The sequence below is a fragment of the Variovorax boronicumulans genome (assembly GCF_029892485.1).
In the GTDB taxonomy this organism is placed as follows: Bacteria; Pseudomonadota; Gammaproteobacteria; order Burkholderiales; family Burkholderiaceae_C; genus Variovorax; species Variovorax boronicumulans_B.
The window spans coordinates 1-55433 of record NZ_JARXVG010000016.1 but is presented as its reverse complement, the minus strand read 5'-3'; the positions used below and the strand labels follow the sequence as shown (position 1 = coordinate 55433).

The following is a 55433-nucleotide window of genomic DNA, read 5'->3' as shown; positions in this document are numbered from 1 at the left end:
CTGCAGGTACTCGTGCACGCGCTGGCGGCGCTTGATGTTGGCATGCAGCTTCTCGACGGCCGGCGTGCGGGCCAGCGCCCGGGCGGTGGCTTTCGGGAATGCGTAGTACAGGCCGTCCACCAGCTGGAATAGCGAGAGATCGGCATAGGTCAGCACATCGCCGACCAGATGCAGGTCGCCTGCGGGGTTGCGCTGCAGCACCTGCTCGAACCAGTTCAGAAACTTGGGGATGCGCTCTTCGCGGAAGGCGCGCGCACGCTGCACGGCGGCATCGCGCTGGTCTTCGTAGTAGGCGCCGGTCGAGATCGGATGGTGCGTGTCGTGCGCCTCGGCCACCGCGTCGGCGATGGTGAGCTGCAACTGGTGTGTCCACAGTCCGTCGGATTCACCCACACCCGAAAGCCCGAGCCGCGGGCCGAGGTACAGCAGGATCGCGGCGGTCTGGCCGACCACCACATCGCCGTCGACGAGGAAGGGCGGTGCAAAGGCGGCACGCGGATTGTCGGGATCGCCGAGCCGCTGGCCCAGCGCGGATCCGCCGCCGCCCTCCGACTCGGGCAACCGCGCCACGTCGACATAGTCGGCGCCGGCCGCCTCGAGCGCGAGGCGCACGAATTCACCGCGGCCCTGGATCGTGGGCCAGTAATGGAGTTGGTAAGGCATGCGGCCATGGTGTCAGGGTCTGTGGAACCCTGCAACCTAACCGGCCATCGGCTCGCCTATGCGCGATGTTGCGGAACGCTCACCAGAATTTCCACCATGGCCGCGGCGCGAGGCGCAGCGCCTGCGGACGGGTGTCGAGGTCGACGTTCTGGGTGACCGTGTCGCCGGAGCGGCGGCGCATCTCGGTTTCAAGGGCGTGCGCGATGCCGCGTGCCTGCTTTTCGCCGCGCAAGGCGCGCCTGCGCCACTCCGCGGCATGTTCTGCCAGGCTGGCCTCGTCCAGATCAGTCAACTCCGTCATGGGTGGAAATCTTGCATGTGCACGGTGGCAACGCCAGCGCGCGGTGAATGGTCACGGGGAGAAAGTCGGAGGAGAAAGAAAAAAACCGGAAGCCCTTGGGAGGCTTCCGGTCTTGTATTTGGTCCCGCCGCCAGGAATCGAACCTGGATCTCAGCCTTCGGAGGGCCGAATTCTATCCGTTGAAATACAGCGAGAGGACAGGCTCCGGAATTGACCGGAGCCGCAGATTATCGCCTATCAGGCAACGGCCGTTTCGGCTTCGTTCACGGCCGTCGCTCCGGCCGCCGGCCGCTCGAAACCGAGCCCCGCCAGATAGACGCGAAAGGTGCGCCGGCCGGTCAGCACCAGGTCGAAGGCCTCGGGGTCGAGCAGCCAGTTCTGGATGAGGCCGCTGATCAGCGCATGCATGCCCTGCGCCGCGACATGGCCAGGCACCGGCAGCTTGATGCCCGCGCGGCGAGCGCCCAGGCGCAGGGCTTTTTCGAAATCGACCACACAGGCGTTGCGCGCATCGAGGTGGCGCTGCTGCACCGAGGCCATGTCGTGCGTGTATTCGACCTTGTGGGTGGCCACGTCGAACACGCGGCGCACTTGGGGGTCGGTGGTCATGAGGGTGAGCGCGTGGACCATGCCCTCTTCGATCTCGACCAGGGGATCGTCGCCGGCAGCGGCAGCCTGGCGGTTGGGCCCGGCCTCCAGCGGCAGGATGACGCGCTCCATCATTGCGTTGAAGAGGTCGGCCTTGTCCTTGAAGTGCCAGTAGATCGCGCCGCGCGTCGCGCCGGCCTGCTGCGCGATCTGCTGCAGCGAAGTCTGCGAAACGCCTTGCGCCTGAAACAGCAGCTCCGCGGCGTCGAGCAACCGATTCCGCGTGGCCAATGCCTCTTCCTTCGTACGACGTGCCACCAAGTCTCCTGATTTGTAAAGTGAACGCCCCTTGTGCATCGTGGGGCCATTGAATGTGGCCAATATACATCCATGAATGTATGTAAACTACCGGGCTTCCCCGATGGCCCGACTGTTTATGCTGTCTTGCTGTTCGCACCGCGAACACGCCATCTCCCGTCTTCGCTTCAAAGGAATCGCATGCCTCTCCTGCATGTCTCGCGCCCATCGTCCTTTTCGCCGCGTCTCGCGACCGTGGCCGCCGTTGTCCTGTTGGTCCTCGCGGGCTGCGGCAAGGGCGATGCACCCGCCGGTCCAGGCGGCGCGGGCGGCGGCGGCCATCCGCCCGCCCCCGAAGTGGGCGTCGTCGTCGCCACGCCGACCGACGTCGGCCTCGTGACCGAACTGCCGGGGCGCCTGGAGGCCTCGCGCATCGCACAGGTCCGCGCCCGCGCCTCGGGCATCCTGCTCAAGCGCGAGTTCCGCGAAGGCAGCGACGTGAAGGCCGGACAGTTGCTGTTCCGCATCGACCCGGCACCGCTGGTGGCCGCTTCGCAGAATGCACAGGCCACGCTGGCCCGCGCCGAAGCCAATGCCGTGCAGGCCAAGGCGCTGGCCGACCGCTACAAGCCGCTGGTCGAAGCCAATGCGGTGAGCAAACAGGAATACGCGAACGCCGTCGCCTCGCAGAAGACGGCCGAAGCCGACGTGGCCTCGGGCCGCGCCGCAGTGACGACCGCCAAGATCAACCTCGGCTATGCCGACGTGACCTCGCCCATCGCAGGCCGCATCGGCCGCGCCCTCGTGACCGAAGGCGCACTGGTGGGCCAGGGCGACGCCACCGAGCTGGCCGTGGTGCAACAGATCAACCCGGTGTACGTGAACTTCACGCAGTCGGCCTCCGATGTGCTGAAGCTGCGCCGCGCGCTGGCCGCCGGCCAGTACAAGCGCGCCAACGGCGAAGAGGCCGCCAGCGTGAACGTCGTGCTCGAAGACGGCAGCGACTATCCCCTGCCCGGCAAGCTGCTGTTCTCCGACCTCACGGTCGATTCGACCACCGGCCAGGTCACGCTTCGCGCCGAAGTGCCCAACCCCAAGGGCGAGCTGCTTCCAGGTCTCTATGTGCGCGTGAAGCTCGAGCAGGCCCAGGCCACCAACGCGATCACGCTGCCGCAGCAGGCGGTCACCCGCACCCAGCAGGGCGACACCGTCTCGGTGGTGAGCGCCGACGACAAGATCAGCAAGCGCACCGTGAAGATCAGCGCCGCCAAGGACAACCAGTGGGTGGTGCTCGACGGCCTGAAGGCCGGCGAACAGGTGATGGTCGACGGCTTCCAGAAGCTGCAGATGATGCCGCCCGGAACGCCCGTGAAGGCCGTGCCCTGGAAGAAGCCGGACCCGAACGCAGCACCCGCGCCCGCGGCTGTCGCTCCTGGCGCCGCCCCCGCAGCCGCGCCGGCTGCTGCTGCATCGGCCGCCGCGCCCGCAGCGGCCCCGGCCGAAAAGAAGTAATCAGGAGCGCGCCCGCATGGCCAAATTCTTTATCGACCGCCCGATCTTTGCCTGGGTGATCGCGCTGTTCGTCCTCGTGATGGGCGGCGTGGCAATCACCCAGCTGCCGATCTCGCAATACCCGCCGGTGGCCCCTCCGGCCATCGTGATCAACGTCGCCTATCCGGGCGCCTCGGCCCAGACGCTCGAGGACAGCGTGCTGTCCGTCATCGAGCGCGAGATGAACGGCTCGCCGGGCCTGATCTACATGGAATCGGTGGCCCAGGCCGACGGCACCGGCTCCATCACGATCAGCTTCGAGGCCGGCACCAACGACGACCTCGCGCAAGTGGACGTGCAGAACCGCCTCTCCCGCGCCACGCCCCGCCTGCCGGCGGCCGTGACGCAGCAGGGCGTGCGCGTGGACAAGTCGCGCAACAACTTCCTGCTGTTCGCGATGCTGTCCTCGGACAACCCGGCCTTCGACCCGGTGGCGCTCGGCGACTACGCCTCGCGCAACATCGTGCCCGAGCTGCAGCGTGTCGTCGGCGTGGGCCAGGCCCAGCTGTTCGGCACCGAAAACGCGATGCGCGTGTGGGTCGATCCGGCCAAGCTGCAGGGCTTCAACCTGTCGGCCACCGACGTGAACAACGCGATCCGCGCGCAGAACGCCCAGGTGTCCTCCGGCTCCATCGGCGACCTGCCCAACATCCCCGGCCAGGCCATCGCGGCCACCGTGGTGGTGAACGGGCAGCTCGCCAACGTGGAGCAGTTCAAGAACATCGTGCTGCGCGCCAACACCGACGGCTCGACCGTGCGGCTGAAGGACGTCGCGCGCGTCGAGCTCGGCGGCCAGTCGTACGCCACCTCGGCACGCCTGAACGGCGTGCCCGCTGTCGGTATCGGCGTCCAGCCGACGCCCAACGGCAACGCGCTGCAATCGGCCAAGGCGATCCGCGCCAAGATGACCGAGCTCGAACGCTTCTTCCCGCCCGGCGTGAAGTGGAACATTCCGTACGACAGCTCGCGATTCGTGCAGATCTCGATCACCGAAGTGGTCAAGACGCTGCTGGAAGCCGTGGCGCTGGTGTTCGTGGTGATGTTCCTGTTCCTGCAGAACTGGCGCTACACGATCATCCCGACCATCGTGGTGCCGATCGCGCTGCTGGGCACCTTCGCGTCCCTGCTCGCGCTGGGCTTCTCGATCAACGTGCTGACGATGTTCGGCATGGTGCTGGTGATCGGCATCGTGGTGGACGATGCCATCGTGGTGGTCGAGAACGTCGAGCGCATCATGAGCGAGGAGGGGCTCTCGCCGCTCGAAGCCACGCGCAAGGCCATGAAGCAGATCTCCGGCGCCATCATCGGCGTGACGGTGGTGCTGATCTCGGTGTTCGTGCCGCTCGCGTTCTTCGCGGGCTCGACCGGCAACATCTACCGCCAGTTCTCGGCGGTGATGGTGACCTCGATCGCCTTCTCGGCCTTCATGGCGCTGTCGCTCACGCCGGCGCTGTGCGCCACGTTGCTCAAGCCCGTGGAAGCCGGCCACCACCACGAGAAGCGCGGCTTCTTCGGCTGGTTCAACCGCGGTTTCTCGCGCACGGCCAAGGGCTATGAAAGCATCGTCGCGCGCATCCTGCGCCGCGCCGCGCGCTACCTGATCATCTACGTGGCGATCGTCGCCGCGGTGGCCTACACCTACACGCACCTGCCCAGTTCGTTCCTGCCGGAAGAAGACCAGGGCAACATCATCGTGAACGTGCAACTGCCCCCGGGTGCGACGCAGGAGCGTGCGCTGGCGGTCATGCAGCAGGTCGAAGGCTTCATCCTGAAGCAGCCCGAAGTGCAGAGCATGGTGGGCGTGATGGGCTTCAGCTTCTCGGGCCAGGGCCAGAACGCGGGCCTCGCCTTCGTGACGCTGAAGGACTGGGAAGAGCGCAAGGACCCGGCCCACTCGGCCAGCGCACTGGCCGGCCGTGCCTTCGGGGCGCTGTCGGGCATCCGCGATGCCTTCATCTATCCGCTGAGCCCGCCGCCCATTCCCGAACTGGGCAATGCCAGCGGCTTCAGCTTCCGCCTGCAGGACCGCTCGGGCGCAGGCCACGAGGCGCTGATCAACGCGCGCAACCAGCTGCTGGGCATGGCCGGGCAGAGCAAGATCCTGTCGCAGGTCCGCCCCGACGGCCTGGAAGACGCGCCGCAGTTGCAGATCGACATCGACCGCGACAAGGCCAGCGCCCTGGGCGTGACCTTCGACGCGATCAATGCCACGCTGTCGACGGGGCTGGGTTCGAGCTACATCAACGACTTCCCGAACCGCGGCCGCCTCCAGCGCGTGGTGGTGCAGGCCGATGCGCCGGCCCGCATGCAACCGGACGACCTGCTGCGGCTGAACGCCAGCAACACGCAGGGCCAGCCGGTGCCGCTGTCGGCCTTCGCGACCACCAAGTGGGTCACCGGCGCCACGCAGACGGTGCGCTACAACGGCTACCCCGCGATCCGCATCAGCGGCTCCGCCGCGACGGGCTTCAGCACGGGCGCAGCGATGGCCGAGATGGAAAAGCTCGCAGCCCAGCTGCCGCAGGGCTTCGGCTTCGAATGGACCGGCCAGTCGCGTGAAGAAAAGCTCGCGGGTTCGCAGGCCATCATCCTGTACGGCTTCGCGATCCTGGCGGTGTTCCTGTGCCTGGCCGCGCTCTACGAGAGCTGGTCGATCCCGCTGGCGGTGATCCTGGTGGTGCCGCTCGGTGTGCTGGGCGTGCTGCTGGCAACCATGCTGCGTGCCTATTCGAACGACGTGTACTTCCAGGTGGGGCTGATCACGATCATCGGCCTCTCGGCGAAGAACGCGATTCTGATCATCGAGTTCGCCAAGGACCTGCAGGCGCAGGGCAAGGGCATCGTCGAGTCGGCGCTGGCCGCGGCCCATCTGCGGTTCCGCCCGATCGTGATGACCTCGCTGGCCTTCGGCCTGGGCGTGGTGCCGCTGGTGATCGCCTCGGGCGCCGGTTCGGCCAGCCAGCGCGCCATCGGCACCGGCGTGCTCGGCGGCATGGTGACCGGTACGGCTCTCGCCGTGATTTTCGTGCCGGTGTTCTTCGTCGTCGTGCGCGGCCTGTTCAAGGGCAGCGCGCGCCAGCGGGAAGCCGACAAGCGGCATGCGGAAGCCGCCGGCATCGTGGAGGAACCCAAGCATGACTAAGAAACTGATTCCGACGGCCCTGGCGGCAGCGATGCTGCTGGCCGGCTGCTCGCTGATCCCGACCTACGAACGCCCCGCCGCGCCGGTGCCGACCACCTTCCCGGGCGACCCGTCGCAACCGGCAGGCCCGGCGGCGGCAGCCCTGCCGTGGCAGGACTTCTTCACCGACCCGCGCCTGGCGGGCCTGATCCAGACCGCGATCGCCAACAACCGCGACCTGCGTGTGTCGGTGCTCAACATCGAACAGGCGCGCGCGCAGTTCCAGATCGAGCGCTCGGCGCTGTTCCCGGCGCTCGGCCTCACGGGTTCGGGCTCGCGATCGAGCCCCAATTCGCTGCAGGCCTTCGACAGCAGTGCCGGCAGCGTGGCCTCGCAGTACAGCGTCAACTTCGGCTTCACGGCCTGGGAGCTCGACTTCTTCGGCCGCATCCGCGCGCTGAAGGACCAGGCGCTCGCGCGGTACCTCGCCACCGAGGAATCGCGCAAGGCCGCGCAGATCAGCCTGATCGCCTCGGTCGCCACCGGCTGGCTCACGCTGATCGCCGACGACGAACTGCTCGAGATCACGCGCCAGACGATGGTCACGCGCGAAGAGTCGGTGCGCCTGGCCAAGCTGCGCTTCGACAACGGCGTGTCGTCCGAAATCGACTTCCAGGCTGCCAACACGGCCGCGGAAAGCGCCCGCGCCACCTACGCGCAGCAGCAGCGCGCACGCCTGCAGGACGAAAACGCCCTCGCCCTGCTGCTGGGCGCGCCGGTGCCGCCGAGCGCCCTGGCGGGCGGCACCAAGGGGCTGGACAGCATCCAGCCGATGCCCGACGTGCCCGCGGGCCTGCCCTCGGACATGCTGATCGAGCGGCCCGACATCCGCGCGGCCGAGCAGCAGTTGATCGCGGCCAACGCCAACATCGGCGCGGCGCGCGCGAACTTCTTCCCGCGCGTGTCGCTGACCAGCGGCATCGGCACCGCGAGCACCGAGTTCTCGGGCCTGTTCGACCGCGGCTCCAAGGCCTGGTCGTTCGCGCCCACGGTCACGCTGCCGATCTTCGATGCGGGCCGCAACTGGGCCACGCTGCAATCGTCGAAGGCCGGGCGCGAGATCGCGGTCGCGCAGTACGAGAAGTCGATCCAGACCGCATTCCGCGAAGTGGCGGACGCGCTGGCCGGACGTGCCACGCTGGGCGAAGAGGTGCGTGCGCAGCGCGCGCAGGCCACTGCGGAAGCGGTGCGCTTCAAGCTCTCCGACCTGCGCTACCGCAACGGCATCGCCAGCGCGCTCGACCTGCTCGATGCGCAGCGTTCGCTGTTCACGGCGCAGCAGCTGGCGGTCAATGCGAGGCTCCTGCAGCTGCAGAACCAGGTCACGCTGTACAGGACGCTGGGTGGCGGCTGGGCAACGCGCGACAAGGGTTGAGGCGCATCGGCGCCCGATATCGGGAGGCCAATCGCCCGCTGGGGCGAGGGGCCTCTCTATAATCGTCGGTTGAGCTAGAAAAGCCGCCCCCCGACGAGCCCCCGTTATTGAGGACGCCATGAGCGCAGACCCGCACTACCAGGCCACAGAAGAAGCCCATACAGGCCCGATCAAGAACCCGAAGCAACTGCTGCTCGCGGTATTTTTCTCCTTCATCGCACCCATCCTGATCATCGTGGGCCTTGTCGCCTATGTGGTCTCAGGCACCAAGCCGGCGGGCACCGCCGAAGGCGAGAACATGGCGCTCTACGGCGTGTCGAAGGAAGCGCGCGACCGGGAAGTGGCCGAACGCCTCAAGAAGGTCGGCGCCATCGAGATCCGCGACGCCAACCGCCCCCTTGCCGCTGGCGAGGCCGTGTTCAAGGCCCAGTGCGTGGCCTGCCACGGCGCACCGGGCATCCCGGGCGCCCCTCACCTGAACGACGCAGCAGCCTGGGGCCCCCGCATCGGCCAGGGCTACGCCACGCTGCTCGAGCACGCGCTCAAGGGCAAGGGCGCAATGCCTCCCCAGGGCGGCGGCGACTTCGAAGACCTCGAAATCGGCCGCGCGGTGGTCTACATGGCCAATGCCGGCGGCGCCAAGTTCCCGGTGCCCGAGCGCCCGGCAGCGGCAGCACCTGCAGAAGCTGCTTCGGGTGCGGCGCCTGCCGCGTTGGCACCTGCTGCCGCAGCCTCGACGGCTGCAGCACCGGCCAAGTAATCACCTTTGCCCCAAAAGACGAAGCCGGCCCAGCGCCGGCTTTTTTTGTGGGCGATCCACGCACCTTCGACTATTGTTTCGATAGCGCCGCAGCGCTGCCGGCGTGGCGTTCCGCCGGGCTCATGACATGGCCGAAGCGCTGCGGCAACTCGCTGGCCTGCACAGCCTCTGGCGTCCACAGCCCCTGTTCGATGGCTTCGGCCGCGATGCCCACGTCCTGTGTGTGCACCAGCCCCAGCCCGATCGGCGCGACCAGATAAAGCCGCCCGGCCTCGTCAAGCAGGCAGCCTGAGACATCGACCGCCTGGCCGGTATGGGCCGCCACACTGAATCTGCCGCTGCCCTCGTCGGCCACGCGCCAGACCAGCGGCGCAGCCTCCAGCTCGACGTACACACGCTGCGGCCCGTTCTGGAAGAACCACTGCCCTTCGTCGTCGTGCTCGTAGTTGCGATGGATGAAGTCGATCAGCTTGTCATGCCGCAGCATCGAGCCCTTGGCCTGCAGGAAAGGCCCCTCGGCCTGGGTGCGGTCGTCGCGCATGTACCAGTTGCCGCGCGCATCCAGGCCCAGCCAGCCATAGCAGTGCGGCACGTTGGGCCATTTGGCGAGCGCCTGTTTGACGATGTCGTCCATGGATTCATTCTCCTGCCGGTTGCGCCGCAGAGGCGTCAGCCAAAGCGCCGCCATGCACCTGTAGCCAGCTGCCGACGCGGTCCGGCATTCCCCGCACATGCCCCGGCGGCAGTCCCAGCGGAAAGCCGACGTGCCCGCCGTGCGCCGGCTGCCACAGCGTGACATGCCGCCCGACCTCGCCCGGCCCCGGGAGGCTGCGGGCCGGAATGAACGGGTCGTTGAGCGCGTTGACCACCAGCGTGGGCACGCGGATCTGGCTCAGGTGCGGTTTGGACGAGCCCCGCGCCCAGTAGTCGTCGGCATTGCGAAATCCGTGCAGCGGCGCGGTGAACACATCGTCGAAGGTGTAGAGGTCGCGCGCGGCCAGCAGCCGGTCGCGGTCGAACAGGCCCGGGAACTGCGCCAGCTTGGCCATCGCCTTGGGCTTCATGGTCGCGAGGAACATGCGCGTGTAGACCAGCCTGTTGAAGCCGCGGCCGATCGCCTCGCCGCCCGCGGCCAGGTCGAGCGGCGCGCAGACCGAGGCCACCGCGGCGACCGATTCGCGCGCCGTGTCGCCTGCCTCGCAGGCCCAGCGCAGCAGCGCATTGCCGCCGAGCGAGACGCCCGCGGCCAGCACCGGGCCGCCACCACGCAGCGTGTGCTGCTCGTGCATGCGCCGCAGGATCCAGCCGATCTCTTCGTAGTCACCCGAGTGGTAGGCACGCGGCGCCAGGTTCAACTCGCCACTGCAGCCGCGGAAATGCGGCACAGCAAAGGCCATTCCCTGCTCGGCCGCGAAGGCTGCGAAGGCCTCCGCATAGTGGCTGCGCGAGGAGCCCTCGAGCCCATGGAACAACACCAGCAGCGGCCGCGGACCCGGCAGTGGCGCATCGATGAAATCGACGTCGATGAAATCCCCGTCGGGCGCGTTCCAGCGCTCGCGGCGGTACGCGGGCGCGGTGCCGTCGAAGCGGCGCGCATAGAGCGCGGCCCAGATGGTCTGCAGGTTGCCGCCGGGCAGCCAGCGCGGCGCCATGTAGTCCATCGACGATCGAAGAGACGAAGAAGAATCGGCAGAAGACATCAATGCAGCGTCTGGGGCGGATCGTTCGCGTCGTCGGGCTCCCGCGCGCTGCCCGGGCTCGCATGGTGCGCCACCATGCGCCAGCCCTGCGCGGTCTTGTGATAGACGTTGGTGGCCAGCACGAAGGCATGGCGCGGGCCTTCGGCGGTGAGCACCTCGATGCGCTCGAGCACGTTGTGCACGGCGCTTGCGAGCGACTCGATCTTGCGCACCCGCGCCGGCATGGCGTGGATCGCGCCATTGGAGAACATCTGCTCGAAGGCGGCGCGGATCGCGATGCTGCCCACCAGCCGCGGGCCGCCGGGGTGCACGCAGAACACCTCGTCCTCGTCGGCCCAGCAGGCCATCAACGCTTCGATGTCGCCGCGCTGCAGCGCTTCGTAGAAGGCCGCCTCGACGTCGTCGGCAGTGCCGCCAATGGCCGCGGCGGTGCGGTGTGGGGTCTTGGGCATGGCGTGATTCTGCCGCGCCGTTCGTGACGCCGACGCTGCACCGGTTTGGCGAGGCTTGCACCGCGTTATCGCAATTCTTGCGGTTCGCCTGCTCCACTTTGGACCAAGTGGTCAAAACCAGAACATCAAAAAACCGTAACTCATTGATATAAAAGGATTTATTCGACTGGCACGCGCCATGCATAGGGCTCTGCAACACCGCAACAGGAGCCTCTGCATGAACGTCGGCATCTTCATTCCCATCGGCAACAACGGCTGGCTGCTTTCCGAGAACGCGCCGCAGTACAAGCCCAGTTTCGCGCTCAACAAGGAGATCACGCTGAAGGCCGAGCACTACGGTGTCGACTTCGCGCTGTCGATGATCAAGCTGCGCGGCTTCGGCGGCAAGACCGAGTTCTGGGACCACAACCTCGAGTCCTTCACGCTCATGGCCGGGCTCGCCGCAGTCACCACGAAGATCAAGCTCTTCGCCACCGCGGCCTCGCTGGTGATGCCGCCGGCCATCGTCGCGCGGATGGCCTCGACCATCGACTCCATTTCCGGTGGCCGCTTCGGCGTGAACCTGGTTACCGGCTGGCAGCGCCCCGAGTACTCGCAGATGGGCATGTGGCCCGGCGACCAGTTCTTCGGCTCGCGCTACGAATACCTCTCCGAATACATTCAGGTGTTGCGCGACCTCTGGGGCAAGGGCCAGTCCGACTTCAAGGGCGCGCATTTCCAGATGGACGACTGCCGCCTGAGCCCGCGGCCGCAGGCCGACATGAAGGTGATCTGCGCCGGCCAGAGCGATTCGGGCATGGACTTCTCCGCGAAGTACGCCGACTACAACTTCTGCTTCGGCAAGGGCGTGAACACACCCAAGGCCTTCGCGCCCGCGGCCCAGAAGCTGATCGAAGCCACCGCCAGGACCGGCCGCCACGTCACCACCTACGTGCTGATGATGGTGATCGCCGACGAGACCGACGAAGCCGCGCGCGCCAAGTGGGAGCACTACAAGGCCGGCGCCGACCACGAAGCCATCGCATGGCTCGGCCAGCAGGGCGCGGCCGACACCAAGTCCGGCGCCGACACCAACGTGCGCCAGATGGCCGACCCGACTTCGGCAGTGAACATCAACATGGGCACGCTGGTCGGCTCCTACGAAACCGTTGCGCGCCTGCTCGACGAAGTGGCCGAGGTGCCGGGCACCGAAGGCGTGCTGCTGACCTTCGACGATTTCGTGCAAGGCGTCGAAGCGTTCGGCGAGCGCATCCAGCCGCTGATGAAAAGCCGCGCGCACGTGCAGAGCCCCGTGCCTTCGCAGGTCGAACCCGAGCGCCTTGCGGCCTGAAGAGGAGACGCGCATGACCACGCCCAGGAACACCACGCTCACCTCGACCACGCCCGTCGGCGCGCCGCGCCTGCCCGGTGCGCCCGTACCGCTCGTGCTGCCTGCGCGCCCGGAACCGCTCGCGCTGCATGCCAGCGACTCCGCGCTCATCGTCGTCGACATGCAGAACGCCTACGCCTCCGCCGGTGGCTATGTGGATTCGGCCGGCTTCGACATCTCGGGCGCGCAAGGCACCATCGCCAACATCGCGCGCACCATCGCGGCCGCGCGCGCGGCCGGCATGCTGGTCGTGTTTTTGCAGAACGGCTGGGACGCGGCGTATGTGGAAGCAGGCGGCCCCGGCTCGCCCAACTGGCACAAGTCGAACGCACTCAAGACCATGCGCGCCAAGCCCGAACTGCACGGCCAGTTCCTCGCCAAGGGCGGATGGGACTATGAACTCATTGCCGAGATGAAGCCGCAAGCCGGCGACATCGTCGTGCCCAAGACGCGCTACAGCGGCTTCTTCAACAGCACGCTCGACAGCACCTTGCGCGCACGCGGCATTCGCCACCTGGTGTTCACCGGCATTGCGACCAACGTGTGCGTGGAGTCGACGCTGCGCGATGCGTTCCACCTCGAGTATTTCGCCGTGATGCTGGAAGACGCCACGCACGAGCTCGGCGGCGCGGCCATCCAGAAAGCTTCTGTCTACAACGTCGAGACCTTCTTCGGATGGGTCTCCACGGTGGACCAGTTCTGCAGCACCTTCGCACCGCAACTCGCCATTCAACCCACCACGGCCGAAGCGGCCATTGCCTGATTCATTTCAAAGGAGTTCCCGAATGCCCAAGCAAGCCATCATCCCTCCCGGCACCGGCGTGCCGCTCGCGCCCTACGTCCCGGGCACGCTCGCCGACGGCGTTCTCTATGTGTCGGGCACGCTGCCCTTCGACAAGGACAACAACGTGGTCCACGTCGGCGACGCGAGCGCGCAAGCGCGGCATGTGCTCACCACCATCCAGGGCGTGGTCGAGGCCGCAGGCGGCACCATGGACGACGTGACCTTCAACCAGATCATGCTCAAGGACTGGGCCGACTACGCCAAGATCAATGCGGTGTACGCCGAGTTCTTTCCTGGCACCAAGCCCGCGCGCTACTGCATCCAGTGCGGCCTGGTGAAGCCCGACGCGCTGATCGAGATCGCCTCGATCGCGCACATCGGCAAGAAGGCCTGAGCCTCATGACCGCGCTGCACTACGAGGTGCACGGGCCCTCGGATGCAGCGGCCACCATGCTGCTGTCCTCGGGCCTCGGCGGCTCGGCCAGCTTCTGGCGGCCGCAACTCGGTGCGCTGGTCGAGGCGGGCCATCGCGTCATCGTGTACGACCAGCGCGGTACAGGCCGCAGCCCCGGCTCGCTGCCCGGCGACTACGCCATCTCCGACATGGCGCTCGACGTCATCGAAATCCTCGATGCCACCGACACGGCGCAGTGCCACTTCGCCGGCCATGCACTCGGTGGACTGGTCGGCCTGCAGCTCGCGCTCGATGCGCCCGACTGCGTGGCGAGCCTCGCGCTCGTCAACGCATGGTCGAAGCCGAACCCGCATTCGGCGCGCTGCTTCGATGCACGGCTCGCGCTGCTCGGCGCGCTCGGTCCGCGCGCGTATGTGGAAGCGCAGCCGATCTTTCTGTACCCCGCCGCCTGGTGCGCCGAGCATGCGCAGCGCGTGGCCGACGAAGTCGATCACGCCTTCGCGCATTTCCCCGGCGAAGCCAACATGCGCGCGCGCATCGCCGCGCTGCGCGCCTTCGACATCGATGCGCGCCTCGCCGACATCACCGTGCCCACGCTCATTGCAGCCGCCAAGGACGACGTGCTCGTCCCCTGGACCTGCTCGCAGCGGCTGGCCGATGGCCTGCACGATGTGACGCTCGACTTCGTATCGCACGGCGGCCACGCACACAGCGTGACCGAAGCGCCCGCCTTCAACCGCAGCCTGCTCGACTTTCTCGCGCGGGTCAGCACACCCGCCGTTCCCGCATGACCTCCACACAGATCCTCGAAGACGCCGCACTGGCACTTCTCTTCACCAGTGCGCGCAGCCACAACGGCTGGACCGGCGAGCCCGTGCCCGATGCCCAGCTGCAGCGCATCTACACGCTCGCCAGCCTGGGGCCGACCTCGGCCAACTGCTCGCCCGCGCGCTTCGTGTTCGTGCGCACGCCCGAAGGCAAGCAGCGCCTGGCGCCCGCGCTTTCCAAAGGCAACCTCGACAAGACCATGAGTGCGCCGGTCACGGTCATCGCCGCATGGGACCGGAAGTTCTACGACAAGCTGCCCACGCTGTTCCCGCATGCCGATGCACGCAGCTGGTTCACCGGCAGCCCCGAGGCCGCACACGAGACCGCCTTCCGCAATGCGAGCCTGCAGGCCGGCTACCTGCTGCTCGCGGCGCGCGCGGTGGGGCTCGATGCCGGTCCGATGTCGGGCTTCGACAAGGCCAAGGTCGATGCCGCGTTCTTCGAAGGCACCGACTGGACCACCAACTTCCTCATCAATCTCGGCCACGGCGACGTGTCGAAGGTGTTCGGCCGCCTGCCGCGCCTGCCTTTCGACGAAGCCTGCACGCTGGCCTGACGCCTGCCGGAGTCCTCATGCTCAACGCCATTGCATCCCACCTTCCGCCCGCCAGCCTGTTGCCGCCGCTGCCCAAGGCCGACTACCGCAACGCGATGGCGCGCCTCGGTGCGGCGGTGAGCATCATCACGACCGACGGCCCCGCAGGCCGCGCGGGCTTCACCGCATCGGCCGTGTGCAGCGTGACCGACGAGCCGCCGATGCTGCTCGTGTGCCTGAACCGCTCGGCCTCGGTGTACCCCGCGTTCACCACCAACGGCGTGCTCTGCGTGAACGTGCTGGCCGCGGGCCACCAGACGCTTTCGGGCCTGTTCGGCGGCAAGACGCCGATGGACGAACGCTTCGCCGCCGGCCGCTGGAGCCGCAAGGCCACGGGCTCGCCGGTGCTCGAAGACGCAGCAGCTTCCTTCGACTGCCGCGTGGTGAGCACCACCAGCGCGGGCACGCATGACGTGCTGTTCTGCGAAGCCGTGGCGATTGCGATCGGCGGCGCGGCGCAGAGCCTCATCTACTTTGACCGCAAGTACCACGAGATCGCGGCGCCGCCGCAGCACTGACTCTTCTTGCCTTCTCGCTTGTATGGCCCCTTCCCCCTCCGGGGGAAGGTTGGGATGGGGGCGGGCAGAGCGCTCGATGGGTACGCCGCTTGCCCCCCCACCCCTACCCTCCCCCGGAAGGGGAGGGAGCAAAACCTAACGCACCGTGATGCCCTGAAGAACGATGCGCTGCACGTTCTCCACCGTCTGCTCGAAGAACGCCGCATCGTCCAGCGTGTGCCCCGACAGCGCATGCACCTGCACCCCGAAATCCGCATAGTGCTGCGTGATCGCCCACAGCGCGAAGATCAGATGATGCGGATCGACCGGCGCGAGCTTGCCGGCCTCGATCCACGCGCGAATCACTTCCGACTTGCGCTCCACCAGCGTGCGCAGTTCGCGGTCGAGTTCATCGCGCAACAACGGCGCGCCCTGGATCATTTCAAGACAGAACAAGCGTGATGCATCGGGCCGATCACGCGAGATCACCAGCTTGCGGCGGATGTAGTCGCCAATCGCTTCGCTCGGGTCCTGCTCGGCACTGAAACCGCGCAGCGGTTCCAGCCACAGCGCAAGCAGGTCGCGCAGCACGTTGACGTACAGCTCCTCCTTGTTCGCGAAGTAATAGAGCAGGTTGCTCTTGGACACATCGGCGCGCGCCGCCACCTGGTCGATCGAAGTGCCGTGCAGTCCGAAGCGCGAGAACAGGCCCAGCGCCGCGCCGAGGATGGCACTGCGCTTGTCCTCGATCTGGCGCAGGCGCCGGCTCACGGCGGAAGCGCTGCGCACCGCGGGTTTGGCGCGCTTGCGCGCGGGGCTCTTGTCGGTGCTGCTGCTGGCTGTGGCCAGCGCCTTGGTCTTCGGCATCTTCCCTCGCTCTTCGTTTGACGGATTACAGGTTCTCTGAACGGCGCACCACTGTAAGGCCGCGGTGCATCGCGTTGCGCCACGACGGCCTCGCGGCATCCTGGTTGCGCACCATGCTGACGCGACAAAAGCGATTTGTCCATTTGGTCCAACTGGCACAGACGTTGCATGGCGAAAGGCATGCCATGCATGAGGACCCACCCATGACCCTGCTGTCCGTACCGATCATCGATCTCGCGCCCTACTTCTCCGGCACGCCCGAAGGCAAGGCGCAGGTCGCAAGGCAAGTCGACGAAGCCTGCCGCAGCATCGGCTTCCTGGTCATCACCAACCATGGCATTGCCCCCGAGCTGGTGTCGCGCGTGTCGGCGCTCTCGCGCGAGTTCTTCAACATGCCGCTGGCGGAAAAGCGCAAGGTCGACCGGCCGCGCGAAGACGCGGTGCGCGGCTACAGCGCAGTGGGCGAGGAAGGCCTTTCCTACAGCCTGGAAGAAGCGGCGCCCGGCGACCTGAAGGAGTCGTTCTCCATCGGCCCGTCGAACATGCCCGACGACGACTACCACCACGGCCCCGCCGCAGGCCCACACTTCGAGCCCAACAGCTGGCCGCCCATCGACGGATTCCGCGAAGCCTACGAAGGCTACTTCGAAGCCATGAGCGATCTCTCGCGTTCGCTGATGCGCATCTTCGCGCTCGGCCTCGAACTGCCCGAGACTTTCTTCGACGACAAGATCGACAAGCACATCAGCATGTTCCGCGTGCTGAGCTATCCACCGCAGCGCGAAGCGCCGCTGCTGGGCCAGCTGCGCGCGGGTGCGCACAGCGACTACGGCAGCCTCACCATCGTGCTGCCCGACGACAAGGGCCTGCAGGTCTTCAACAAGGCGGGCCAGTGGGTCGACGTGCCACAGGTCGAGGGCGGCATGGTCGTCAACATCGCCGACCTCATGATGCAGTGGACCAACGACCTGTGGGTGTCCACGCTGCACCGCGTCGTCAACCCGCCCTTCGAAGTGGCGAGCACCAACCGCCGGCAGTCGCTGGTGTTCTTCCACCAGCCGAACTACGACGCGATGGTCGAGTGCCTGCCCAGTTGCCTCGCACCGGGCGAGTCGCCGAAGTACGCGCCCATCTCGTCGGGCGATCACCTCACCTCGAAGTTCGTGAAGCAGACGACCTTCGGCGGCACCAAGGCGACGGCCTAGGCTGAAGACGCGACATGGCACATCTCTCCTACGTCAACGTCTTCGCAAAAGACGTGGTCGCACTCAGCGGCTTCTACCAGCGCGTGTTCGGCTTCCCCGAGATCGAGGCGATCCGCTCGCCGATCTTTCGCGGCCTGGACACCGGCAAGTCGAGCCTGGGCTTCAACGCGCTCGATGCCTACGAGTTGCTGCACCTGTCCGAGTACGCGGACACGCGCGGCGTGAAGTTCCTGCTGAACATCGACGTCGACAGCCAGACCGATGTCGACCGCATGGTGCCCGTCGCGCTCGAAGCCGGCGCCACGCTGATCAAGCCGCCTTACGTCACTTACTACAACTGGTACCAGTCCGTGCTGCTCGACCCCGAGGGCAACGTGTTCCGCATCAACTTCATGATGTGACGCGCGCGGCCCCTCTTCTTTTTTCCATCCGTCACTTCCCATGCTTCCCACGAAAGGTTGCTCCATGCTGCGCACACCCACCACCGGCTTCCTCGGCCTTGCACTGACGCTCGCAGCCGGCGGCGCGTTCTTCGTGACGCTGCCCGCCACCGCGGCCGACGGCTTCACGCTCAAGGACAAGCCGAAGATCGCGATGCTCTACTTCGGCCCGAAGAACGACGGCGGCTGGACGCAGGCCTTCGACGAAGCCCGCGTGAAGATCGAGAAGGAAATCGGCCAGAAGATCCAATTCGTCGAGAACGTGCCCGAAGACGCCTCGGCCATCAAGCCTGCGGCAGAGAAGTTCATCCAGCGCGGGGCCAACATCGTGATCGGCACGGCCTTCGGCTACTCCGACAGCTTCAAGGACCTGGCCGCCAAGTACCCCGACGTGGCCTTCCTCAACGGCTCGGGCACCACCAACGGCAGCAACCTCGAATCGTTCTACGGCCGCACCTACGAGAGCCAGTATCTGTGCGGCATGGCTGCCGGCGCGGCGTCGAAGACCGGCAAGCTCGGCTTCGTCGCGGCCAACCCCTTCGGCGTGGTGAACTGGACCATCAACGCCTTCGCGCTCGGTGCGCAGAAGATGAACCCCAACGCCACCGTCAACGTGATCTACACCGGCGCCTGGAACGACCCCATCAAGGAGCGGGCCGCCGCGGCAGCACTCATCGACCAGGGCGCCGACGTGATCGGCCAGCACGTCGACAGCCCCACGCCGCAGATCGTGGCGCAGGAACGCGGCGTGTACGGCACGGGGCATCACCGCGACCTGCGCCAGTTCGCGCCCAAGGCCACGCTGTGCTCGTCGGTGTGGGTGTGGGACAAGTTCCTCACGCCTGAGCTGAAGAAGGTGATGGCGGGCGGCTGGAAGCCAGCGCCATACGGCGCCTTCATCGAGATGAAGGACGGCGGTACCGACATCGCAGGCTTCGGCCCCGCAGTGCCCAAGGACAAGGCCGCGTTGATCACCGCCGAGCGCGAAGCCATCCTCAAGGGCAAGCAGCTCTACGCCGGCCCGCTCGCCGACCGCGACGGCAAGGAACGCGTGGCCAAGGGCGCGGTGCTGTCCGATGCCGACCTCTGGAAGATGGACTGGTTCGTCAAGGGCGTGGTCACGCAGAAGTAAGCAGAGCGAGACCGACATGCCCAACGCGCTGGAGCTCACCGGCATCCGCAAGACCTTCGACGGTTTTGCGGCCCTCACCGACGCACACTTCGCCGCCCGCTGGGGCGAGGTGCATGCGCTGCTCGGCGAGAACGGCGCGGGCAAGTCTTCGCTGATGAACATCGCGGCCGGGTTGTATGCGCCCGAGGCAGGGCAACTGCTGGTCGACGACAACCTCGTGCACCTTGCCGGCCCGCGCGATGCGGCGAAGCACCGCATCGGCATGGTCCACCAGCACTTCAAGCTGGTGCGGCCGTTCACGGTGGCGCAGAACATCCTGCTCACCGCGCCGCCCCCGGCCGAATTTCAAAGCCATGGGGAGCGGCTGCGCGAGATCTCGCGCGACATCCGCAACAAGGCGTCGGAGCTGGGCTTCGACATCGATCCTTCGAAGCGCATCGACACACTCTCGATTGCCGAGCAGCAGCGGGTCGAAATTCTCAAGGTGCTGCTCGCGGGGGCGCGCATCCTCATCCTCGACGAGCCGACCGCGGTGCTGACCGACCAGGAAGCCGCACGCCTGTTGCAGACAGTGCAAGGGCTGGCGCGCAGTGGCTCCGCTGTGGTGCTGGTCACGCACAAGATGGCGGACGTGAAAACCTACGCCGACCGCGTGACGGTGATGCGCGGCGGCCGCACGGTGGCGACGCTGGAGCCCGGTGCGACATCGGTGAGCGAACTCGTGAAGCTCACGGTGGGTGAATCCATTGCCGCAGCTTCGTCGCAACCGGCACAGGCGCCGCGCGGGCCAGTGCGGCTGTCGGTGCGCGGGCTGCGCTCCTCGGCATCGCCGCAGGGCCGCCGCGTGCTCGACGGCGTCGATCTCGAACTGCATGCCGGCGAGATCTACGGCCTGGCCGGTGTCGGCGGCAACGGCCAGAGCGAACTGGCCGGCGCCATCATGGGCCTGCCCGATGCCGGCGGTGGCCTCGAAGGCGAGATGCATCTCGAAGGCCATGGCGATCTGAAGACCATGTCCGCGCCCGCACGCCGCAACGTCGGCATCGCAGCGATTCCGGCCGACCGCTACGGGCTCGCGCTCGCAGGAAGCCTGTCGGTTGCCGAGAACTACGCCATCGGCCGCGTGCACAGCGGCCGCTACGGCCCCATCTGGCATCTGCGCCGCAACCGCATCCAGAGCGACACGCAGGAAGCCGTGCGCGCCTTCGACGTGCAGGGCGTGCGCTCGGTCGCGCAGAAGGCCGCGTTGCTCTCCGGCGGCAACGCACAAAAGCTGGTGTTGGCGCGCGAATTCGGCAAGTCGCCCACGCTGGTGCTCGCCCACAGCCCGAGCCGCGGGCTCGACGTGCGCGCCAGCGCCGAGGTGCATGCACGCCTGCGCGCCGCGCGCGACGGCGGCGCCGCGGTGCTGCTGATCAGCGAAGACCTCGACGAGGTGCTGCAACTGGCCGACCGCGTGGGCGTGATGACGCGCGGGCGCATCGCCGGCGAGTTCGCGCAACCGGCCGACCGGCAGGCCATCGGACAGGCGATGGTGGACCATGGCTGACGCATCGCTCGCCGCCATCGCGCATCCCGCTCTCACCGACATGAAAACGCCCGAACCCGTGCGCACGCACCAGCCCCTCGCCAGCCGCCGCTACACGCTCGAGATCCGGCAGCACATGGCCTGGCGCTGGCAGGCGCTGATCCTCGCGATCGCGCTGCTGGTCGGCCTTGCGATCTCGGCCGCCATCCTGGTGGCCGCGGGTGTGCCGGCCGACGAACTCGCCAACGAGTTCGTGATGCAGACCTTCTTCGACGGCCAGAACTTCCGCGCCGTACTGTTCCAGGCCGCTCCGATGATCCTCGTCGGGCTCGCGGGCTCCATGGCCTTTCGGGCGCGCTTCTGGAACCTCGGGCTCGAAGGCCAGATGGTCTGGGGCGCCATCGGTGCGACCGCTGTCTCGATGTGGCAAGTCGGTCCTGAGAACCTGCGGCTGCCGCTGATGTTCGTCACCGCCATCGGCTGCGGGCTGCTGTGGGTGCTGGGCCCGGCGTGGCTCAAGCTGAAGCTCGGCGTGAACGAGATCATCTCGACGCTGATGCTCAACTACATGGCGGCCAACTTCCTGCTGCACCTGGTGTACGGCAGCTGGAAGGACCCGAAGGACAACTTCCCCTACTCGCCGCAGTTCCGCGCCTTCGAGCGGCTGCCCGAGCTGGGTGCGGGCGTGGGCAGCGCGATCCTGCTCGCGGGCATCGTCGCGCTGCTGGCGTGGTGGCTGGTGGGCGTGAGCCGCGCCGGGCTCTACCTGCGTTTTGTCGATGCGAACCCGCGCGTGGCGCATGCGGCCGGCGTGCCGGTGCGGCGCACCATCTACGGGGCCGTGTTGCTGTCGGGCGCGATGGCGGGGCTCGCGGGTTTCGCGGTGGTCGCGGGCCAGGAAGGGCGGCTCACGCAGGCCTTCTACCAGGGCTACGGTTTCTCGGGCATCCTCATCGCCTTTCTCGCGCGCAACAACCCGCTGGCGGCCACGGTGGTGGCGCTGCTGGTGGCGGCGCTGTTCGTCACCGGCCGCAGCCTGCAGGTGTTCTACCAAGTGCCGTTCTCGATGGTGCAGTTGATCCAGGCGGTGATCGTGGTGTGCGTGGCGTCGAGCGACTTCTTCATTCGCCATCGCATTCGCCGCATGGGCGCGGAGGCTGCGTGATGGACGGCAGCATCGTTCTGAACTGGCTCGCGAGCACGCCGGACTTCGCGGTGCCCTACGCGCTCGCCGCGCTGGGCCTGATCATCTGCGAACGCGCGGGCGTGCTCTCGCTGGGCGCCGAGGGGCTGATGCTGGTCGGCGCTCTGGCCGGCATCGGTGCGCAGATCATGCTCGGCCAGCCATTCGTGTCGCTGCTGATGGCCATGGTCGCGGCCAGCCTCGTTTCCGTGCTGTTCGCGGTGATGGTGATCTGGCTGCGCGTGAACCAGGTGATTGCCGGGCTCGCGCTGGTGTTCTTCTGCCAGGGGCTCACGGCGCTGGTCGGCTCGATGGCCGACTGGACCAACCACGCCACCGAAGGCATCGGCGCGATGGCGCTGTGGCCGCTGTCGATGCTGCCCGGCGTGGGCCGCCTGTTCCAGCAGAACGCGATGGTTTGGCTCACGCTGCCGATCTTCGGCGCGGTGGCCTGGTTCTTCGCGCGCACCTCCACCGGCCTGCGCCTGCGCGCAGTGGGCGAGAACCCGCAGGCGGCCGATGCGGCCGGCATCCGCGTCACCGCATGGCGCTTCGTCGCGGTGCTCGCGGGCTCGGCGCTCGTGGGGCTGGCGGGCGCGTACATCTCGGTGGTCAGCACCAAGCTGTGGATCGCGGGCATGACCGGCGGACGAGGCTGGATCGCGGTGGGCCTGGTGATCTTCGCGCGCTGGTCGCCGTGGAAGGCGCTGGTGGGCGCATTGCTGTTCGGCTGCATCGAGGCGCTGATTCCGCAACTGGCGGCAGCTGGCGTGCAGCTGCCGCAGTACTTCGTGATGATGACGCCGTATGCCGTCACGCTCGGCGTGATGATCTGGGTCGCGCTCGGCAAGCGCAGCGGCGACGACGAGCCTGGCGCGCTGGGTCAACCCTATGTGAGAGAAGAGCGGCGATGAAAGCCTGGGTCTACAACGAGGCGCGCGAGCTCGATGCGGCGCAGTTCGCCGACTACCTGAACCCCGCCACCACCGCGGTCGTCTCCATCGACATGCACCGCGGCCATCTGGACGACAGCCCCGACTGCCCCTGCCCCGCGCCGCGGGCGCGCGATGTGGTGGCGCCCATCGACAGCTTTCATGACGAGGTGCGCGCACTGGGCGTGCGCATCGTGCACATCAAGTCGGTGTTGCGGCCGGGCGGCGAAGACGATATCCACGGCATCCCGTCCGCATGGCGGCGCACCTTTCCGCTGCATGTGGGCGAGATTCCGAATGCCGACGCACACACCATCGAAGGATCGCGCTGGACCGAATGGGTCACGCGCGTGGAGCCCGGCGACATGCGCGTGGACACCAAGCGCCGTCTCTCGGCCTTCTATCCGACCGACCTCGACTTTCTGCTGCGCAACCAGCGCATCGAGACGGTGGTGCTCAACGGCGGCTTCACCGATTGCTGCGTGCTCAACACCGCCTTCGATGCCAACAACCGCAACTACCGCGTGATCGTGCTGCGCGACCTGGTGCGCGGCACCGATCCGCATCTGGAGGGCGCCGCCCTCGCCATGGTGTCGCTGCACCTGGGGTTGGTGATGGAGTCGGCGGAGATGCTGCGCCAGTGGCGCAAGTGATGTGATGTGCAGTTGATGCGTTAGCCCAACCAGCGCTGCGCCACGGCCTGCATCTGCTGGGCCTGCGAGGCCTCCCACACCATCTCGGGCGCGGCCACGTGCACGCCCGGCGGCGCGATGCGCAAGGCGACATCGACCAGCTCAGCCACCTTGGAGGCGCGCACCGGCTGCTCGCTGCTGGGCACCATGAAGCGCACGATCGACAGCATCCAGGCGGCCAGCCTTTCCGCAGGGTTGGCGAACTTCACGTTCAGCGGCTTGCGCGCCGAGCGCACGAGGATCACGCGGTCGAAGCCGTTGGCGACCACCGACTGCTCGTCCAGGCTCGCGAGCCCGCGCTTGAGCGCCTCGGGCAACTTGCCCTGGTCGTGCGGCTGCACGATGGCCAGCGTCTGCACGCCGCAGGCGCGCAGCCATTTCGCAAGCTCGGGCAGGTCGGAAGGCTGTGGCACCCACAGCGCACGCTCGCGGTCGTGGTAAAGCCGGGGCGGATCGAAAGCGACGACCGCGGTATCGGCCGACGTCAGCGGCCATTGCGTGATCGGCAGGTCCGGGCTCAGGTACGTCTCGACGCCGCGAAGTCCGTCGCGGATCGGCTCGCGCGACAGCACGCGCGCATGGGCAAAACGATGGCGACCGGCCAGCTTTCGCAACAGCTCCTGGCCCAGGGCGCCCGTCGCACCCGCGATCAGCAACGTGCCGGCGTTCGCCACGGTGGTGGGCGATACGGCGCGGTTCGCAGCCTGCAGTGCCTGTAGGGGATCGAGGGTCATGGAGCCACCTATGCTACCTTCCGCTTCTTCTCGCGGAGGTAATGCAAATGATGATGAAACGCTGGTTCCTGATCCTTGCGGCGGTCGTGTCGCTGAGCGGCTGCGGCTACAACCAGTTCCAGTCCCTCGACGAGGCCAGCAAATCGGCCTGGAGCGAGGTGCTCAACCAGTACCAGCGGCGCGCCGACCTCGTGCCCAACATCGTCGCCACCGTCAAGGGCGAGGCCAGCTTCGAGCAGGACACGCTCACCAAGGTGATCGAGGCGCGCGCCAAGGCCACCTCCATCCAGGTGACGCCTGAAACACTCAACAACCCCGAGGCCTTCAACAAGTTCCAGCAGGCGCAGGGCGAGCTCTCGTCGGCGTTGTCGCGGCTGATGGTGGTGTCGGAGCGCTATCCCGAGCTCAAGGCCAATCAGGCTTTCCGCGACCTGCGCGTCACGCTCGAGGGCACCGAGAACCGCATCACCGTGGCGCGCAACCGCTACATCGAGAGCGTGCAGGAGTACAACGTGCTCGCGCGCAGCTTTCCCACCAACATCACGGCCAAGATCTTCAGCTACGCGCCGAAGCCCAACTTCTCGGTGCAGAACGAAGCGCAGATCTCGACGCCGCCAACTGTCGATTTCAGCGCACCCAAGAAGTAAGCCGCGCCGATGATTGCAGCCCTGATCCGCCGCGCGCTGGCTGCAGTCTTCGTCGCAGCGCTGGCGTGGGCCTGCTTGCCCGCGCTGGCGCAGAGCCTGCTGCCCGTACCCGCCCTCACCGCGCGCGTCATCGACCAGACCGGCACGCTCGACAGCGCGCAGCGCACCGGCCTCGAAACCAAGCTCGCGGCCTTCGAGCAGCGCAAGGGCTCGCAGATCGTGGTGCTGATGGTGCCGACCACCCAGCCCGAAGACATCGCCAGCTACGCGCAGCGCGTCGGCGATGCCTGGAAGATCGGCCGCAAGGACGTGGGCGACGGCCTCCTCGTGATGGTGGCCAAGGACGATCGCAAGATGCGCATCGCCACCGCCAAGGCGCTCGAAGGCGCGGTGCCCGACCTGGCGGCCGTGCGCATCATCGACGAGGAGATGAAGCCGCGCTTTCGCAACAACGACTTCGCGGGTGGGCTGAATGCGGCGGTGGACCGGCTCATCGGCCTGGTCGATGGCGAACCGCTGCCAGAGCCCTCGAAGAGCAACAGCGGTTCCAGCGGCGGTGGCGACTTCGACTGGGAGAACCTTGCGATCTTCCTGTTCGTCGGCGTCTTCGTCGGCGCGCCGATCGTGCGCGCCATGATGGGCAAGACGCTGGGCTCGGTGGTCATGGGTGGGGGCATCGGCGTGGTCGCGTTCTTCCTCACGACCAGCGTCGTGATCGCGGTGATCGCCGGGATGGTTGCGCTCATGGTCTCGCTGTTCGCGGGCCTTGCCGGGTTCGGTGGTGGCCGCGGCGGCAGAGGTGGGAGCGGTGGCGGCTGGAGCAGCGGCGGAGGTGGCGGATGGAGTGGGGGCGGCGGGGGCGGCGGCGGCGGCTTCAGTTCCGGTGGCGGTGGCAATTTCGGCGGCGGCGGCGCCTCGGGGGACTGGTGAACATGGCAACTGCAGAACCCACGCTCTTCTCGAAGCTAGGCCGCATCTGGCGCCATCGGTGGACCGACGAAACCGCGGTGCGCCGCGTGCTGCCGGCCGACGCGATGCAGCGCCTCGCCAGCCGCGTGGCCGCGAGCGAGCGGCGCCACAGCGGCGAGATCCGCATCTGCGTCGAGGCGGGCCTTCCGATGTCGTACCTCTGGCGCCATGCGCCGGCCCGTGAGCGTGCCGTCACCCTGTTCGGCAAGCTGCGTGTGTGGGACACCGAGCACAACAACGGCGTGCTGATCTACCTGCTGCTGGCCGAGCACGCGATCGAGATCGTGGCCGACCGCGGCATCGACTCGCGCGTGGACGATGCCGAATGGGCCGCGATGGCGCAGCGCATGGGCGCGGCGTTTCGCGAAGGCCGCTTCGAGGACGGGCTCACGCAGGCGCTGGAAGAGATGTCGGCCTTGCTGGTCGCGCACTTTCCGTTGGCGGAGGACGAGGCCGATACGAACGAATTGCCGGACGAGCCGGTCGTGCTCTGAGTTTTTCTTTCTCCCTCCCCCTCTGGGGGAGGGCTGGGGTGGGGGCACAAGCGGCCTTCGCGCACGCGCAGTCTTTGCAAGCGCCGCGAGCCCCCATCCCAACCTTCCCCCCGGAGGGGGAAGGAGCAATACCAAGACCGGGTCCGCGTTCTTTCTTTCTCCCTCCCCTTCCGGGGGAGGGCAGGGGTGGGGGCAAGCGGCCTTCGCGCACGCGCAGCCTTTGCAAGCGCCGAGAGCCCCCATCCCAGCCTTCCCCCGGAAGGGGAAGGAGCAATACCAAGACCGAACCCGTGTTCTTCTTTCTCCCTCCCCTCCCGGGGGAGGGCAGGGGTGGGGGCAAGCGGCCTTCGCGCACGCGCAGCCTTTGCAAGCGCCGAGAGCCCCCATCCCAACCTTCCCCCGGAAGGGGAAGGAGCAATACCATCAGTCCGTTGACGGGAGCGCCCACACGGTCTCGCCGCCCACCGCATGAAAGCGCCGCCCGGGCGCCTTCTCCATCAACCATCCGCCGGTGAACTCGCCGAAGGCGGGCAGCACGGCCTGCCCCGCATCGCTCACGAAACAGGGCAGCCGCACGCTGTCGCGCCCCGGTCCGTAAAGCCTGCACACCGGATGCAGATGCCCCGCGAGCACGAAGTGCGTCGCATGCGATTGCGGATGGTGGCAGCAGGCGAACGGGCCGAGCAGGAAGGGCTCGTCGACCACCTCGATGCGCAGTGCCGCCGGCGGATCGCCCGCGCGGCTGTCGTGGTTGCCGCGCACCAGCGTCATCGCGATGCCCGCATGCGTGGCGCGCCAGGCTTCGAGCGCCGCCAGCACCTGCGGCGTGCGGGCCTGCGCCGCATGCAGGAAGTCGCCGAGGAAGACGATGTGCCGGGGCGCGTGCAGGGCGATCAGGGCATCGAGCCGCGCGAGGTTCTGCTGCGTGGTGCCGCCCGGCACCGGCTGCCCCAGCGCCCGGTAGGTCGCGGCCTTGCCGATGTGCAGGTCGGCGATGAACAGCACACGCCCGGCGGGCCACCACAGCGCGCGCCCTGGCAACAGGTGCAACAGCTCGCCTGCCCATTGGACAGCGAGCGTGGACGCGGTAAGGTGCAAAGAGGTCACGGCCAAGGAGTTTCGCAAAAGACGCGCGAGCCGGCGGTGACCTTGCAATTCAACCCGACGAGCCCCAGTTCTTCCGTATGTCCGAATCGCCCCCGAAGCTCATCGTCTGTCCGCATTGCCACACGACCAACCGTGTGCGCGCGGAGCAACTGGGCAGCGCGCCCGACTGCGGCAGCTGCCACAAGGCGCTGTTCGCCGGCCATTCGACCGCGCTGCCCGACGAAAAGACCTTCGACCGCCACATCGCGCGCAACGAGATCCCCGTGCTGGTCGACTTCTGGGCGCCGTGGTGCGGCCCCTGCCGCCAGATGGCGCCGGGCTACGAACAGGCCGCGGCCCAGCTCGAACCGCACGTGCGCCTGGCCAAGGTCGACACCGAGGCCGTGCCCGCGCTCGGCGCACGCTTCAACATCCGCAGCATCCCGACGCTGGCGCTCTTTCGCGGCGGTCGCGAGGTGGCACGTCAGGCCGGCGCGATGGGCGCGGCGGACATCGTGCGATGGGTGAAGGCGCACGGCGGCTGATCGGCTCACAGTGGCGGTAGCGGTCGCGAAGGCCGCCTGCGCTCGCGCCGCGGCGCCGGTGGCTTGCCCGGCCCCTCCTGCCCGAACGCCAGCGTGCTCTTCACACGCTCCACACCGCCGGCCGTGACCACGCCGCCCGCGGCCTTCTCCAGCTGCTCGACCATGCGCGCGATGCGGTCGGCCACGTTCTCGTTCGACAGCTTCTCGCGGAACAGCTCGACCATCAGCGGAAACGAAAACGGCGTCGGCCGCTCCAGCGGCTTCAGCACGAGCTGCTGCGTGGCCATGCGCTCCAGGCTCGCGCGCAGGCGCCCGATTTCCAGCTCCTGCGAGAGCAGTTCCTGCTCGGCCTGCTGCAGCAGCTTGTTTGACGGGTCGTACTTGCGGAACACCTCCCAGAACAACGAAGACGAAGCCTGCAGCTGCCGGCTGCTGCGCTTCTCGCCTGGGTAGCCCTGGAAGATCAGCCCCGAGACGCGCGCGATCTCGCGAAAGCGCCGCTGTGCCAGTTCGCCCGCATTGAGCGAGGCGAGCACCTCGTGCAGCAGCGCCGTGCGCGCATCGGTGCCGCCCTCGCCTTCCGGCAGGCGCAGCACCTGAGGCAACAGCGCGGGCCAATCGACCTCGGTCGCGCTCAGCAGTTCGAAGCCGTAGTCGTTGACCGCGATGGAGAAGGTGCGCGCCTCGTGCTGTGCCACGCGCCAGGCCAGCAGGCTCGCGAGACCCAGGTGCACATGGCGGCCCGCGAACGGATAGAGAAAGAGGTGCGAGCCCTCGCGCGTCTTCAGCGTCTCGGCCAGCAGCGTCTGCGGCGTCGGCAACGCCGACCATTGCTGCTGGATTTCGAGCAGCGGCCGCACGCACTGCAGCTCGGGCGATTTGTACTGCCCCTCGCCCGCCAGCGCGAGCTGCTGCACCACCGCATCGGCCAGCGTGGTCGACAGCGGCATGCGCCCGCCATTCCAGCGCGGCACCGCGGCGCGCTTGCCGGTGGCGCGCCGCACCCAGGCCGTCATGTCGTGGATGCGCACGAGTTCGAGCAGGCGGCCGCCGAACAGGAAGCAGTCGCCCGGCTTCATTCGCGCGACGAACCCTTCTTCGACGCTGCCGATCTTCGCGCCGCCCAGGTACTGCACCGCCATGCTCGCATCGCTCACGATGGTGCCGATGTTCATGCGGTGGCGCCGCGCGAGCCGCGCATCGGGCACGCGCCACACGCCTTCTGCATCCGGCACGGCGCGCTTGTAGTCCGGGTAGACGGCGAGCGAGGGACCGCCCTGCGAGACGAAGTCGAGGCACCATTGCCAGCTCTCGCGCGAGAGCGTTTCATACGCCGCGGTGCCGCGCACCTCCTCGTAGAGATCGTCGGGGACGAAGCCGCCGCCGAGCGCCACCGTCACCAGGTGCTGCACCAGCACGTCGAGCGGCTGGTCGGGCGACTGGCGCGCCTCGATGTGCTTCTCCGCAATCGCCGCGCGCACCGCCGCGCCCTCCACCATCTCGATGCTGTGCGTGGGCACGAGCGTGATGCGCGACGGCCGCCCCGGCGCATGGCCCGAACGGCCCGCACGCTGCAGCAGCCGCGCGACACCCTTGGGCGAGCCGATCTGCAGCACACGCTCAACCGGCAGGAAGTCCACGCCCAGGTCCAGGCTCGAAGTGCAGACCACCGCCTTGAGTTCGCCGCTCTTGAGCCCCAGTTCGACCCATTCGCGCACCGCGCGGTCCAGCGAACCGTGGTGCAACGCGATGGTGCCCGCCCACTCGGGCTTGGCTTCGAGCATCGCCTGGTACCAGATCTCGGCCTGCGAACGGGTGTTGGTGAAGACCAGCGTGGTGCTGCTCGCGGCGATCTCCTCGATCACCTGCGGCAGCATCGTGAGACCGAGATGTCCGCCCCACGGAAAGCGCTCGGCGCGGCCGGGCAGCAGCGAATCGATGACGAGCTTCTTGGGCACCTGGCCCTGCACGAGCACGCCTTCGTCGTGGCCCAGCAGCGAATGCATCGCCTCCTGCAGATTGCCGAGCGTGGCCGACATGCCCCAGATCGCGAGGCCCGGGTTCCATCGCTTGAGCCGCGCGAGCGCCAGCTGCACCTGCACGCCGCGCTTGTTGCCGAGCAGCTCATGCCATTCGTCGACCACGACCATCTTCACGCGGCCGAGCACGACGCTGGCATCGGCGCGTGCGAGCAGCAGCGAGAGGCTTTCGGGCGTGGTGACGAGCACGGTGGGCAGCCGCTCGTTCTGCGCGCTGCGCTCGGCCGACGAGGTGTCGCCGCTGCGTGCCCCCGCACTCCACGGCTGCACCTCGGCGCCGAGGGCTTCGAGCGGCTGCTTGAGCGCGCGCAGTGTGTCGGCGGCGAGCGCGCGCATGGGCGTGAGCCAGAGCACCGTGAGTGGCGGTGCGGCGGGCCGTGCGGTTTCCTTGCGCGCCTGCGAAAACACCTGCAGCGCGCCCAGCCACACCGCATAGGTCTTGCCCGCGCCGGTGGTCGCATGCAGCATGCCGGACTTGCCTTCGGCAACCGCCTTCCACACGTCGCGTTGAAACTTGAACGGCTTCCACCCGCGCAAGACGAACCACGCATCGAGCGCAGCCTTGACTTCAGTCTTGCTCCTTCTCCTCCCGGGGGAAGGCTGGGATGGGGGCGCGCGGCTTTCGATGGTCGGCTGACTCTTGATACGCCGCTGGCCCCCACCCCGGCCCTCCCCCGGAAGGGGAGGGAGAAATGCGGGGTCCGTCGGATCGGTCATGTCGGCAGCAGCGCAGCCAGCGTCTGCAGCGTGTCGGCCTCCGCCACCGGCTTGTCCTCTCGCCAGCGCAGCATGCGCGGAAAGCGCACCGCGATGCCGCTCTTGTGCCGCGTGCTGCGTGCGATGCCCTCGAAGCCCAGCTCGAACACCAGCGTCGGCTTGACGCTCTTGACCGGACCGAAGCTCTCGACGGTGGTCTTGCGGATGATCGCGTCCACGCGCCCCATCTCCGCATCGGTGAGCCCCGAGTAGGCCTTGGCGAACGGCACGAGCTTGCGGTCTTCCTGCTCGGGCGGTCCGTCCCACACCGCGAAGGTGTAGTCGCTGAAGAGGCTCGCGCGGCGGCCGTGGCCGCGCTGCGCGTAGATGAGCACTGCATCGATGCTGAGCGGATCGATCTTCCACTTCCACCACACACCCACATCCTTTGTGCGGCCCACGCCGTACTGCGCGTCGCGGCGCTTGAGCATCATTCCTTCCACCCCCATGGTGCGCGCGGCTTCGCGCTGGCGTGCGAGGTCGCTCCAGTCCAGGCCTGTGAGCATCGGGCTCGGCAGCAGCGAGGGGTGCTGCATGCGCGTGACGAGTTCGTCGAGCAGCACGCGGCGCGCCGACTGCGGCTCTGCGCGCAGATCGCGCCCTTCCCATTCGAGGAGGTCGTAGGCCAGCAGCACCACGGGGATGTCGCGCAGCAGCTTGGCGCCCAGCGTCTTGCGGCCGATGCGCTTCTGCAGTTCGGCGAAGGGCTGTACCTTGCCTTCACCCTCGGGTGAAGTCTCTGCCTTGCGCCACACGGCAATCTCGCCATCGAGCACCGTGCCGTCGGGCAGCGCCTCGCCCAGCACGGCGAGTTCGGGAAAGCGATCGGTCACCAGCTCTTCACCGCGCGACCACAGCCACACGACACCCGCGCGCTTGACGAGCTGCGCACGGATGCCGTCCCACTTCCACTCGACGATCCAGTCGGCCGGCGGACCCAGCACTGCGTCGAACTGTTCGAGCGGAATGTTGAAGGGGTGCGCGAGAAAGAACGGATACGGCTGCCCGCTGGTCTTCTGCACCTGTTCGGAATCGGACTCCGGCGCGATCAGCGTCGCGTAGTCGCCCGCTCTCGGACGCGCACCGATGTGCGTGTAGCCCATCAACCGCTGCGCAACGCGCTTGGCATCGATGCCGCCCACCGCCGCGAGCGCCTGCGTGACCTGCAGCTTCGACACGCCGACGCGGAACGCCCCGGTGATGAGCTTGAAGTACACCAGCCGCTCCTCGGCCGCGAGCTGCCGCCACTGCGCGCGCAGCCGGTCAGCGAGTTCTTCGGGCGCGGTCTTCGCGGCCTCGCGCAGCGGCAGCAGGTGCTGCTCGACCCAGGCCGCGAGCCCGAGGTCGTGCACTTCGCTTGGCGGCGGCAGCAGGAGCGCGATGGTCTCGGCGAGGTCGCCGACGGCGTCGTAGCTCTCGTCGAACAGCCACTCGGGCAGGCCGGCAGCTTCCTGCGCGAGCAGGCGCAGCAGCTTGGTGGGCACGAGCTGGCGCGGCTTGCCACCGGCCAGGAAGTAGACGGCCCATGCGGCATCGGCCGCGTCGGCCTCGCGCAGGTAGCGCTGCAACGCAGCCTGCTTCACCAGGTTCGAGGTGCTCGCGTCGAGCTCGCGGTAGAGCGCCGCGAAGTCCCTCATGTCTTCGCTCCTTCCCCTTCCGGGGGAAGGTTGGGATGGGGGCTGGCGGCGTCCCCATCGGGCGCCGCTGGCCCCCTCCCCTGCCCTCCCCCGGAAGGGGAGGGAGCTTCTTGGTCGTCCTCATCGCCGTACTCGGTCTTGAAGCCCTGCGCGTCGAGCCCGTTTTCCGTCAGCCACCGCACCATTACCTGCACGCTGCCATGCGTGACGAACACACGCTCGGCGGCGGTGCCCGCAATGGCCTGCTGCAGGCCTGGCCAGTCGGCATGGTCGGACATCACGAAGCCGCGGTCCACGCCGCGCCGCCGGCGCGTGCCGCGCAGTTGCATCCAGCCGCTAGCGAAGGCATCGGCGTAGTTGCCGAAACGCTTCATCCACGGTGTGCCCTGCGCCGAGGGCGGCGCCAGTACAAGAGATCGCTTCAGCAGCGCCGCATCGACGCCCGGATCGGTGACGCGCACCGTCTCCGGAAGCGCGACGCCCGCCGCGCGGTACACCGCGTTGAGCGGCTCGACCGCGCCGTGCACGACGATGGGCCCGATCGACGCATCGACCCCGTGCAGGATGCGCTGCGCCTTGCCGAAGGCATAGCAGAACAGCACCGACGCGCGGCCGGCCTCCGCATTCGCGCGCCACCACGCATCGATCTCCGCGAACAGCACGGCCTGCGTGGGCCAACGATAGATCGGCAAGCCGAAGGTCGATTCGGTGATGAAGGTGTCGCAGGGCACAGGCTCGAACGGCGTGCAGGTGCCGTCGGGCTCGGTCTTGTAGTCGCCCGAGGCGACCCACACGCGCCCGCCGTGCTCCAGCCGCACCTGCGCCGAGCCCAGCACGTGGCCGGCCGGGTGCAGCGAGAGGCGCACGCCGTGGTGCTCGATGGCCTCGCCGTAGGGCAGCGTCTGCAGGTTGATGTCCGCGCCGAGCCGGGTGCGCAGCGTGCCGGCGCTGTCGGTGTGCGCGAGGTAGTGCGCATGCCCGATGCGGGCGTGATCGGAATGCGCGTGCGTGATGACCGCGCGCGCCACCGGCCGCCACGGGTCGATGTAGAAATCGCCGGGTGGGCAATACAGGCCCTCGGGCCGGGCGACGACGAGATCCAGCTTGTCGGGCATGGCCGCCATCGTAGGCCCGGCCGGCCGCCGGCGCCGCCGAACGGCCGCCTCGAAGCGATGTGGGCCGGCGCCTACTTCTTGCCGCGCCCGCCCATCATGTCGAGCACGTTCATCGTCATGCCGTTGGACATCACCATGTCGCCCGGTTTCTGCCCGGGCTTGCAGGGGCCGACCCACTTGGCTTCCATGACGCTGGTGCCTTCGGTGCGGCCCATCAGCGGCGGGCTGTAGGTCGACTTGCTCTCCATGCGGTAGCTCGCGCTGAAGTCGCCCGTCATCACGGCGTGCGAGGTGGCGGTGGTGGGGCCAATCTTGCAGACCGAGTCCATGACCAGCTTGCCGCTCTCGATGCGCAGGTCCTGCTTCGAACACATGTCCTTGCCCATGCCCTGCCCCATGTCGCGCAGCGCCTTGTCGCTGGCCGCGTCGATGCATTGTTGGATGGTCTGGCCAGCCGCCTTGCCCGCGGTGCCGTCGCCCGACTGGATTTCCCAGAGGCCGGGCTTGCGCGCCGGATAGTCGATGGCGAAGGCGGAACCGGCAGCGATGGTGCCGGCGACAAAGCAGGCCAAGGCAACGGACGAACGGATCTTCATGGCGTGCTCCGCAGCGGGTAGACGACGATGCCGCTTTGTACCGCCCGCACCGCCGCGGCGGAATACCGCAATCGGTCTACGCCGTGCGCGCCTGCGTCGGTTGCGCCACGGCGTCGCGCTCGCGAGAGACGAATCCGAGCGCGAGGCCCAGCGCCAGCCCGCCGAGCACGTCGATCAGCACATGCTGGCGCACCGCCATCGTCGAATACACGATGGCCGCGGCCCATGCCACGTTGAAGAGGCGCAGCCATGCCGGCGCCGCAGCGTCGCGCAGCTGGCGCGCGAGCACGATGCAGGCGAACACCGAGAACGACACATGCAGCCACGGAAAGGCGTTGCCGGCCGAGTCGACGGTCTTCAGGAAATGCAGCGAGGTGCCTGGCGTGGCATCGATGGTGAAGTTCGGTATCGCCGTGGGCATGAACCAGAAGACGACCAGCGCGAGGGCCGTCATCGCCGCGCAGCCGAAGGAGAAGCTCCAGAGCTCGCGCTTGTCCTTCGCCAGCAGCACCGGCAGCGCGATATAGCCCCACAGTGAAAGATAGATCGGCAGCACCGCGGGCCAGAACGCGATCAGCCGGTCGAAGGCGGTGAGCGGCAGCACCCAGGCCTGGCCCGCGTTCTTCATGATCCAGAAGTACAGCGGAAAGAAACCGATGGTGGCGACGGTGTTGCCCACCAGCTTGAGCGGCCACAGCGTGGTGCAGCGCAGCCACAGGGCGCGCAGCCACCGCGTCGAAGAAACCGGTGAGTCGTCGAATGAAGAGTGGGTCATGGCTGCCGATGGCAACGCGGCATGGCCTCGCGGGTGCGAGGTCGGCGCATCACCAGGGCGTCCACTTTAATTGGCTTTGGCTCGAAGCCACCGTGCGCTCGATGAAGCGCACGCCGCGCGCGCCGTCTTCCACATGCGGGTAGTCGGCCGCCAGCGGATCGGCCGGCTGCCCCGCAAGCCGCGCGCGGATGTCCGCTGCCACGCCCGCGTAGATGTTGGCGAAGGCCTCGATGAAGCCTTCCGGGTGCCCCGTCGGCAGCCGGCTCGCGCGCCGCGCCGCTTCGCACAGCCACGGCCCGCCGCGCGTGAAGATGCGCTTGGGTCCGTCGTGCGGCAGGTGCACCAGTTGGCTCGGCTGCTCCTGGTGCCATTCGAGCGTGCCGAGCGCACCGGAGATGCGCAGGCGCAGATCGTTCTCCAGGCCCGTGCTGATCTGCGAGGCGATCAGCACGCCGCGCGCGCCGCCCTTGAAGCGCAGCAAGAGGCTGCCGTCGTCGTCGAGCATGCGGCCCGGCACATGCGCGGTGAGGTCGGCGCAGAGGCTTTCGATTTCGAGGCCGGTGATGCTCGCGACCAGGTTCTCGGCATGCGAGCCGATGTCGCCGATGGCACCGGCCGCGCCGCTGCGCGCGGGGTCGGTGCGCCAGTCGGCCTGCTTGTTGCTGCCGCTGCCCTCGACGTGGCTCGCGAGCCACCCCTGGTTGTATTCGACGACGATCTTGCGGATGTCGCCGAGCTGGCCCGAGCGCACCATCTCGCGCGCCTGCCGCACCATCGGGTAGCCGGTGTAGTTGTAGGTGACGCCGAACACCGTGCCCTGTTTCGCGACGGTGGCGACCAGCGCATCGGCCTGGTCGCGCGTGTGCACCAGCGGCTTGTCGCAGACGACGTGAAAGCCCGCGTCGGCGAACGCCTGCGCGACCGGAAAGTGCACGTGGTTCGGCGTGACGATGGAGACGAAGTCGATGCGCTGGTCCGCAGGGCGTTGGAGCTCGTCGGCCAGCAGCGTCTGCCAGTCGCCGTGGTTGCGGTCGTCAGGCAGGCCCAGGTCGCGGCCCGAAGCGCGCGCCTTGTCGGGGCTGGACGAAAGCGCGCCCGCGACGAATTCGATCTGGCCGTCCAGCGCCATGGCCTTGCGGTGCACGGCGCCGATGAAGGCGTCGCGACCGCCGCCGACCATGGCGTAGCGGAGCTTGCGAAGAGGTATGGAGCTCATGGATATTTGGCTTCCGTGTTGTCCGCTCTCCCCTTGGGGAGAGGGTTAGGGTGAGGGCTTGGGCGGTTGCAAGCGCACTGCCTTTGCAATCGCTGCTGCCCTCACCCCCGCCCTCTCCCCAAGGGGAGAGGGAGCAAGACCACAGACTCAGAAAGGCGAGTTCGGGTGGTAGAAGTCCTTGGCGTTTTCCTTGGTGATCAGCACCGAAGGAATGATCGTCGTCGCCGGCAGCTTCTCGCCCTTCAGGCGCGCTTCGGCCGTGAGCTTGATCGCGTCGTAGATGAACTTGGGCGAGTAGCTCACGTCGGCGCCGATGCGCTTGTCCTTGCCGTCCATGATGGTCTTGACCATGTCCTTGGCGCCCGCACCGCCGAACACGATCTTGATGTCGTCGCGCTTGGCTTGCGCAATCGCCTTGAGCACGCCCACGGCCATGTCGTCGTCGGCCGCCCAGATGGCGTCGATCTGCTTGAAGCGCGTGAGGTAGTCCTGCGTGACCTTGAAGGCGTCGTCGCGGTTCCAGTTGGCGTACTTGGCATCGAGCAGCTTGATGTCGGGGCTGCCCTTGAGCACGGCGTTGAAGGCGTCCATGCGCTCGTTGTCCAGCGTGGTGGCAATGCCGCGCAGCGCGACCACGTTGCCCTTGCCACCCAGCGTCTTCACGATGTACTCGGCGGGGATCTTGCCGAAGGCGGTGTTGTCGCCGGCCACATAGGCGTCCTGCGCGCTGGTGTCGGTGAGGCCACGGTCGACCACGGTGACGTACGCGCCCTTGGCCTTGACCTGCGCGACCGGCTTGGTGAGCGCGGCCGATTCGAACGGGAACACGACCAGCGCATTGATCTTGGTGACGGTCGACAAGTCCTGCAGCTGGTTGGCCTGCTCGGGCGCGTTGGCTGCCGTCTTGATCGTGATCTTCAAGTCCTTGTGTTCCTTCTCCAGGTCCTTCTTCGCCTGGTTGGCCCAGTAGTTGATGCCGCCCATGAAGCTGTGCGTGGCCGCGGGAATCGAAACGCCGAGGTTGACCTTTTCGGCGGCGAGCGCAGGCAGGCTGGCGAACGCTGCAGCGGCAACCGCTGTAAGTGCGATGCGGCGGGTGAAAGTTGTCATGTTGGATGTCTCCTCTTTGGGGGTGGAATGAAACGAGAAAGAACTAGCGACGTCCGCGCTGCAGGAACGCGACGATGATGATCACAAAGCCCTGCACCGCTGCGTTCAAGTACACGCTGATGATGCTGGTGAGGTTCAGGATGTTGCTGATGACCGAGAGCAGGATCGCGCCCACCACCGTGCCGGTGATGCTGCCCGCGCCACCCTTCAATGCGGTGCCGCCGACGATCACCGCGGCAATCGCTTCGAGCTCCCACAGGAGGCCGGTGGTCGGCGAAGCGGAGCCCAGGCGCGGCACGTACAGCAGCGTGGCAATGCCCACGCACACACCGAGCAGCACGTAGGTCATGATCTTCACGCGGTCCACATCCACGGCCGCATAGCGCGCCACCTGCTCGTTCGAGCCGATGGCCTGCACGTAGCGCCCGTAGGCCGTGCGGTTCAGGATGACGCCGCCGATGATCGCGACGATCACGAACACCCACACCGGCACCGGAATGCCCGCGAGACTCGCGTAATACACAGGCGCATAGAGGTCCGACAGTTCGTTGTCGAGCGTGAGCGCACCGCCATCGGCGAAGTACGTGAGGTACGCGCGAAAGATGCCCAGCGTGCCCAGCGTCACGATGAAAGGCTCGATGCGCCCCTTGGTGATCAGGAGGCCGTGTGCAAGCCCGAACACCGCGCCGAGCACGATGGCCAGCACCGCGCCCATCACCACCGCCAGCATCGGCGAGCCCGAGGCGGGGCCGGCCCAGTTGATGAACATGATCACGCTGCCCGCGATGAGCGCGGCCATGGAGCCCACCGACAGGTCGATGCCGCCCGAGATGATCACGAAGCACATGCCCACCGCGATGATGCCGATGAAAGCCGTGCGCGTGAGCACGTTCATCGCGTTGTCGACGGTGGCGAAGTCGCCGTTGAGCAGCGTGCCCGCAATGCACAGCAGCACGAGGCCGATGACCGGGCCGAGGCCGTGCAGGCGTGCGATCCAGCCTGGCTTCGCTTCGCTGCGGTGCGCGGCTTCTTCAGGCTGCGGCGGGGGTGTCTGCGGTTGCTGTGGCATGAGCGATGAGCTCCTCTTCAGTCAAATGGTCTGCGTCGAGCGTGGCAACCAGTTTTCCTGCGCGCATCACCGCGACGCGGTGGCACAGGCCGATCAGTTCCATCAGCTCCGACGAGACGACGATCACCGCGAGCCCTTCTCGGGCGAGTCGCTGGATCAGGAAATAGATGTCGCGCTTGGCGCCCACGTCCACGCCGCGCGTGGGCTCGTCGAGCACCACCACCTTCGGCTGCGGCTGCAGCACCTTAGCCAGCGCGAGCTTCTGCTGGTTGCCGCCCGAGAGCGACGAGGCCTTGACGTCGAGCGAGCCGGTGCGGATGCCGTAGTCCTTCACCGCCTCGGCCAGCGCGCCGCGCTCGGCTTCGGGCTGCAGCCAGGGCTTGGCATAGCGCTCGAGCGCCATCAGCGTGAGGTTCTGGCGGAGGCCAAAGTTGACATGCAGGCCCTTGCCCTTGCGGTCTTCGCTGAGGTACGTGAGGCCATGCCTGGCGGCATCGCGCGGATTGCGCCAGCCCTTGTTGTGGGGCACCGGTTTGCCGAGCATCTCGACGCTGCCGCTCGCGGGGCGAAGGCCCAGGAGCCCTTCGAACAGTTCGGTGCGACCGGCGCCGACCAGGCCCGCGAAGCCGAGGATTTCGCCGGGGCGCACCTCGAAGCTCGCGTCCTGCGCCCAACCGGGCACGTTGAAGTTGCGCACGCGCATGGCGGGCGCATCGGCCGCCACGACGAGGTCGCGTGGCGGATACAGGTCGGCGAGTTCGCGGCCCACCATCAGGTTGGCCATCTGGTGGCGGGTGACGTCGGGCGTGAGCGCACGGGCGACGAAGCGGCCGTCGCGCATGACGATCACTTCGTCGGTCACCTGCTCCACTTCGTCGAGCTTGTGCGAGATGTAGACGATGGTCACGCCATCGGCGCGCAACTGCGCGATGAGCTTGAACAGCCGCTCGGTCTCGCCGGGCGTGAGCGTGGCGGTGGGCTCGTCCATGATGAGCAGGCGGGCGCGGCGGGCGATGGCCTTGGCGATCTCCACGAGCTGCTTCTCGGCGACGATGAGCTTGCGCACCTTGGTGCGCGGATCGACCTGCAGGCCGACGGCGGCGAGCGCGGCAGCGGCGTCGCGCTCCATCGAGATGTCGTCGAGCAGCCAGCCCTTCTTCTTTTCGTGGCCCAGAAAGATGTTCTGCGCCACGCTCAGGTCTTCGGCGAGGTTGAACTCCTGGTGGATCAGCACGATGCCCAGCGCCTCGGCATCGCGCGAGCTCGTGAACTGCTGCGGCTGGCCATTGATGCGCAGCGTGCCGCCGGTGAGCTGTTCATACCCCGCGAGGATCTTCATCAGCGTGGACTTGCCCGCGCCGTTCTCGCCGAGGAGGCCGTACACGTGGCCGGGCGCGAGTGCGAAGCTCACGCCGTGCAGCACCTGTACGGGGCCGAAGGCCTTCACCACGCCGTCGAACTCGACGGCGACGCTGCCTTTGGTGCTGGTGTTGATGTCTGCACTCATGGCGCCACTCCGCGAACTTTCAGGGTCTCGTGCATCGCGAGCACGCCGGCACCGATCAGGCCGCCTTGCGTGCCGAGCGGCGTGTACTGGATCTCCAGGTGCCGCGTGGAAAGTGCCAGCGAGCGCTGGTACACGCTCTGCCGCACGGCCGCGAGAAACAGCGGCCCGATGCGCGTGATGCCGCCGCCGATGAACACGTGCGACGGGTTGAAGAAATTGACGACCGACGCGAGCATCTGCCCGATCAGGCTGCCCGCGCGCTGGATGATGCCGTTGGCCGCGGTGTCGCCGCCGCGGCTGGCCTGGCCCACATCGATCGCGTCGATGCGGCCGTGCACGCGCAGGCACTCGGCCAGCACCTCGCTCTCGCCCGCCTCGGCCGCCTGCATCGCCATGCGCGTGATCGCCGGGCCGGCCGCCATCGCCTCGACGCAGCCGAGGTTGCCACAGTGGCAGCGGGGGCCTTCCTGGTCGACGCAGATGTGGCCCACGTCGCCGGCCGAGCCCGCGGCGCCGCGGTACACCTCGCCATGGCAGACGATGCCGCAGCCGATGCCGGTGCCGATCTTGATGACGAGGAAGTTGGTGAGCGAGCGCTTCAGGCGCCAGAGTTCGCCCAGCGCCATGAGGTTCACGTCGTTGTCGACGAAGACGGGCGCAGCGTAGTCCTCGCGCAGGTAGTCGCGGATCGAGAAGCTGTCCCACGCCGGCATCAGCGGCGGGTTCACCAGCTGGCCGATCTCGAAGTTGACGGGTCCGGGCACGCCGATGCCGATGCCCAGCACGCTCTTGGCGCTATGGCCGCAGCGGGCGAGCAGTTCGCGCATCAGCGTGCGGACGCGGGCGAGCACGACCGCCGGGCCGTCGCGCACGTCGGCGGGTTCGTCGTGCTGGGCGAGCACGGTGAGGTCGGGTCGCAGCACCGCCACGTCGAGGCTGGTGGCGCCGATGTCGATGCCGACGAGCACGCCGAGGCCGGCATGCAGCTGGAGGTTTTCGGCGCGGCGCCCGCCGGAGGAACGTTGCAGGCCCGCTTCGGCCAAGAGGCCCTGGTCGACAAGGCCGGCGATCAAGGCGTTGGCCTTGCTCTTGGAGAAGCCGAGTTGTTCGGCCATGGCATGGCGCGAGCCGCCGGCCGACCAGAAGGTCGTTTCCAGCAACCGCATTTCATCCGCAGTGATGCCACTCCAGGGTGCCACGCGCTTGTCTCCGTGTTCTTTTGCTCTGTCGTCCCGCAGCCTCGGGCTGTCGGGCGAACGCGAATACTAGGGGCAGGGCTTCAGCCGGACAAGGCTGAACTTCGACCAAGTTCAGATCGAAGATGGCTTGATGTGTATCTCCAGACGCAAAAAAGCCGCCCGAAGGCGGCTTTTCCTGGGAAGAAGCGCTCGCGCGCTTGCTTACTTCTTCTGGCGGTACTTGCGTAGCGCAGCGATCTGCGCGGCCATCACGGCCAGTTCCGACTGCGCCATCGCGATGTCGATGTCGCTCTTCGCGTTCTTGAGCGCTTCCTCGGCCGCAGCCTTGGCGACGTTGGCCTTTTCATCGTCGAGGTCCTTGCCGCGGATCGCGGTGTCGGACAGCACGGTGACGGCGTTCGGCTGCACTTCGAGAATGCCGCCGGCCACGAAGACGAACTCTTCGCCGCCGTCAGCCGTTTCGATGCGCACGGCGCCGGGGCGGATGCGCGTGATCAGCGGGGTGTGGCGCGGATAGATGCCGAGCTCACCGGCTTCACCGGGCAGCGCGACGAACTTGGCTTCGCCCGAGAAGATCGACTCTTCCGCGCTGACCACGTCGACGTGAATGGTGTTTGCCATCTGAGTTCCTCTATGGCCTTAGGCCATCTTCTTGGCTTTTTCGAACGCTTCGTCGATGGTGCCCACCATGTAGAACGCTTGCTCCGGCAGGTGGTCGGCTTCGCCGTTCACGATCATCTTGAAGCCGCGGATCGTTTCCGACAGCGGCACGTACTTGCCCGGCGAACCCGTGAACACTTCGGCCACGTGGAACGGCTGCGACAGGAAACGCTGGATCTTGCGGGCGCGGGCCACGGCGAGCTTGTCGTCGGGAGCCAGTTCGTCCATGCCCAGAATCGCGATGATGTCGCGCAGTTCCTTGTAGCGCTGCAGCGTGCCTTGCACGGCGCGGGCCACGTTGTAGTGCTCTTCGCCGACCACGTTCGGGTCGAGCTGGCGCGAGGTCGAGTCCAGCGGGTCCACGGCGGGGTAGATACCGAGCGAAGCGATGTCGCGCGACAGCACCACGGTCGAGTCCAAGTGGGCGAAGGTGGTGGCGGGCGACGGGTCGGTCAAGTCGTCGGCCGGCACGTACACGGCCTGGATCGAGGTGATCGAGCCGACCTTGGTCGAGGTGATCCGCTCTTGCAGGCGGCCCATTTCCTCGGCCAGCGTGGGCTGGTAGCCCACGGCGGAAGGCATGCGGCCCAGCAGCGCCGACACTTCGGTACCGGCCAGCGTGTAGCGGTAGATGTTGTCCACGAAGAACAGCACGTCGCGGCCTTCGTCGCGGAACGACTCGGCGATGGTCAGGCCGGTCAGCGCCACACGCAGACGGTTGCCCGGGGGTTCGTTCATCTGGCCGTAGACCATGGCCACCTTCGACTCGGGCAGGTTGTCCAGGTTCACCACGCCGGAGTCGGCCATCTCGTGATAGAAGTCATTGCCTTCGCGGGTACGTTCACCCACACCGGCGAACACCGACAGACCCGAGTGAGCCTTGGCGATGTTGTTGATGAGTTCCATCATGTTCACGGTCTTGCCCACGCCGGCGCCGCCGAACAGGCCCACCTTGCCGCCCTTGGCGAACGGGCACACCAAGTCGATCACCTTGATGCCGGTTTCCAGCAGGTCCTGTGAAGGCGACAGTTCGTCGTACGCGGGGGCCTTGCGGTGGATGGATGCGGTGAGCTCCTGGCTCACTTCGCCGCGCTCGTCGATCGGGCGGCCGAGCACGTCCATGATGCGGCCGAGCGTGGCCTTGCCGACGGGCACGGTGATGGGTGCACCGGTGTTGGTGACGATCAGGCCGCGGCGCAGGCCGTCGGACGAGCCCAGCGCGATGGTACGCACCACGCCGTCGCCCAGCAGTTGCTGAACTTCGAGGGTCAGTCCGCCGCCTTCGAATTTCAAGGCGTCATACACCTTGGGCATCTGGTCACGCGGGAACTCCACGTCGACCACGGCGCCGATACATTGGACAATTTTTCCTTCAGCCATGGCGTTTCCTTCTGGATGGATCTCAATAAATTTGCGACAGGTTCTTGCAGAAGCGTCCTGGTGCCAAAACGGGCCGCTTTTGCAAGAATGCCGGACGGGCCGGCACCCTTGAACTACTTCTTCAGATCAGCACTTCATGGCCGTCGCTTGTGCAGCGAAAGCGTCCGAAGCAGCCTTGCAGGCCTGGCCCAGGGCAGCCTTGTCGGCGCCCATCGAAGCCCAGGTGGCCTTGGTCTGGTCGAGGCTGGCCTTCATCGCATCGGCGGCTGCGCCGCTTTGTGCGCCCACGCAGGTCTGCACCTTCGCCAGGTAGTCGTTGCACTCTTGCGGCAGGTCCGCGGCCGATGCCGTCGGGGCTGCAGCAGGTGCTGCGGCCGGTGCCGGAGCGGCAGGAGCGGGCGCAGCAGGTGCGGCGGCGGGAGCCGGAGCAGCAGCGGGCGCTTCTTCCTTCTTGGAGCAAGCAGTCAGAGCGGCAGCAACAGCCACCAGAACGAGAAGTTTCTTCATGTGCGCAAAGTCCCCTAAAAAGTAGGCCTGTGTTATCGGACGCACAGAGCGCGCCCGTTCGGCAATGTGGCCCGTTGCATTGCCTCGATCAAACGCCGGCGGCCGCTGCCGCACCCGACACGATTTCCGACAGCTCTTTCGTGATGCCGGCCTGGCGGGTCTTGTTGTAGACCAACTTCAGCTCGCTGATCACGTTGCCTGCGTTGTCGGTGGCAGCCTTCATGGCCACCATCCGCGCCGAATGCTCGGACGCCATGTTCTCGGCCACGGCCTGGTAGACCAGCGACTCCACATAGCGAACCAGCAGCTCGTCGATCACGCTTTGCGCATCGGGCTCGTAGATGTAGTCCCACGAATGCTGGCCTTCCTCGACCTTGAGCGAGTCTGCAGCCAGCGGCAGCAGCTGTTCGACGAGCGGCTCCTGCTTGATCGTGTTGATGAACTTCGTGTAGCACAGGTACACGGCCGAGAGCTTGCCTTCCGCGTAAGCGTCGAGCAGGGTCTTGACCGGGCCGATGAGCTTGTCCAGGTGCGGCGTGTCGCCCAGATGGGTGACATGCGCGACCACGCGGGCGCCGATGCGGTTCAGGAAGCCCAGGCCCTTGCTGCCGATGGCGACCGACTCGATGGCCACGCCAGCGGCCTGCGCTTCGCGCAGCTTGATCGTCACGGCGCGCAGCAGGTTGGTGTTCAAACCACCGCACAGCCCCTTGTCGCTCGTCACGATGATGAAGCCGATCGCTTTCGCGTCGCTCTTCTTCATGAATGCGTGCGTGTACTCGGGGTTCGCCTTGCCGAGGTTGGCCGCGATGTTGCGGATCTTCTCGCTGTAGGGGCGGGCGGCACGCATGCGCTCTTGCGCCTTGCGCATCTTGGAAACCGAGACCATTTCCATGGCCTTGGTGATCTTCTTGGTGTTTTCCACCGATTTGATCTTGCCGCGGATTTCCTTACCAGCTGCCATATGAACTCCTTCTTGCGTCGGTCAAGGGGTCGATCAGGCGAACGACTTCTTGAACGAGGTGGCGGCTGCCAGCAGTTCGGCTTCGGCGTCCTGGCAAACCTTCTTGAAGGCTTGCTTCTCGGCGCTGTCGTCCGGCTTGGCGGGCTTCACGTCCCACTTGGCGCCATTCTTTTCCATGGTCTCGAGCAGGGCCGCGTGGCTCGTCTTCAGCAGCTGATGGAAGCCGTGTTCGAACGAGAGCACCTTCTTGACGTCGATGTCGTCCATGAAGCCCTTGTTCACTGCGAACAGCGTGGCATTCATCAACGAGATCGGCAGCGGGCTGTACTGGGTCTGCTTGAGCAGTTCCGTCACGCGCGCACCGCGGTCGAGTTGCTTGCGGGTCGCTTCGTCGAGGTCGGAAGCGAACTGCGCGAACGCGGCCAGTTCACGGTACTGGGCCAGGTCGGTACGGATACCGCCCGACTGGTTCTTGATCAGGTTGGTCTGCGCCGACGAACCCACGCGCGACACCGAGATACCGGCGTTGATGGCGGGACGGATGCCGGCATTGAACAGGCTGGTTTCCAGGAAGATCTGGCCGTCGGTGATCGAGATCACGTTGGTCGGAACGAAAGCGGACACGTCGCCGGCTTGCGTTTCGATGATCGGCAGTGCCGTCAGCGAACCGGTCTTGCCCTTGACTTCACCCTTGGTGAAGGCTTCGACGTAGTCGGCGTTCACGCGGGCTGCGCGCTCGAGCAGGCGGCTGTGGAGATAGAACACGTCGCCGGGGTAGGCTTCGCGGCCTGGCGGGCGGCGCAGCAGCAGCGAGACCTGGCGGTAGGCCACGGCTTGCTTGGACAGGTCGTCATAGACGATCAGCGCGTCCTGGCCGCGGTCGCGGAAGTACTCGCCCATCGTGCAACCCGAGTAGGCCGACACGTACTGCATGGCTGCCGATTCGGAGGCCGATGCGGCCACCACGATGGTGTAGTCCATCGCGCCGGCTTGTTCGAGCGAGCGCACCACGTTCTTGATCGACGAAGCCTTCTGGCCGATCGCAACGTAGACGCAGGTCATGTTCTGACCCTTCTGGTTGATGATCGCGTCGATCGCCACGGCCGTCTTGCCGGTCTGGCGGTCGCCGATGATCAGCTCGCGCTGGCCACGGCCGACGGGCACCATCGAGTCGATGGACTTCAGGCCGGTCTGCATCGGCTGGTCGACGGACTTCCGTGCGATCACGCCCGGAGCGACCTTTTCGATCACGTCGGTCATCTTGGCGTTGATCGGACCCTTGCCGTCGATCGGCTGGCCCAGGGCATTCACCACGCGGCCGATGAGCTCGGGGCCGACCGGCACTTCCAGGATGCGGCCCGTGCACTTGACGGTGTCGCCTTCGGAGATGTGCTCGTACTCGCCCAGAATCACGGCGCCGACGGAGTCGCGCTCCAGGTTCAGCGCGAGGCCGAACGACGGCGTGCCGTCCGCCGTGGGCGGGAATTCAAGCATTTCACCCTGCATCGCGTCGGACAGGCCGTGCACGCGCACGATGCCGTCGGTCACCGAAACCACGGTGCCCTCGTTGCGGATGTTGGCGCTGACCCCGAGGCCCTCGATGCGGCTCTTGATCAGTTCGGAAATTTCTGCGGGATTGAGTTGCATGACTCTTTCCTTCTTTCTTTGTAAGGCGATGGAGACCGTCAGGCCGCCAGCGCAACTTTCATTTGTTCAAGGCGCGCTTTGACGGAGGTGTCGAGCACCTCGTCGCCGACCACCACACGAATGCCGCCGATCAGTTCCGGCTCTTGCCGGACCGTGACCTGCAGCTTGCGGCCGAAACGCTTTTCGAGCACAGCCGACACCTTGGCCAGAGCCTCGGCATCGATCGGGAAGGCGCTGTAGACCACGGCGTCGGACGAACCGCTCTTCACGTTGGCCAGTGCCCGGAACTGCTTCGCAATTTCCGGCAGCACCGAAAAACGCCCGTTCTCCAGGAGCGCACCCAGGAAGTTCTGGGCATGGGCGGCCAACGGCGCGCCGAAGGCGCCGGCGACCACACCGAGAACCTGTTCGGCCGTGGCCTTGGGGTTGTCGGCGAATTGCTGGAGCTCGGGGTTGGCCGCGATGGTGGCAACCTTGTCGAGCCAGGCGCTGGCTGCGGCGACGTCGGACGACGAGGCCTTGAAAAGCGCCTCCGCGTAGGGACGTGCAATGGTGGCGAGTTCTGCCATGGCTTCTATCAGAGTTCGGTCTGCAGACGGGCGAGCAAATCGGCGTGGACGCCCGCATTCACTTCCTTGCGCAGAATCTGCTCTGCGCCCTTGACGGCGAGTGCGGCAACCTGCTCGCGCAGGGCTTCACGGGCCTTCAGTGCCTGCTGGTCGGCTTCGACGCGGGCAGCTGCAACGATCTTGTTGCCTTCTTCGGTCGCACGGGCCTTGGCCTCTTCAACGATGGCCTGGGCGCGACGTTCGGCGTCGGCAAGACGTTGCGCGGACTCGTTGCGTGCCTGGCCGAGTTCGGCTTCCACGCGCTTGTTGGCGGCGGACAGCTCGGACTTGGCCTTGTCGGCGGCAGCGAGGCCTTCGGCGATCTTCGCAGCGCGGTCGTCCAGCGCCTTCGCGATCGGCGGCCACACGAACTTCATCGTGAACCCGACCAGGATCAGGAACACGATCATCTGAACGATCAGGGTACCGGTAATGCTCACTTTTCACCCTCTCTTTGGGATTGAATGCGAAGCCATTCCACAGAGGGGAACGACGACACGGGTCCGACGAGAAAGACTTACTTCGGCAGGTTGGCGATTTGCGCCAGGAACGGGTTGGCCGTTGCGAACCACAGGGCGATACCGGTGCCGATAATGAAAGCAGCGTCGATCAGGCCGGCCAGCAGGAACATCTTGGTCTGGAGTTCGCCCATGAGTTCAGGCTGACGTGCGGCCGACTCGAGGTACTTGCTGCCCATGATGCCGATGCCGATACATGCGCCCACAGCGCCCAGACCGATGATCAGGCCGGCGGCCAGTGCAACAAAGCTAATAACTTCCATGATGACTCCTAGAGGACTTTGGTTGAAGAGAAAACGAAAAACAGAAACGAAACGGGATGATCAGTGCGATCAATGGTGATCGTGGGCCTGGCCGATGTAGACCAGCGTCAGCATCATGAACACGAAGGCTTGCAGCGTGATGATCAGGATGTGGAAGATGGCCCAGGCCGTGCCCGCGATGATGTGGCCGATGGCCAGGCCGATGCCGGTGGCCGACAGCGTGAAGGCGCCACCCATCAGGGCGATCAGCAGGAAGATCAGTTCGCCGGCGTACATGTTGCCGAACAGCCGCATGCCGTGAGAGACCGTCTTGGCGACGAACTCGATCATCTGCATGGCGAAGTTGAAGGGGTACAGCGCCCAGTGGTTGCCGAAAGGTGCGGTGAACAGTTCGTGGATCCAGCCGCCGGCGCCCTTGATCTTGATGTTGTAGTAGATGCAGATCAGCAGCACCGCCACCGACATGCCCATCGTCACCGAGAGGTCGGCCGTGGGCACGACGCGCAGGTAGGCGTGGTGCGGGTCTGCGCCGGCAATGCCGAAGATCTTGGCCCAGATCGCCGGGAACAAATCGACCGGGAACAGGTCCATTGCGTTCAGCAGGAAGATCCAGACGAAGATGGTGAGCGCCAACGGGGCGACGAACTTGCGGCTCGTGGCGTTGTGCACGATGCCCTTGGCTTGCTGGTCGACCATTTCAACCAACAACTCGACGGCAGCCTGGAAACGGCCCGGAACGCCCGACGTGGCCTTGCGCGCAGCCAGCCAGAGCAACCAGCAACCCAGGATACCCAGGGAGATGGAGAAAAACAGCGAATCGAAGTTGAAGACCGAAAGGTCGGCCACACCTGCAGGCTTGGAGCTTTGCAGATGCGTCAAGTGGTGAACGATGTATTCACCAGCGGTCTGACCATGTTCCGCAGCGTTTTCAGCAGCCATTCCGTTACTCGTCTCGTTGTTGCCGGCGCCGGGGCGAGAACATCACCGCCAACCAGGCCGCCTTCATTGTCACCACCAAGCCGACCAGCATTGCGGGCCAGCTCAGCGCCGTTATCAGCCTTGGCGCGGCGATCAGCATCGCCACGGACAAGGCCATCTTGACCATTTCCCAGAGGAAGAACCCAAACACCGCGGTGCCCGGATTCAGGGAAGAGAACCTGCCGGTCAGCCCACGTGCGAACACCGCCGCTGGAATGACCACCGCGATCGCGCCGTAAGCGGCGGACCAACCCAGATTTTGCCTCCCCGTCAGTCCCCAGATGGCCAAAGCCACCACCAGACCGACAACCAACTGACCCGCGACCACCCGCCAAGGGGAGACCGAAGGGTTCTTTGCTCGCAGTTCACGCGCCTCATCGGCGGTCAACGGCTTGAATTCTGCGTCGAGGTCTTCAGTGACCTCCGTGTCCTGCCGGGCGATTGTTTTCATGTCGAATGAAGCCCGGATAACGACCCAGAATTTCTACAAAGCCATTGATTATAAGTAAAAACCCAGCCTGTCCCGCCACATCAGCGTCGCGTTCGTGAATTGATGGCCCCATGACCTGACGCGAACCCGACTTGGCGCACGGAACCATAATTCCTTCATGCACCCTATCACCGACGCCCTGCCAGCCACGCTTTGCTACCTCGACGGCGAGTACACCGCCCTCTGCGACGCGAAGATCAGCGTTCTGGATCGCGGCTTCATTTTCGGCGACGGCATCTACGAAGTCGTTCCCGTCTACGGCGGCCAGCCCTTCTGCTTCGAGGAACACATGGCGCGCCTGGACCGGTCGCTGGCCGAGCTCCAGATTGCCAACCCGCTCTCCCTCGCCCAATGGCGCGAGATCGTGATGCGGCTGATTGCTCCGGGCGGCCCCGCACCGCAAGCCGTCTACTTCCAGATCACCCGTGGCGTCGCGCCGCGCGACCATGCGATGGTCAAGGGCCTCACGCCCACGGTCTTCGTGATGGTGAACCCGCTGCCGCCCGTGTCCGACGCGGTGCGCGCCAAGGGCGTGACCTGCGTGACGGCAGACGACTTCCGATGGCAGAAGGCCCACATCAAGAGCACCAGCCTGCTGGGCGCCGTGCTCTCCCGGCAGATCAGCGTGGAAGCCGGGGCGGCAGAGACCGTCATGTTCCGCGGCGACTGGCTCAGCGAGGCGTCGTCGAGCAACGTGTGGATCGTGAAGGACGGCGTGCTCATCGGCCCACCCAAGGACAACCTCGTGCTGACCGGCATCCGCTACGGCCTGCTCGAGCGCCTGTGCCGGGAAGGCGGCATTCCCTTTGCGCTGCGGCGCGTGTCGCGCGACGAAGTGTTCGGCGCCGACGAGCTGATCCTGTCCTCGGCCAGCAAGGAAGTGCTGCCCGTCACCACGCTCGATGGCAAGACCATTGGCAACGGCCATCCCGGCCCCATCTACAAGAGCTTGTATGCCGCCTACCAGCAGGCCAAGCAACGCAACGCTGAGAAGCAAGGAGCCACTGCATGACCGAGAACACCACTGACGCAGTCACCGCGCCCATTCCCGATCCGCGCAAGGAATCGCTGATCGAATACCCCTCGCAGTTCCCGATCAAGGTCATGGGCGCCAAGACCGATGGCCTGGTGCACGCGATCACGCAGATTGCCGAGCAATTCGACCCGACCTTCGACGCCACCACGGTCGAGCTGCGCGACAGCAAGGCGGGCAACTACCTCGGCGTGACGATCACCGTCACAGCCACCAGCCGCGAGCAGCTCGACGATCTCTATCGCGCGCTCTCGGGGCATCCGTCGGTCAAGGTCGTTCTTTGATTTGAGACCTTGATGACGACGGTCGCAGACCTCCCGGTGAGCCCAGCCATCGCCCTGCAGTGGCTGGGCCGCGTCGACTACGCCGAGGCCTTCGCGGCGATGAAGCAGTTCACGCTGGAGCGCTCGGCCGAGACGACGGACACGCTATGGGTTTGCGAGCACGCCCCCGTGTTCACACAGGGCGTTGCCGGCAAGCAGGACCACATCCTGAACCCCGGCGACATCCCCGTGGTGCAGACCGACCGCGGTGGCCAAGTCACCTTCCACGGCCCGGGCCAGGTGGTGGCGTATCCGCTCATCGACCTGCGCCGCGCCGGCTACTTCGTCAAGGAATACGTCTACCGCATCGAGGAATCGGTGCTGCGCACGCTCGCGCATTTCGGTGCGACCGGCCACCGCGTGCCGGGCGCGCCGGGCATCTATGTGCGGCTGGACGATCCGTTCTCGCACGCCGCGCTCACTGGCCCGCTGCCTGCCAGCGACCCGTTCCGCGGCCTCGGCAAGATCGCAGCGCTGGGCATCAAGGTGAGCCGGCACGCCACCTATCACGGCGTCGCGCTCAACGTCGGCATGGACCTCGAACCCTTCTCGCGCATCAACCCTTGCGGCTATGCGGGGCTGCAAACGGTGGACCTTTCTACAATCGGCATTCAAACCACATGGGAAGAAGCTGCCACGGTGCTGAGCCAGAAGCTCTCCACGTTCCTGGCGCCTTGACATACCAATGAGCACCACCGAAGTCGTCCGCGACGCCCAGAGCGCCGAAACCTACAACCCGCTGGCCAAGCAGAAGGCGGCGGCCAAGCTCTCGCGCATTCCCGTCAAGGTGGTGCAAACCGGCGAAGTGCTCAAGAAGCCCGAGTGGATCCGCGTGAAGGCCGGCAGCCCCACCACGCGCTTCTACGAGATCAAGCAGATCCTGCGCGAGAGCAACCTGCACACCGTCTGCGAAGAAGCCTCCTGCCCGAACATCGGCGAATGCTTCGGCAACGGCACGGCCACCTTCATGATCATGGGCGACAAGTGCACCCGCCGCTGCCCGTTCTGCGACGTGGGCCACGGCCGCCCCGACCCGCTGGACAAGGACGAGCCGCTCAACCTCGCCAAGACCATCGCCAAGCTGCGCCTGAAGTACGTGGTGATCACCAGCGTCGACCGCGACGACCTGCGCGACGGCGGCAGCCAGCATTTCGTCGATTGCATCAAGAACATCCGCGAGCTTTCGCCGATGACGCAGATCGAGATCCTCGTGCCCGACTTCCGCGGCCGCGACGACCGCGCGCTCGAGATCCTGAAGGCGGCGCCGCCGGACGTGATGAACCACAACCTCGAAACCGCGCCGCGCCTTTACAAGGAAGCGCGCCCCGGCAGCGACTACCAGTTCAGCCTGAACCTGCTCAAGAAGTTCAAGGCGCTGCACCCCAACGTGCCGACCAAGAGCGGCATCATGGTGGGCCTCGGTGAAACCGACGAAGAGATCCTGCAGGTGATGCGCGACATGCGCGCCCACGACATCGACATGCTGACCATCGGCCAGTACCTGTCACCGTCGGGCTCGCACCTGCCGGTGCGCCGCTATGTGCACCCGGACACGTTCAAGATGTTCGAGGAAGAGGCCTACAAGATGGGCTTCAGCCATGCGGCTGTGGGGGCGATGGTGCGGTCGAGTTATCACGCGGATCAGCAGGCGCACGCGGCTGGGGTCTAGGTCATCGCTGAGCACGGCAGACTGACGCAAGGAGAGAACGCCGAACGCAGCCTCGGGCGAGCACACTTTCAGTCAAGGCAGTAACACGCCAGGACGACTCATGCAACCGCCAGCGTCCACCGCACTTTACGTCCCTCGTGCAGGGGAAGCTCTTCTCCAACCGCGACTTCAACAGATGCGTGAAGATCGTCCTCAACCAACCAGCGTCCACCGAAGGGGGCTTTCTGCCCGCTTTCGGCCACGGTCAAGGATGTAGCAGGCGCACTGCGATCCGGTGAGTTCACCTCGTCTGACACGGCGGGCTGGAGGAATACATAGCGCTTTTCTTCCTCTGGAATAGCGCCCCCCTCATAGCGATCGTCACGCCAGAGCTGGCGCCAGGTGGTGGGCTCTCCTTTTCCGTGCGTACCATGGCTCGCCATGTTCGGCGCGGCAGTACCGCCGTGCAAATAGGCCATCGTGCCCACTACAGGAAACGGACCTTTGGGCGGCGAAGGCTTGAACAGGTTGATGATCTTCGGAGCAGGCGCGTCGACCGGCTCCCAGATGCCGGAATGCTCGATGACCCTTCCGGTGCGAACCAAGGGAGACTCAGTCGGATCGGGAACCATCGGCAGCGGATCAGGAAAAGTCATACGCTCGAGTTCCGCCTTCAAGTGATCGTTGAGGAAGGTTCGCGCAACTGTTTTTACAGCGCCGTCAAAGTTGGGCTGAATCGCGTTTGGTGAGCATTCGACCCAAGCTTGCGCCAACTGCCCGACCGTCAATGCGTATTCATCCCATAAAGGCGTAGCGTCACGGTTGATGCCGATATCCCCGTCCGCCAGACGCCAAAGCCTTTCCGTTTCGTGATCCAGCGGCCTGTACGCCTGAACCAGTTCAGCGTATGAGGCGTACTTGAATATGCGCTTGTCACCTTGCCTGAGCCTTGACACAGCTTCGTCCAAATTGGCCAGGCCTTTCAGAATCAAGACCAGTTTTGATTCATGAATTCCGGTTTTTTCCTCGAGTCCCCTGGCGCTGGCTTCGCGAAGGCTTTCTTCGGCGATAGCAGACCACGCTTGATAGAAATCCAGAATGCGCTTCCATGCCGTGTACGAAGTCCACCGCTTGAGCGCGTAGAAGATCTGCTTGCGCTCCAATTCATTGGGCAGCGTGGTACCCGTTGGCACTGTCATTTCGTGACCTCTCGGTTTTCCTTGGTCGCCATCTCTCGCGAGCCTAGCCGGGCCGCCTGTACGCTGGCAGCCCCCGGCATGCTGATGTAGCCGTGAATACCGTTGGCATCGGTCCACCCCGTGGGCCTGATTTCGAACGTCATGCCCGTGACAGGGTCCTTCCAGGGCTTCGCTTTGCCGCTGGCAATAACCTCCTCGGCTACGTTGGCCAAGCCGCCCTTGGCTGCGATATCCATGTCGATAACCGCTTGTGGATTGCCACCGGGAAGATACTGACCCGGAATGTTTTTACCGCTCTGTTCTGAAATAGTGCCCACTGCCGCCTTGATGTTGCTGTCCGCCGGAACAGTGCCGACAACCAGGTAGCCGTCGCGATTCCATTCATCAAGTACGGCGGCCTTCTCACGCCACTCCTTGGCGGTCTTCGGCGGACTGCCCAACCCCCACCAGCCGCCCCCCGGGTGACTCTCGTCCAGCTTGTATCTGTGCGTCACCCCCTCGGGGCCAAAGAAGCGATAGATCTGTTCGCCGGGTTTCAACGGGCGGTTGATGATCTTGCCGCTGAAGGCTTCGATCTGTACGTAATGGTCATTCCTGGGATATTTGGTTAAGTCCGGATACCCTGGCTCGTGCTTGTAGACGCCCTCGTACGTTTCTGGCTGGCCGACGATTGCCTCGTTCTTTCGCCAACCATTGGCCGTCCGCGCCGGCAATGCGCCATCCTCAATGAGCCGAGCCTCGTCGGCCCTGGTGACAACGCGTTCACCCGTTGCCACCTCATGCGCTGCCACTCGGCTGGTCGTCTCGCCCCCGCTATGCACATAGGCCTGCATTTCCCTGAGTTTCTGATCAAGCTCTTTCACCGCTTTGACAAGCATGTCCGGCGCCAATTGCTTGAGCGTGGCCACCCCCGCCTTGAGTGTTTCGATGCGATCGTTCAGACTGGCTGGCATCAGATTGCCGGCTTTGCGCTGAATCTGCACCAGCACGCCATTGAGGACCTCCATGAGCTTGTTGAAGCGCTCCAGCAACTTTGCCTGGTAGTCGGCAATACGCAGCGCGAGAAACCATTTCTCTGCATCCTTGAACCCGATTCGGTTGAGGAACGCGATGATTTCCCTGGCACCCTCTTGCAGCTTGGCGGCCTTGGCCGCGCCCACCAATGCTTCGGCCTCCTTGGCGACCTTGACGATGATGCGACCCACGCCCTTGATCACGCCGCCAAACACAGGAATCAAAGCGAACAGGAGCACAACCAACAGCACCCAATCCCTCACCTTCTCGCGCTTCTCGGGGCTCTCGATCAATCCGATCACGACGGCAATCAGGTCACGAACGGCTGTAGCGTCGCCGACCAGCGGAATCATGCCGATCACTGCGTCGACAACAATTTGGGAGAACGAGGCCTTTTCGTTGAACGCTCCTTGAGCCGTCCCCCACAGCCATTGGCCCGATTCGGCCGACCAGGCCTTGAAGCGCGCCCAGCTTTGACCGCCGGGAGCACTGCCAGATGCAGCAGTAGTGTTCGCCATTTCTATTCGTTGCCCTCTTGCTTAGCGGATGACGGTGACTTGAAGTACTTGTCGACAAGGCTGCCGAGTTTCTCGTCGCTGGGATCGGGGTCGTGGCCCGGCGTCGGAGTCTTGTCCTTGCGCGCAAATGCACCCGCCGCCGGCCCGAAGCTCACCGTGCCGCCGAGCGGCACGTCGGCGATGGTCGCGCGCCCCTGGTCGTCAAGAACACCGGAGCGCTCTCCACCCCCAGGCAGCCGGAGAAAGTACTTGGCCCCGGCAAGCCCTTCATCATCGTGATAGCGGTGGTCAAGTTGGACTGTGCCCAGAGGGATATCGCCAACAGGCAACTCCGGCAACTGCGCAGGCTTCCCTCCCGGCCCCACGAAACTCTTGCTCGTCCCCTTCACATCCAGCAACCCCGGCATCTTCAACGTGATGTTCGCCCCATCCAGCTCGATGCTCGTCTGCCCGCCCTTGAGCGTGATCTTCTGCTTGGCCAGCACGTGAATCTCGTCGTTGCTGCTGGTGACCGTGAAGCCTTCCTTGGCCAGCCATTCGAGTTCATCGGTATGCGCCTGCACGCTCACCGGCCCCTCCTGCGCGATGACCTGGATGCCGCCTTCGTGGCTGTACAGCCCCACTGACTTGCCCGCCGCGAAACTCACCGTCTTGCCCGCCGCCATGTGCGCCTGTTCCTGCGCAGTCCAGTGAATCGCCTCGCCCGCATACACCGTCGCGCTCGCAGGCGTTGCCATGTTCAGACTCATGTTCGCGTCCAGCACCATGAGCGGCCGCGCGAAGGCTGGCACCGGGTCCTGGCCTTGACGTGAATCCGCGCCCTCACCGCCCTTCGGCTCCTTTGCATCCTGTCC

At 66.4% G+C, this 55433-nt stretch carries 57 protein-coding genes and 1 tRNA gene (1 of these 58 running past the window's edge); 25 read left to right on the top strand and 33 right to left on the bottom strand.

Features of this window, described 5'->3' with window-relative positions:
- The 4 genes from M2282_RS27600 to M2282_RS27585 form a co-directional block, all read right to left on the bottom strand.
- On the bottom strand, nucleotides 1–663 hold the 5' portion of the coding sequence (locus tag M2282_RS27600; protein ID WP_280811971.1) for a glutathione S-transferase. It extends 66 nt beyond the left edge of the window; only the first 663 of its 729 coding nucleotides appear in the window; it begins with the start codon at nucleotides 661–663; the stop codon falls past the left edge of the window.
- Nucleotides 664–742: 79 nt separating this feature from the next.
- Nucleotides 743–964 (bottom strand): hypothetical protein, encoded by a 222-nt coding sequence (locus M2282_RS27595; RefSeq protein WP_280811970.1) that lies wholly within the window; start codon nucleotides 962–964, stop codon nucleotides 743–745.
- Between the two features lie 119 nt (nucleotides 965–1083).
- Nucleotides 1084–1158, bottom strand: a tRNA-Arg gene (locus tag M2282_RS27590).
- Between the two features lie 43 nt (nucleotides 1159–1201).
- Nucleotides 1202–1870, bottom strand: coding sequence for a TetR family transcriptional regulator (locus tag M2282_RS27585; protein WP_280811969.1), 669 nt, complete (start codon nucleotides 1868–1870; stop codon nucleotides 1202–1204).
- 180 nt (nucleotides 1871–2050) lie between these two features.
- Between M2282_RS27585 and M2282_RS27580 the strand changes: the two genes are divergently transcribed.
- The 4 genes from M2282_RS27580 to M2282_RS27565 all read left to right on the top strand — a co-directional run bounded on the left by M2282_RS27580 (nucleotide 2051) and on the right by M2282_RS27565 (nucleotide 8716).
- Complete coding sequence (locus tag M2282_RS27580) at nucleotides 2051–3361, top strand: efflux RND transporter periplasmic adaptor subunit (protein WP_280811968.1); 1311 nt, start codon at nucleotides 2051–2053, stop codon at nucleotides 3359–3361.
- A 16-nt stretch (nucleotides 3362–3377) separates the two neighbouring features.
- Complete coding sequence (locus M2282_RS27575; protein ID WP_280811967.1) at nucleotides 3378–6542, top strand: efflux RND transporter permease subunit; 3165 nt, start codon at nucleotides 3378–3380, stop codon at nucleotides 6540–6542.
- On the top strand, nucleotides 6535–7956 hold the full coding sequence (locus M2282_RS27570; RefSeq protein ID WP_280811966.1) for an efflux transporter outer membrane subunit: 1422 nt from the start codon (nucleotides 6535–6537) through the stop codon (nucleotides 7954–7956). The genes M2282_RS27575 and M2282_RS27570 overlap by 8 nt, the downstream gene beginning before the upstream one ends.
- A gap of 118 nt (nucleotides 7957–8074) precedes the next feature.
- Nucleotides 8075–8716, top strand: coding sequence for a c-type cytochrome (locus M2282_RS27565; RefSeq protein ID WP_280811965.1), 642 nt, complete (start codon nucleotides 8075–8077; stop codon nucleotides 8714–8716).
- A 70-nt stretch (nucleotides 8717–8786) separates the two neighbouring features.
- On the opposite strand, the gene M2282_RS27560 is transcribed toward M2282_RS27565, so the two are convergent.
- From M2282_RS27560 to M2282_RS27550, 3 genes are read right to left on the bottom strand one after another with little or no spacing between them, the layout of a single operon-like run.
- Nucleotides 8787–9350 (bottom strand): DUF2946 family protein, encoded by a 564-nt coding sequence (locus M2282_RS27560; protein ID WP_280811964.1) that lies wholly within the window; start codon nucleotides 9348–9350, stop codon nucleotides 8787–8789.
- Between the two features lie 4 nt (nucleotides 9351–9354).
- A complete protein-coding gene (locus M2282_RS27555; RefSeq protein ID WP_280812026.1) occupies nucleotides 9355–10377 on the bottom strand; it encodes a YheT family hydrolase in 1023 nt (340 codons plus the stop codon).
- Between the two features lie 38 nt (nucleotides 10378–10415).
- Complete coding sequence (locus M2282_RS27550; protein ID WP_280811963.1) at nucleotides 10416–10868, bottom strand: YybH family protein; 453 nt, start codon at nucleotides 10866–10868, stop codon at nucleotides 10416–10418.
- A 217-nt stretch (nucleotides 10869–11085) separates the two neighbouring features.
- Between M2282_RS27550 and rutA the strand changes: the two genes are divergently transcribed.
- From rutA to rutF, 6 genes are read left to right on the top strand one after another with little or no spacing between them, the layout of a single operon-like run.
- On the top strand, nucleotides 11086–12198 hold the full coding sequence (gene rutA / locus M2282_RS27545) for a pyrimidine utilization protein A (RefSeq protein WP_280811962.1): 1113 nt from the start codon (nucleotides 11086–11088) through the stop codon (nucleotides 12196–12198).
- A gap of 13 nt (nucleotides 12199–12211) precedes the next feature.
- Nucleotides 12212–13000, top strand: coding sequence for a pyrimidine utilization protein B (gene rutB, locus M2282_RS27540; protein ID WP_280811961.1), 789 nt, complete (start codon nucleotides 12212–12214; stop codon nucleotides 12998–13000).
- Nucleotides 13001–13022: 22 nt separating this feature from the next.
- Nucleotides 13023–13415, top strand: a complete 393-nt coding sequence (gene rutC / locus M2282_RS27535; protein ID WP_280811960.1) for a pyrimidine utilization protein C — start codon at nucleotides 13023–13025, stop codon at nucleotides 13413–13415.
- Between the two features lie 5 nt (nucleotides 13416–13420).
- Nucleotides 13421–14227, top strand: coding sequence for a pyrimidine utilization protein D (rutD, locus tag M2282_RS27530; RefSeq protein ID WP_280811959.1), 807 nt, complete (start codon nucleotides 13421–13423; stop codon nucleotides 14225–14227).
- Complete coding sequence (locus M2282_RS27525; protein ID WP_280811958.1) at nucleotides 14224–14820, top strand: malonic semialdehyde reductase; 597 nt, start codon at nucleotides 14224–14226, stop codon at nucleotides 14818–14820. The genes rutD and M2282_RS27525 overlap by 4 nt, the downstream gene beginning before the upstream one ends.
- A 17-nt stretch (nucleotides 14821–14837) precedes the next feature.
- Nucleotides 14838–15377, top strand: coding sequence for an NADH-dependent FMN reductase RutF (gene rutF, locus M2282_RS27520; RefSeq protein WP_280811957.1), 540 nt, complete (start codon nucleotides 14838–14840; stop codon nucleotides 15375–15377).
- A gap of 135 nt (nucleotides 15378–15512) precedes the next feature.
- Here the strand turns inward: rutF and rutR are convergent, their stop codons facing one another.
- Complete coding sequence (rutR, locus tag M2282_RS27515) at nucleotides 15513–16223, bottom strand: HTH-type transcriptional regulator RutR (protein WP_280811956.1); 711 nt, start codon at nucleotides 16221–16223, stop codon at nucleotides 15513–15515.
- 203 nt (nucleotides 16224–16426) lie between these two features.
- Here rutR and M2282_RS27510 point away from each other — a divergent pair, with 203 nt between their 5' ends.
- The 7 genes from M2282_RS27510 to M2282_RS27480 all read left to right on the top strand — a co-directional run bounded on the left by M2282_RS27510 (nucleotide 16427) and on the right by M2282_RS27480 (nucleotide 23296).
- The gene (locus tag M2282_RS27510; RefSeq protein WP_280811955.1) at nucleotides 16427–17428 is read left to right on the top strand and encodes an isopenicillin N synthase family dioxygenase; all 1002 of its coding nucleotides are present in this window, start codon (nucleotides 16427–16429) and stop codon (nucleotides 17426–17428) included.
- 14 nt (nucleotides 17429–17442) lie between these two features.
- Nucleotides 17443–17829 carry a VOC family protein gene (locus tag M2282_RS27505; protein ID WP_280811954.1) on the top strand — a complete coding sequence of 129 codons (387 nt, stop codon included), beginning with the start codon at nucleotides 17443–17445 and terminating at the stop codon, nucleotides 17827–17829.
- A 64-nt stretch (nucleotides 17830–17893) separates the two neighbouring features.
- The gene (locus tag M2282_RS27500) at nucleotides 17894–19000 is read left to right on the top strand and encodes a BMP family ABC transporter substrate-binding protein (RefSeq protein WP_280811953.1); all 1107 of its coding nucleotides are present in this window, start codon (nucleotides 17894–17896) and stop codon (nucleotides 18998–19000) included.
- Nucleotides 19001–19016: 16 nt separating this feature from the next.
- The gene (locus M2282_RS27495; protein WP_280811952.1) at nucleotides 19017–20549 is read left to right on the top strand and encodes an ABC transporter ATP-binding protein; all 1533 of its coding nucleotides are present in this window, start codon (nucleotides 19017–19019) and stop codon (nucleotides 20547–20549) included.
- Nucleotides 20542–21693, top strand: a complete 1152-nt coding sequence (locus M2282_RS27490; RefSeq protein ID WP_280811951.1) for an ABC transporter permease — start codon at nucleotides 20542–20544, stop codon at nucleotides 21691–21693. Before M2282_RS27495 ends, M2282_RS27490 begins: the two co-directional genes overlap by 8 nt.
- A complete protein-coding gene (locus M2282_RS27485) occupies nucleotides 21693–22625 on the top strand; it encodes an ABC transporter permease (RefSeq protein WP_280811950.1) in 933 nt (310 codons plus the stop codon). The genes M2282_RS27490 and M2282_RS27485 overlap by 1 nt, the downstream gene beginning before the upstream one ends.
- Nucleotides 22622–23296 carry a cysteine hydrolase family protein gene (locus M2282_RS27480; RefSeq protein WP_280811949.1) on the top strand — a complete coding sequence of 225 codons (675 nt, stop codon included), beginning with the start codon at nucleotides 22622–22624 and terminating at the stop codon, nucleotides 23294–23296. Before M2282_RS27485 ends, M2282_RS27480 begins: the two co-directional genes overlap by 4 nt.
- Nucleotides 23297–23316: 20 nt before the next feature.
- Here M2282_RS27480 and M2282_RS27475 read toward each other — a convergent pair whose 3' ends face one another.
- Entirely contained in the window at nucleotides 23317–24069 is a 753-nt protein-coding gene (locus M2282_RS27475; protein WP_280811948.1) for a hypothetical protein, read from the bottom strand.
- A 47-nt stretch (nucleotides 24070–24116) separates the two neighbouring features.
- Here M2282_RS27475 and M2282_RS27470 point away from each other — a divergent pair, with 47 nt between their 5' ends.
- The 3 genes from M2282_RS27470 to M2282_RS27460 are packed head-to-tail and all read left to right on the top strand — an operon-like array spanning nucleotide 24117 to nucleotide 26179.
- Complete coding sequence (locus M2282_RS27470) at nucleotides 24117–24716, top strand: LemA family protein (RefSeq protein ID WP_280811947.1); 600 nt, start codon at nucleotides 24117–24119, stop codon at nucleotides 24714–24716.
- A 9-nt stretch (nucleotides 24717–24725) separates the two neighbouring features.
- On the top strand, nucleotides 24726–25646 hold the full coding sequence (locus M2282_RS27465; RefSeq protein ID WP_280811946.1) for a TPM domain-containing protein: 921 nt from the start codon (nucleotides 24726–24728) through the stop codon (nucleotides 25644–25646).
- Between the two features lie 2 nt (nucleotides 25647–25648).
- Entirely contained in the window at nucleotides 25649–26179 is a 531-nt protein-coding gene (locus M2282_RS27460) for a TPM domain-containing protein (RefSeq protein ID WP_280811945.1), read from the top strand.
- Nucleotides 26180–26602: 423 nt separating this feature from the next.
- On the opposite strand, the gene pdeM is transcribed toward M2282_RS27460, so the two are convergent.
- Nucleotides 26603–27286, bottom strand: coding sequence for a ligase-associated DNA damage response endonuclease PdeM (gene pdeM, locus M2282_RS27455; protein WP_280811944.1), 684 nt, complete (start codon nucleotides 27284–27286; stop codon nucleotides 26603–26605).
- A gap of 77 nt (nucleotides 27287–27363) precedes the next feature.
- Here pdeM and trxC point away from each other — a divergent pair, with 77 nt between their 5' ends.
- The gene (gene trxC / locus M2282_RS27450) at nucleotides 27364–27810 is read left to right on the top strand and encodes a thioredoxin TrxC (RefSeq protein ID WP_280811943.1); all 447 of its coding nucleotides are present in this window, start codon (nucleotides 27364–27366) and stop codon (nucleotides 27808–27810) included.
- A 5-nt stretch (nucleotides 27811–27815) separates the two neighbouring features.
- Here trxC and M2282_RS27445 read toward each other — a convergent pair whose 3' ends face one another.
- The 20 genes from M2282_RS27445 to M2282_RS27350 all read right to left on the bottom strand — a co-directional run bounded on the left by M2282_RS27445 (nucleotide 27816) and on the right by M2282_RS27350 (nucleotide 48805).
- On the bottom strand, nucleotides 27816–30566 hold the full coding sequence (locus M2282_RS27445) for a ligase-associated DNA damage response DEXH box helicase (protein WP_280811942.1): 2751 nt from the start codon (nucleotides 30564–30566) through the stop codon (nucleotides 27816–27818).
- Nucleotides 30563–32242 (bottom strand): ATP-dependent DNA ligase, encoded by a 1680-nt coding sequence (locus M2282_RS27440; RefSeq protein WP_280811941.1) that lies wholly within the window; start codon nucleotides 32240–32242, stop codon nucleotides 30563–30565. The genes M2282_RS27445 and M2282_RS27440 overlap by 4 nt, the downstream gene beginning before the upstream one ends.
- On the bottom strand, nucleotides 32239–33366 hold the full coding sequence (locus M2282_RS27435; RefSeq protein ID WP_432422949.1) for a ligase-associated DNA damage response exonuclease: 1128 nt from the start codon (nucleotides 33364–33366) through the stop codon (nucleotides 32239–32241). The genes M2282_RS27440 and M2282_RS27435 overlap by 4 nt, the downstream gene beginning before the upstream one ends.
- 62 nt (nucleotides 33367–33428) lie before the next feature.
- Nucleotides 33429–33953, bottom strand: a complete 525-nt coding sequence (locus tag M2282_RS27430) for a DUF3617 domain-containing protein (RefSeq protein ID WP_280811939.1) — start codon at nucleotides 33951–33953, stop codon at nucleotides 33429–33431.
- 76 nt (nucleotides 33954–34029) lie between these two features.
- Nucleotides 34030–34728 carry a phosphatase PAP2 family protein gene (locus tag M2282_RS27425; protein ID WP_280811938.1) on the bottom strand — a complete coding sequence of 233 codons (699 nt, stop codon included), beginning with the start codon at nucleotides 34726–34728 and terminating at the stop codon, nucleotides 34030–34032.
- A 49-nt stretch (nucleotides 34729–34777) separates the two neighbouring features.
- Nucleotides 34778–35944: a Gfo/Idh/MocA family protein gene (locus tag M2282_RS27420; RefSeq protein WP_280811937.1), complete on the bottom strand. Its 1167-nt coding sequence runs from the start codon at nucleotides 35942–35944 to the stop codon at nucleotides 34778–34780.
- Nucleotides 35945–36091: 147 nt separating this feature from the next.
- A complete protein-coding gene (locus M2282_RS27415; RefSeq protein ID WP_280811936.1) occupies nucleotides 36092–37054 on the bottom strand; it encodes a substrate-binding domain-containing protein in 963 nt (320 codons plus the stop codon).
- A gap of 43 nt (nucleotides 37055–37097) precedes the next feature.
- Complete coding sequence (locus tag M2282_RS27410) at nucleotides 37098–38123, bottom strand: ABC transporter permease (protein WP_280811935.1); 1026 nt, start codon at nucleotides 38121–38123, stop codon at nucleotides 37098–37100.
- Entirely contained in the window at nucleotides 38086–39630 is a 1545-nt protein-coding gene (locus tag M2282_RS27405; RefSeq protein ID WP_280811934.1) for a sugar ABC transporter ATP-binding protein, read from the bottom strand. Before M2282_RS27405 ends, M2282_RS27410 begins: the two co-directional genes overlap by 38 nt.
- On the bottom strand, nucleotides 39627–40796 hold the full coding sequence (locus M2282_RS27400; protein WP_280812025.1) for an ROK family protein: 1170 nt from the start codon (nucleotides 40794–40796) through the stop codon (nucleotides 39627–39629). Before M2282_RS27400 ends, M2282_RS27405 begins: the two co-directional genes overlap by 4 nt.
- A 234-nt stretch (nucleotides 40797–41030) precedes the next feature.
- Entirely contained in the window at nucleotides 41031–41450 is a 420-nt protein-coding gene (locus tag M2282_RS27395; protein WP_013543863.1) for a F0F1 ATP synthase subunit epsilon, read from the bottom strand.
- 18 nt (nucleotides 41451–41468) lie between these two features.
- The gene (gene atpD / locus M2282_RS27390) at nucleotides 41469–42869 is read right to left on the bottom strand and encodes a F0F1 ATP synthase subunit beta (RefSeq protein ID WP_280811933.1); all 1401 of its coding nucleotides are present in this window, start codon (nucleotides 42867–42869) and stop codon (nucleotides 41469–41471) included.
- A 126-nt stretch (nucleotides 42870–42995) separates the two neighbouring features.
- A complete protein-coding gene (locus M2282_RS27385) occupies nucleotides 42996–43376 on the bottom strand; it encodes a hypothetical protein (protein WP_280811932.1) in 381 nt (126 codons plus the stop codon).
- An 88-nt stretch (nucleotides 43377–43464) separates the two neighbouring features.
- Nucleotides 43465–44340 (bottom strand): F0F1 ATP synthase subunit gamma, encoded by an 876-nt coding sequence (atpG, locus tag M2282_RS27380; RefSeq protein WP_280811931.1) that lies wholly within the window; start codon nucleotides 44338–44340, stop codon nucleotides 43465–43467.
- A 33-nt stretch (nucleotides 44341–44373) separates the two neighbouring features.
- Complete coding sequence (atpA, locus tag M2282_RS27375) at nucleotides 44374–45987, bottom strand: F0F1 ATP synthase subunit alpha (RefSeq protein WP_042577547.1); 1614 nt, start codon at nucleotides 45985–45987, stop codon at nucleotides 44374–44376.
- Nucleotides 45988–46025: 38 nt separating this feature from the next.
- On the bottom strand, nucleotides 46026–46556 hold the full coding sequence (locus M2282_RS27370) for a F0F1 ATP synthase subunit delta (RefSeq protein WP_280811930.1): 531 nt from the start codon (nucleotides 46554–46556) through the stop codon (nucleotides 46026–46028).
- A gap of 8 nt (nucleotides 46557–46564) precedes the next feature.
- Nucleotides 46565–47035: a F0F1 ATP synthase subunit B gene (locus tag M2282_RS27365; RefSeq protein WP_007830193.1), complete on the bottom strand. Its 471-nt coding sequence runs from the start codon at nucleotides 47033–47035 to the stop codon at nucleotides 46565–46567.
- A gap of 77 nt (nucleotides 47036–47112) precedes the next feature.
- Nucleotides 47113–47376 carry a F0F1 ATP synthase subunit C gene (gene atpE / locus M2282_RS27360; protein WP_007830191.1) on the bottom strand — a complete coding sequence of 88 codons (264 nt, stop codon included), beginning with the start codon at nucleotides 47374–47376 and terminating at the stop codon, nucleotides 47113–47115.
- Between the two features lie 69 nt (nucleotides 47377–47445).
- On the bottom strand, nucleotides 47446–48315 hold the full coding sequence (gene atpB, locus M2282_RS27355; RefSeq protein WP_280811927.1) for a F0F1 ATP synthase subunit A: 870 nt from the start codon (nucleotides 48313–48315) through the stop codon (nucleotides 47446–47448).
- Between the two features lie 4 nt (nucleotides 48316–48319).
- Nucleotides 48320–48805, bottom strand: coding sequence for an ATP synthase subunit I (locus tag M2282_RS27350; RefSeq protein ID WP_280811926.1), 486 nt, complete (start codon nucleotides 48803–48805; stop codon nucleotides 48320–48322).
- Nucleotides 48806–48962: 157 nt separating this feature from the next.
- Between M2282_RS27350 and M2282_RS27345 the strand changes: the two genes are divergently transcribed.
- From M2282_RS27345 to lipA, 4 genes are read left to right on the top strand one after another with little or no spacing between them, the layout of a single operon-like run.
- Nucleotides 48963–49856 carry a D-amino acid aminotransferase gene (locus tag M2282_RS27345; RefSeq protein ID WP_280811925.1) on the top strand — a complete coding sequence of 298 codons (894 nt, stop codon included), beginning with the start codon at nucleotides 48963–48965 and terminating at the stop codon, nucleotides 49854–49856.
- Nucleotides 49853–50161, top strand: a complete 309-nt coding sequence (locus M2282_RS27340; RefSeq protein ID WP_280811924.1) for a YbeD family protein — start codon at nucleotides 49853–49855, stop codon at nucleotides 50159–50161. Before M2282_RS27345 ends, M2282_RS27340 begins: the two co-directional genes overlap by 4 nt.
- A gap of 12 nt (nucleotides 50162–50173) precedes the next feature.
- Complete coding sequence (lipB, locus tag M2282_RS27335) at nucleotides 50174–50878, top strand: lipoyl(octanoyl) transferase LipB (RefSeq protein WP_280811923.1); 705 nt, start codon at nucleotides 50174–50176, stop codon at nucleotides 50876–50878.
- Between the two features lie 7 nt (nucleotides 50879–50885).
- Nucleotides 50886–51869: a lipoyl synthase gene (gene lipA, locus M2282_RS27330; RefSeq protein WP_280811922.1), complete on the top strand. Its 984-nt coding sequence runs from the start codon at nucleotides 50886–50888 to the stop codon at nucleotides 51867–51869.
- Between the two features lie 98 nt (nucleotides 51870–51967).
- Here lipA and M2282_RS27325 read toward each other — a convergent pair whose 3' ends face one another.
- The 3 genes from M2282_RS27325 to M2282_RS27315 form a co-directional block, all read right to left on the bottom strand.
- Nucleotides 51968–53047: an Imm71 family immunity protein gene (locus tag M2282_RS27325; RefSeq protein WP_280811921.1), complete on the bottom strand. Its 1080-nt coding sequence runs from the start codon at nucleotides 53045–53047 to the stop codon at nucleotides 51968–51970.
- Nucleotides 53044–54579 carry a hypothetical protein gene (locus tag M2282_RS27320; protein ID WP_280811920.1) on the bottom strand — a complete coding sequence of 512 codons (1536 nt, stop codon included), beginning with the start codon at nucleotides 54577–54579 and terminating at the stop codon, nucleotides 53044–53046. Before M2282_RS27320 ends, M2282_RS27325 begins: the two co-directional genes overlap by 4 nt.
- Before the next feature lie 2 nt (nucleotides 54580–54581).
- The coding region (locus M2282_RS27315; RefSeq protein ID WP_280811919.1) for a DUF2345 domain-containing protein at nucleotides 54582–55433 on the bottom strand (852 nt) is incomplete at its 5' end.

Coding starts and splice junctions, on each gene's coding strand:
- M2282_RS27595 (WP_280811970.1), bottom strand. CDS start 964: ATGACGGAGTTGACTGATCTGGACGAGGCCAGCCTGGCAGAACATGCC.
- M2282_RS27580 (WP_280811968.1), top strand. CDS start 2,051: ATGCCTCTCCTGCATGTCTCGCGCCCATCGTCCTTTTCGCCGCGTCTC.
- M2282_RS27575 (WP_280811967.1), top strand. CDS start 3,378: ATGGCCAAATTCTTTATCGACCGCCCGATCTTTGCCTGGGTGATCGCG.
- M2282_RS27570 (WP_280811966.1), top strand. CDS start 6,535: ATGACTAAGAAACTGATTCCGACGGCCCTGGCGGCAGCGATGCTGCTG.
- M2282_RS27565 (WP_280811965.1), top strand. CDS start 8,075: ATGAGCGCAGACCCGCACTACCAGGCCACAGAAGAAGCCCATACAGGC.
- M2282_RS27560 (WP_280811964.1), bottom strand. CDS start 9,350: ATGGACGACATCGTCAAACAGGCGCTCGCCAAATGGCCCAACGTGCCG.
- M2282_RS27555 (WP_280812026.1), bottom strand. CDS start 10,377: ATGGACTACATGGCGCCGCGCTGGCTGCCCGGCGGCAACCTGCAGACC.
- M2282_RS27550 (WP_280811963.1), bottom strand. CDS start 10,868: ATGCCCAAGACCCCACACCGCACCGCCGCGGCCATTGGCGGCACTGCC.
- rutA (WP_280811962.1), top strand. CDS start 11,086: ATGAACGTCGGCATCTTCATTCCCATCGGCAACAACGGCTGGCTGCTT.
- rutB (WP_280811961.1), top strand. CDS start 12,212: ATGACCACGCCCAGGAACACCACGCTCACCTCGACCACGCCCGTCGGC.
- rutC (WP_280811960.1), top strand. CDS start 13,023: ATGCCCAAGCAAGCCATCATCCCTCCCGGCACCGGCGTGCCGCTCGCG.
- rutD (WP_280811959.1), top strand. CDS start 13,421: ATGACCGCGCTGCACTACGAGGTGCACGGGCCCTCGGATGCAGCGGCC.
- M2282_RS27525 (WP_280811958.1), top strand. CDS start 14,224: ATGACCTCCACACAGATCCTCGAAGACGCCGCACTGGCACTTCTCTTC.
- rutF (WP_280811957.1), top strand. CDS start 14,838: ATGCTCAACGCCATTGCATCCCACCTTCCGCCCGCCAGCCTGTTGCCG.
- rutR (WP_280811956.1), bottom strand. CDS start 16,223: ATGCCGAAGACCAAGGCGCTGGCCACAGCCAGCAGCAGCACCGACAAG.
- M2282_RS27510 (WP_280811955.1), top strand. CDS start 16,427: ATGACCCTGCTGTCCGTACCGATCATCGATCTCGCGCCCTACTTCTCC.
- M2282_RS27505 (WP_280811954.1), top strand. CDS start 17,443: ATGGCACATCTCTCCTACGTCAACGTCTTCGCAAAAGACGTGGTCGCA.
- M2282_RS27500 (WP_280811953.1), top strand. CDS start 17,894: ATGCTGCGCACACCCACCACCGGCTTCCTCGGCCTTGCACTGACGCTC.
- M2282_RS27495 (WP_280811952.1), top strand. CDS start 19,017: ATGCCCAACGCGCTGGAGCTCACCGGCATCCGCAAGACCTTCGACGGT.
- M2282_RS27490 (WP_280811951.1), top strand. CDS start 20,542: ATGGCTGACGCATCGCTCGCCGCCATCGCGCATCCCGCTCTCACCGAC.
- M2282_RS27485 (WP_280811950.1), top strand. CDS start 21,693: ATGGACGGCAGCATCGTTCTGAACTGGCTCGCGAGCACGCCGGACTTC.
- M2282_RS27480 (WP_280811949.1), top strand. CDS start 22,622: ATGAAAGCCTGGGTCTACAACGAGGCGCGCGAGCTCGATGCGGCGCAG.
- M2282_RS27475 (WP_280811948.1), bottom strand. CDS start 24,069: ATGACCCTCGATCCCCTACAGGCACTGCAGGCTGCGAACCGCGCCGTA.
- M2282_RS27470 (WP_280811947.1), top strand. CDS start 24,117: ATGATGATGAAACGCTGGTTCCTGATCCTTGCGGCGGTCGTGTCGCTG.
- M2282_RS27465 (WP_280811946.1), top strand. CDS start 24,726: ATGATTGCAGCCCTGATCCGCCGCGCGCTGGCTGCAGTCTTCGTCGCA.
- M2282_RS27460 (WP_280811945.1), top strand. CDS start 25,649: ATGGCAACTGCAGAACCCACGCTCTTCTCGAAGCTAGGCCGCATCTGG.
- trxC (WP_280811943.1), top strand. CDS start 27,364: ATGTCCGAATCGCCCCCGAAGCTCATCGTCTGTCCGCATTGCCACACG.
- M2282_RS27445 (WP_280811942.1), bottom strand. CDS start 30,566: ATGACCGATCCGACGGACCCCGCATTTCTCCCTCCCCTTCCGGGGGAG.
- M2282_RS27440 (WP_280811941.1), bottom strand. CDS start 32,242: ATGAGGGACTTCGCGGCGCTCTACCGCGAGCTCGACGCGAGCACCTCG.
- M2282_RS27435 (WP_432422949.1), bottom strand. CDS start 33,366: ATGGCGGCCATGCCCGACAAGCTGGATCTCGTCGTCGCCCGGCCCGAG.
- M2282_RS27430 (WP_280811939.1), bottom strand. CDS start 33,953: ATGAAGATCCGTTCGTCCGTTGCCTTGGCCTGCTTTGTCGCCGGCACC.
- M2282_RS27425 (WP_280811938.1), bottom strand. CDS start 34,728: ATGACCCACTCTTCATTCGACGACTCACCGGTTTCTTCGACGCGGTGG.
- M2282_RS27420 (WP_280811937.1), bottom strand. CDS start 35,944: ATGAGCTCCATACCTCTTCGCAAGCTCCGCTACGCCATGGTCGGCGGC.
- M2282_RS27415 (WP_280811936.1), bottom strand. CDS start 37,054: ATGACAACTTTCACCCGCCGCATCGCACTTACAGCGGTTGCCGCTGCA.
- M2282_RS27410 (WP_280811935.1), bottom strand. CDS start 38,123: ATGCCACAGCAACCGCAGACACCCCCGCCGCAGCCTGAAGAAGCCGCG.
- M2282_RS27405 (WP_280811934.1), bottom strand. CDS start 39,630: ATGAGTGCAGACATCAACACCAGCACCAAAGGCAGCGTCGCCGTCGAG.
- M2282_RS27400 (WP_280812025.1), bottom strand. CDS start 40,796: ATGCGGTTGCTGGAAACGACCTTCTGGTCGGCCGGCGGCTCGCGCCAT.
- M2282_RS27395 (WP_013543863.1), bottom strand. CDS start 41,450: ATGGCAAACACCATTCACGTCGACGTGGTCAGCGCGGAAGAGTCGATC.
- atpD (WP_280811933.1), bottom strand. CDS start 42,869: ATGGCTGAAGGAAAAATTGTCCAATGTATCGGCGCCGTGGTCGACGTG.
- M2282_RS27385 (WP_280811932.1), bottom strand. CDS start 43,376: ATGAAGAAACTTCTCGTTCTGGTGGCTGTTGCTGCCGCTCTGACTGCT.
- atpG (WP_280811931.1), bottom strand. CDS start 44,340: ATGGCAGCTGGTAAGGAAATCCGCGGCAAGATCAAATCGGTGGAAAAC.
- atpA (WP_042577547.1), bottom strand. CDS start 45,987: ATGCAACTCAATCCCGCAGAAATTTCCGAACTGATCAAGAGCCGCATC.
- M2282_RS27370 (WP_280811930.1), bottom strand. CDS start 46,556: ATGGCAGAACTCGCCACCATTGCACGTCCCTACGCGGAGGCGCTTTTC.
- atpE (WP_007830191.1), bottom strand. CDS start 47,376: ATGGAAGTTATTAGCTTTGTTGCACTGGCCGCCGGCCTGATCATCGGT.
- atpB (WP_280811927.1), bottom strand. CDS start 48,315: ATGGCTGCTGAAAACGCTGCGGAACATGGTCAGACCGCTGGTGAATAC.
- M2282_RS27350 (WP_280811926.1), bottom strand. CDS start 48,805: ATGAAAACAATCGCCCGGCAGGACACGGAGGTCACTGAAGACCTCGAC.
- M2282_RS27345 (WP_280811925.1), top strand. CDS start 48,963: ATGCACCCTATCACCGACGCCCTGCCAGCCACGCTTTGCTACCTCGAC.
- M2282_RS27340 (WP_280811924.1), top strand. CDS start 49,853: ATGACCGAGAACACCACTGACGCAGTCACCGCGCCCATTCCCGATCCG.
- lipB (WP_280811923.1), top strand. CDS start 50,174: ATGACGACGGTCGCAGACCTCCCGGTGAGCCCAGCCATCGCCCTGCAG.
- lipA (WP_280811922.1), top strand. CDS start 50,886: ATGAGCACCACCGAAGTCGTCCGCGACGCCCAGAGCGCCGAAACCTAC.
- M2282_RS27325 (WP_280811921.1), bottom strand. CDS start 53,047: ATGACAGTGCCAACGGGTACCACGCTGCCCAATGAATTGGAGCGCAAG.
- M2282_RS27320 (WP_280811920.1), bottom strand. CDS start 54,579: ATGGCGAACACTACTGCTGCATCTGGCAGTGCTCCCGGCGGTCAAAGC.